Here is a 57,671-nt window from a genome sequence, read left to right as displayed (position 1 = left end):
TGGCCCGCCTCGGCGTCCAGCGCTCCAGCCCGTACAACCCGGTGCTGGAACCCCTGCTGCGTACCGTCCGGAGCAACGACTCCAAGATCGAGACCTCCACGCTGCGCCAGATCGAGCGCGCCTACCAGGTCGCGGAGCGCTGGCACCGGGGCCAGAAGCGCAAGAGCGGCGACCCCTACATCACCCACCCGCTCGCCGTGACCACGATCCTCGCCGAGCTGGGTATGGATCCGGCCACCCTGATGGCCGGGCTGCTGCACGACACCGTCGAGGACACCGAGTACGGCCTGGACACCCTGCGCCGCGACTTCGGCGACCAGGTCGCCCTGCTGGTCGACGGCGTCACCAAGCTGGACAAGGTCAAGTTCGGCGAGGCGGCCCAGGCCGAGACCGTGCGCAAGATGGTCGTCGCGATGGCCAAGGACCCGCGCGTCCTCGTCATCAAGCTCGCCGACCGGCTGCACAACATGCGCACCATGCGCTACCTCAAGCGGGAGAAGCAGGAGAAGAAGGCCCGCGAGACGCTGGAGATCTACGCCCCGCTCGCCCACCGCCTGGGCATGAACACCATCAAGTGGGAGCTGGAGGACCTCGCCTTCGCGATCCTCTACCCGAAGATGTACGACGAGATCGTCCGCCTCGTCGCGGAGCGGGCGCCCAAACGCGACGAATACCTCGCCATAGTGACCGACGAGGTGCAGTCCGACCTGCGCGCCGCCCGCATCAAGGCCACCGTCACCGGCCGGCCGAAGCACTACTACAGCGTCTACCAGAAGATGATCGTGCGAGGCCGGGACTTCGCGGAGATCTACGACCTGGTGGGCATCCGCGTCCTCGTCGACACGGTCCGCGACTGCTACGCGGCGCTCGGCACCGTCCACGCGCGGTGGAATCCGGTCCCCGGCCGGTTCAAGGACTACATCGCGATGCCCAAGTTCAACATGTACCAGTCGCTGCACACCACGGTGATCGGCCCCAGCGGCAAGCCCGTCGAGCTGCAGATCCGTACGTTCGACATGCACCGCCGCGCCGAATACGGCATCGCCGCGCACTGGAAGTACAAGCAGGAGGCCGTCGCCGGCGCCTCCAAGGTGCGCACCGACGTCCCCCGGAACACCGGCCGGGGCCAGGACACCGTCAACGACATGGCGTGGCTGCGCCAGCTCCTGGACTGGCAGAAGGAGACCGAGGACCCCAGCGAGTTCCTGGAGTCCCTGCGCTTCGACCTCTCGCGCAACGAGGTCTTCGTCTTCACGCCCAAGGGCGACGTCATAGCGCTCCCGGCAGGGGCGACACCGGTCGACTTCGCGTACGCCGTCCATACGGAGGTGGGCCACCGGACGATAGGGGCACGGGTCAACGGACGGCTCGTACCGCTTGAGTCCACGCTCGACAACGGCGACCTGGTGGAGGTCTTCACCTCCAAGGCGGCCGGTGCGGGCCCCTCGCGCGACTGGCTCGGATTCGTCAAGTCGCCCCGGGCACGCAACAAGATCCGCGCCTGGTTCTCCAAGGAACGCCGTGACGAGGCGATCGAGCAGGGCAAGGACTCCATCGCGCGGGCCATGCGCAAGCAGAACCTGCCGATCCAGCGGATCCTGACCGGCGACTCCCTGGTCACGCTCGCCCACGAGATGCGCTACCCCGACATCTCGTCCCTGTACGCCGCGATCGGTGAGGGACATGTCGCGGCGGCCGGTGTCGTGCAGAAGCTGGTCCAGGCGCTCGGCGGCCAGGACGAGGCCAACGAGGACCTCGCGGAGAGCTCGCCGCCCTCGCACGGCCGCAACAAGCGCCGTGCGAACGCCGACCCGGGCGTCGTCGTCAAGGGCGTCGAGGACGTCTGGGTCAAGCTGGCCCGCTGCTGCACGCCCGTTCCCGGTGACCCGATCATCGGCTTCGTGACCAGGGGCAGCGGAGTCTCCGTCCACCGTGCGGACTGCGTGAACGTCGACTCGCTCTCGCAGGAGCCGGAGCGGATTCTTGAGGTCGAATGGGCGCCCACCCAGTCCTCGGTGTTCCTCGTCGCCATCCAGGTCGAGGCACTGGACCGCTCCAGGCTGCTCTCCGACGTCACCCGGATCCTGTCCGACCAGCACGTCAACATCCTGTCCGCGGCCGTGCAGACCTCCCGCGACAGGGTGGCCACCTCGCGCTTCACCTTCGAGATGGGCGACCCGAAACACCTCGGCCACGTCCTGAAGGCCGTACGCGGCGTCGAGGGCGTCTACGACGTCTACCGGGTGACCTCGGCCCGCCGGCCCTGACCCGGGCCCTCCGGCGGGCCGTGCGGCCCCTCGTACGACATGGAAGGGCCCCTCCGACACCGGCGGAGGGGCCCTTCACACGCGGACGGGCGGACCCGGTCTCAGCCGCCGAACTCCTCAAGGCCCTTCAGGGCCTGGTCCAGGAGCGCCTGCCGGCCCTCCAGCTCGCGGGCGAGCTTGTCCGCGCGGGCGTTGTTGCCCGAGGCGCGCGCCGTGTCGATCTGGGTGCGCAGCTTGTCCACGGCGGACTGGAGCTGCCCGGTCAGACCCGCGGCACGGGCACGTGCCTCCGGGTTCGTCCGGCGCCACTCCGACTCCTCGGCCTCCTGGAGCGCCCGCTCCACCGTGTGCATCCGCGCCTCGATCCTGGGGCGGGCGTCACGCGGCACGTGGCCGATGGCCTCCCAGCGCTCGTTGATGGCCCGGAACGCCGCCCTGGAGGCCTTCAGGTCCTTCACCGGCAGCAGCTTCTCGGCCTCGACCGCGAGCTCCTCCTTGACCTTGAGGTTCTCGCCCTGCTCCGCGTCACGCTCCGCGAACACCTCGCTGCGGGCGGCGAAGAAGACGTCCTGGGCACCGCGGAAACGGTTCCACAGATCGTCCTCGGCCTCGCGCTGGGCGCGGCCCGCGGCCTTCCACTCCGTCATCAGGTCGCGGTAGCGGGCGGCCGTTGTGCCCCAGTCCGAGGAACGGGACAGCGACTCGGCCTCGACGACCAGCTTCTCCTTGGCCTTGCGGGCCTCCTCGCGCTGGGCGTCCAGCGAGGCGAAGTGGGCCTTGCGGCGCTTGGAGAACGCCGAGCGGGCATGGGAGAAGCGGTGCCACAGCTCGTCGTCCGACTTGCGGTCGAGCCTGGGCAGACCCTTCCACGTGTCGACCAGCGCACGGAGCCGCTCGCCCGCGGAGCGCCACTGCTCGCTCTGCGCCAGCTCCTCGGCCTCGACGACCAGCGCCTCCTTGGCGAGCTTCGCCTCGTCGGTCTGCTTCGCCTTCTGGGCCTTGCGCTCCTCCCGCCGCGAGTCGACCGTCGCCACCAGTGCGTCCAGCCGCTTGCGGAGCGCGTCCAGGTCCCCGACGGCGTGATGCTCGTCGACCTGCGCCCGCAGATGCTCGATGGCGGTCGTCGCGTCCTTCGCGGACAGATCGGTGGTCTTCACCCGCCGCTCCAGGAGGCCGATCTCGACCACAATGCCCTCGTACTTGCGCTCGAAGTAGGCCAGGGCCTCCGCCGGAGAACCGGCCTGCCACGATCCGACGACCTGCTCGCCGTCGGCGGTACGCACGTACACGGTGCCTGTCTCATCGACACGGCCCCACGGGTCGCTGCTCACAGCGCCTCCTCCACCTGATGCCCGCGAGAGGGTTCACCCCCCTGGCATCGTCCACAGTTTCCTGGGGCGGGCAGCGCCCGCCCTGCACAACGCCAATCTAGGCGACGGGCCGCCCGGCTGTCCGCACTCCGCGCGGCCGAAATTATCCGGCCCGCGCCCGGTGCCGTCGTGCGGATCATGCCGGGGCCCGCCGTACTCACGCCTTGTCGACGGCCGCCTTCGAGATGTTCACGGCCTTCTTCGGCGCACCGTCACCGGCACCGCCGGTGACCCCCGCCTTGCCGATGGCCTCCACGGCCTTCAGCGAAGCCGCGTCCATCGTGCCGAACGGCGTGTAGGTGGGCGGCAGCTTGGTGTCCTTGTAGACCAGGAAGAACTGGCTGCCACCGGTGTGCGGCTGGCCGGTGTTGGCCATCGCCACCGTGCCCGCCGGGTAGGTCACCGCGCCCTCCTTGCCCGGCTTGCCCAGCGCGGTGAGGTTCTCGTCCGGGATCGTGTAGCCCGGACCGCCGGTGCCGTCGCCCTTGGGGTCACCGCACTGGAGGACGAAAATACCCTGCGTGGTCAGCCGGTGGCACTTGGTGCCGTCGAAGAAGCCCTTGTCCGCCAGCGACTTGAAGGAGTTCGTCGTGTGCGGGGTCTTCGCCGCGTCCATCGTGAACGCGATGTCGCCCTGGCTCGTCTTGAGCGACAGGGTGTACTTCGCCTTCTTGTCGATCTTCATCGCCGGCTCGGGAGCGCTCTTCTCGCTCGCCGAGGGAGAAGCCGAGGGGGACGCCGACGGGCTGGCGCTCGCGGCCGCGTCGGTCTTGTCCTTCTTGCCGTCGTCGCCGGTGGCGAAGTACGTGATGCCGCCTATGACGGCCACCGCGGCCACCGCGGAGGTGATGATGACCGTCAGCCGACGGGTCCGGCGACGGGCCTCCTCCCGGCGCTGCTGCTGCCGCTCGAACTTCTCCCTGGCGAGCTGCCGCCGCCGCTGATCGCTGCTGACCACCGGGTGATCTCCTTGTACGTCGTGTGATCGGGCCTGAGTTGCCCCGTACCGTATATGGGTTAGCTGTGGAATGAGGAGCGCCGGTAGGCTCTGAACTGCTGCGACCGTGCGGCCGCAACCCCTCGTCGGACGACCATTAAGGACGATCGTGCTCATTGCCGGGTTCCCCGCCGGGGCCTGGGGGACCAACTGTTACCTGGTCGCCCCCGCCGCGGGTGAGGAGTGCGTGATCATCGACCCGGGCCACCAGGCCGCCTCCGGGGTCGAGGAAGCACTGCGCAAGCATCGGCTGAAGCCCGTCGCCGTCGTACTCACCCATGGCCACATCGACCACGTCGCCTCGGTCGTCCCGGTGTGCGGCGCCCACGACGTCCCCGCCTGGATCCACCCGGAGGACCGCTACATGATGAGCGACCCGGAGAAGGCCCTCGGCCGCTCCATCGGGATGCCGCTCATGGGCGAGCTGACGGTGGGGGAGCCGGACGACGTCAAGGAGCTGAGCGACGGCGCGCGGCTGACGCTGGCCGGTCTGGAGTTCGGTGTCTCGCATGCGCCCGGCCATACCAAGGGGTCGGTGACGTTCAGGATGCCCGAGGCCGCGGATGTTCCGCAGGTCCTCTTCTCGGGCGACCTGCTCTTCGCCGGCTCCGTCGGACGCACCGACCTGCCCGGCGGCGACCACGCCGAGCTGCTTGAGTCGCTGGCCCGTGTGTGCCTGCCGCTCGACGACTCGACCGTGGTGCTGTCCGGCCACGGCCCCCAGACGACCATCGGCCGCGAGCGCGCCACCAACCCGTATCTGCACGGTATGGACGCGCCCCGACGAGGAATGTGACGAGAGCGAAATCGTGAGCACCTTCAAGGCCCCCAAGGGCACGTACGACCTGACCCCGCCCAGCTCCGCGAAGTACCTCGCCGTGCGCGAGGCGATCTCCGCACCCCTGAAGAACTCCGGCTACGGCTACATCGAGACCCCCGGCTTCGAGGACGTGGCCCTCTTCTCCCGAGGAGTCGGTGAGTCCACCGACATCGTGAGCAAGGAGATGTACACCCTCACCACCAAGGGCGGCTCCCAGCTGGCGCTGCGCCCCGAGGGCACCGCCTCCGTGCTGCGCGCCGCGCTGGAGGCCAACCTCCACAAGCTCGGCAACCTGCCGGTCAAGCTCTGGTACTCCGGCTCCTACTACCGCTACGAGCGCCCGCAGAAGGGCCGTTACCGCCACTTCTCGCAGGTCGGTGCCGAGGCCATCGGCGCGGAGGACCCGGCGCTGGACGCCGAGCTGATCATCCTGGCCGACCAGGCGTACCGCACCCTGGGCCTGCGCGAGTTCCGCATCCTGCTGAACTCGCTGGGCGACAAGGAGTGCCGGCCCGTCTACCGCGACGCGCTCCAGGGCTTCCTGCGCGAGCTCGACCTGGACGACGAGACCCGCCGCCGCATCGAGATCAACCCGCTCCGGGTCCTCGACGACAAGCGCCCCGAGGTCCAGAAGCAGCTGACCGGCGCCCCGGTGCTGCGCGACTACCTCTGCGACGCCTGCAAGGCGTACCACGAGGAGGTCCGCGACCTGCTCAACGAGGCGGGCGTGGTGTACGAGGACGACGAGAAGCTCGTCCGAGGCCTCGACTACTACACCCGCACCACCTTCGAGTTCGTCCACGACGGACTGGGCTCGCAGTCCGCGGTGGGCGGCGGCGGCCGGTACGACGGCCTCTCCGAGATGATCGGCGGACCGGCGCTCCCGTCGGTCGGCTGGGCGCTCGGCGTGGACCGCACGGTGCTCGCCCTGGAGGCGGAGGGCATCGAACTCGAACTGCCCTCGACCACCAGCGTCTTCGCCGTACCGCTCGGCGAGGAGGCCCGGCGCCAGCTGTTCGCCGTCGTGACGCGGCTGCGCCGCGAGGGGGTGGCCGCGGACTTCGCGTTCGGGGGCCGCGGCCTCAAGGGCGCGATGAAGAGCGCCAACCGGTCGGGCGCGCGGTTCACCGTGGTGGCCGGCGAGCGCGATCTGGCCGAGGGCGTCGTGCAGCTCAAGGACATGGAGTCCGGTGAGCAGACGGCCGTTCCGCTGGCCGAGGTGACCGAGGCGATCAAGGCGCGCCTCGGGTAGGACCCGCACGGGTCGCGGGCGGGCGGGGTGTCCCCGTCCGCCCGCGACCGGCGGCATCGCACCCCCGCCCGCAGCGTCAACCCGGCGCGGCGGGATTCACGCTGCCGGGGGGTTCCGGTCCGGCAGAGCCGGTGCCGGTAGGCGGAGGCCGGCAGCCCGGCCGGGCCCAAGAGCGCCTGCCCGCAGTGCCGTCGGCGCCCTCCGTACCCGGAACCGCACGCTGATTCCGCGCGCATCTTTATGTTCATCGAACGGAGGACCGGCGCGGCGGTACGGCACAATGACCGTGCCCAGCAGGCTACTCAGTGACGGAATGGCGATATGACGACTGCAGCGGTTGACCATCCCTCCTCCGACCAGGACGAGGACGGCGGGAAGAGGACCATCGGCGGCAGTCGTGCGTTCGCACTGCTGCTGGTGATCACGGGCGCTGCCGGACTCCTCGCCGCGTGGGTCATCACGCTCGACAAGCTCAAGCTGATGGAGGACCCCAGCTTCGTCCCGGGCTGCAGTCTCAACCCGGTGGTGTCCTGCGGCAACATCATGAAGAGCGAGCAGGCGGCCGCCTTCGGCTTCCCGAACCCGTGGCTCGGGCTCGCCACCTACCCCGTGATCATGGGCATCGGCCTGGCGCTGCTCGCCGGAGCGCGCTTCCGGAGCTGGTACTGGCTGGGGATGAACGCGGGCACCCTGTTCGGCGTCGGCTTCTGCACCTGGCTCCAGTACCAGTCGCTGTACAACATCAACTCCCTGTGCCTGTGGTGCTGCCTGGCCTGGGTCGCCACGATCTTCATGTTCTGCTACGTCACCACGCACAACATCAAGCACCGCATCATTCCGGCGCCCAGCTGGCTGCGGAACGGACTGACCGAGTTCCACTGGGTGCCGCCGGTCCTGTGGGTCGGCATCATCGGCATGCTCATCCTGACCCGCTGGTGGGACTTCTGGACCAGCTGAGCGGCCCGTGCGCCGCGCGGCTCCCCGCCCGTGGCCCGGGGCCCGGCAGGGTTGTCAGTGCGGTGACATAGGGTTCGAAACGTGGAGCCCGACCTCTTTACCGCAGCAGCCGAAGACCGCCAGGAGAAGGACCCGTCCAGCAGCCCCCTCGCTGTCCGGATGCGCCCGCGTACCCTCGACGAGGTCGTCGGCCAGCAGCATCTGCTCAAACCGGGCTCACCGCTGCGCCGTCTCGTCGGAGAAGGCAGCGGGGGACCGGCCGGCCCCTCCTCCGTGATCCTCTGGGGCCCGCCCGGCATCGGCAAGACGACCCTGGCGTACGTGGTCAGCAAGGCCACCAACAAGCGCTTCGTCGAGCTCTCCGCGATCACCGCGGGCGTCAAGGAAGTGCGGGCGGTCATCGAGGGCGCCCGGCGCGCCACCGGCGGCTACGGCAAGGAGACCGTCCTCTTCCTGGACGAGATCCACCGCTTCTCCAAGGCACAGCAGGACTCACTGCTCCCGGCCGTCGAGAACCGCTGGGTGACGCTGATCGCGGCCACCACGGAGAATCCCTACTTCTCGATCATCTCGCCGCTGCTCTCGCGTTCCCTGCTGCTGACCCTGGAATCGCTGACCGACGACGACCTGCGCGGTCTGCTGCACCGCGCCCTGGCCGACGAGCGCGGACTCGGCGGCGCGGTGACGCTGCCCGAGGACGCGGAGGAGCATCTGCTGCGCATCGCGGGCGGTGACGCACGCCGGGCGCTGACGGCGCTGGAGGCGGCGGCCGGTGCGGCGCTGTCCAAGGGGGAGCCGGAGATCACCCTGCTGACCCTGGAGGAGACGGTCGACCGCGCCGCGGTGAAGTACGACCGGGACGGCGACCAGCACTACGACGTGGCGAGCGCCCTGATCAAGTCGATCCGAGGCTCGGACGTCGACGCCGCGCTGCACTATCTGGCCCGGATGATCGAGGCCGGGGAGGACCCCCGGTTCATCGCCCGGCGGCTGATGATCTCGGCCAGCGAGGACATCGGTCTCGCGGATCCCACGGCGCTGCCCACGGCGGTGGCGGCGGCCCAGGCCGTCGCGATGATCGGCTTCCCGGAGGCGGCGCTCACCCTCAGCCACGCCACGATCGCCCTGGCGCTCGCCCCCAAGTCCAACGCGGCGACGCTGGCGATCTCGGCTGCCCAGGACGACGTGCGCAAGGGCCTGGCCGGCCCCGTCCCGGCCCATCTGCGCGACGGCCACTACAAGGGGGCTGCCAAGCTGGGGCACGCACAGGGCTATGTCTATCCGCATGACGTCCCCGGCGGTATCGCCGCCCAGCAGTACGCCCCGGACGCCGTGCGCGACAAGCGTTACTACCGGCCCACCCGGTACGGCGCGGAGGCGCGTTACGCGGACGTGGCGGACCGGGTCCGCGAGCGGCTCGGCCGCACCGACGACGGCGACGCGGGCCCGACCGGGACCTGAGGGCCGCCTCGTAGCCGGGAGCCGGGGCCCTCAGGATGCGGCCGCCTCGAAGAGCGTGTGCATGGCGTGCCGCAGCTCGTTCACATCACGCACCGGCTCGGGGAACTCGAAGCGGGCGTCGAAGCACCTGCCGTCCCGCTCGCACACCCGTACCCGCAGCCCCAGCCGGTCCAGCGCGAGCGGTACGACGGCCGGGGGGTACGCCGAGCGGCCGGGCGTGGCCCGCTCGCCGAGCAGGCCGGACAGTGTGCCCAGCTGTTCGCCGTGCGCCGCGTGCAGATGCTGCAGCAGCTCCGCCTCGTGGATGACGAGCGGGTCGGCGGACGCGTCGCGGAACTCCTCCGGGTCGACGCTCTGCGCACCCCAGAGGTCGTCGACGTACGCCTCGCCCGTCTCCAGCCGCAGGAGCATCCGGCCGGGTCCCGCCAGGCCCGGTACGGTGGTGAGCCAGCCGAAGACCCGGGCCCGGCCGCGGATGCGGTGCGGTACGGAGACCGGGGCGACGTCGGTGATCTCCAGCACTGCCGTCAGCTCGTCGTCCTGGGCGTGCGTCGCGGCCCGTACCGCCGGGGATTCCGCGGGGAATTCGAGGAAGAGATCCCCGTCCGGACCCACGCTGCGGGAGAGCGGCATCAGCTGGTCCGAGCCGGCCGAGTCGAGGCCGGGGATGAGCAGTACCGAAGAGCAGGTACTCTGTACGAGAGTTCGTGTGCGCTCGGCTGCTGACGGCATCCGAGTGTTTTCAAGCCCGCTGGGACGCGGCTGACCACGATCAGATCGGCCTTCCGTCGTAGCAGCACCTTCAGGTGTGCTGCCGCTGTCTGTGCTGTCCGTGACGTGTGTGGTGTTCCCAGGGCGAGACATGCGATCTCCTTGAGTAAGGTGAGCCTAACCTAACCCACAACGGAGGTCTGGAGAACGTGCCTAATCAGTCGCGTCCCAAGGTCAAGAAGAGCCGCGCGCTCGGCATTGCGCTGACGCCGAAGGCCGTCAAGTACTTCGAGGCCCGCCCCTACCCGCCGGGCGAGCACGGCCGCGGCCGCAAGCAGAACTCGGACTACAAGGTCCGTCTGCTGGAGAAGCAGCGTCTGCGCGCCCAGTACGACATCAGCGAGCGCCAGATGGCCCGCGCCTACGACCGCGCCAAGAAGGCCGAAGGCAAGACGGGCGAGGCTCTCGTCGTCGAGCTGGAGCGCCGCCTCGACGCGCTGGTCCTGCGTTCCGGTATCGCCAAGACGATCTACCAGGCGCGCCAGATGGTCGTGCACGGTCACATCGAGGTCGACGGCCAGAAGGTCGACAAGCCGTCCTTCCGTGTCCGTCCCGATAACATCGTGATGGTCCGCGAGCGCAGCCGCGACAAGCACCCCTTCCAGGTTGCCCGCGAGGGTGGTTACGACACCGACGGTGAGACCCCGCGCTACCTGCAGGTGAACCTGAAGGCCCTGGCCTTCCGCCTTGACCGGGACCCGAACCGCAAGGAAATCCCCGTGATCTGCGACGAGCAGCTCGTCGTCGAGTACTACGCCCGCTGATCCAGGCGTAGCCGCTCTTCACCAGCGCTCAGGCCCGCCCCTTCCCGAAGCCGGGGAGGCGGCGGGCTTTCGCGTCTTCCCGGTACCGGGAGGCGGCCCCGGCGCCTCCGCCGCGTCGGTGTCCGCGTCGTTCTGCCGCTCCCCGGGGCGCCCGGCCAGCGCCCTGGCCACCACCGCGTCGGTGCCCAGCCCCGCACCGGCCCGCCGCTGCGAGGCGTACCGCTCCTCGCCCAGCTCCCGGCGGGCCAGCTCCTCGCACCGGACCCTGGGCGCCCCGTAGTGCTCGGAGCCGAACAGCGGCAGCCCCACCGATGGCCAGATCTGTTCGGCGGCCCCCTGCAGCAGCGCCGCCTCGTCCGCGTCGCCCTCGACCACCGTGACCAGTGCCAGCAGTTCCAGCGAGAGCACGGCGCCGAGCAGATCGTGGAAGGCGTGGGTGATGGAAAGGGACTCCCCGAGGAGCTCCCTGGCCCGTGCCGGACGGTCCCGCTCCAGGGCGGCGAAGGCCAGGACGAACAGCGCGTAGCTGAGGGCCCAGCGCTCCCCGTGGTCCTCGCAGATCTCCCGGACCTCCTCGCAGATCGTGACCGCGCGGTCCAGCTCGCCCCGGAACCCGACCGACATCGCGAGTTCGACCTGGGCCATCAGCACATTGCTGTTCAGCTCCCCGAGCTCCCGGTAGCGGCCGAGCGCCTCGTGCAGCAGTTCCTGCGCCCGCGCCGTGTCGTCCGTGACGAGCGCCAGGCAGCCGGTGCGGTGCAGCGCGTACGCGGAGGCCGTGGCGTCACCGGCGAGCTCCGCCTCCTCCCGGCACTCGGTCAGCGCGGAGATCGCTCCCACCGGGTCCCCCTGCAGCACCGCGACATAGCCGAGGACCCACAGCGCCTTCAGCCGGGAGGAGTCGTACGGGCTCTCCTCCTCCAGTACGTGGTCCAGCCAGTGCCGCCCCTCGGAGAGCCGCCCGCAGCCGACCCACAGGAACCAGAGCGTGCCCGCCAGGTACTGGGCGAGATGCGCCTCCTCCGGGCACTCCAGCGAGCACTCCATGGCCCGCCGCAGATTGGGCAGTTCGCTCTCCACCCGGGCCGCCACCTCGCTCTGCCTCGGGCTGAACCAGTCCAGCTCGCACCAGGTCGCCAGCCCCAGGAACCAGTCGCGGTGGCGCCGCCGCAGCCGCTCCGTCTCCCCGGTGGCCGCCAGCCACTCGGCGCCGTACTCGCGCACCGTGTCGAGCATCCGGTAGCGGGTTCCGGCCGGCGAGTCCTCGCGCAGCACGATGGACTGGGCGAGCAGCCCGGAGAGCACGTCGAGCACCGAGTCGGCCGGCAGCTCGGAGCCGCTGCAGATGTACTCCACCGCCTCCAGATCGAACTGCCCGGCGAAGACGGAGAGCCGCGACCACAGCAGCCGCTGTTCCGGGGCACAGAGTTCATGGCTCCAGCCGATGGCCGTACGGAGCGTCTGATGGCGGGCCAGCGCGCTGCGGCTGCCGCCGGTCAGCAGCCGGAAGCGGTCGTCGAGGCGTTCCAGCACCTGCTCGGCCGAGAGCGCCCGCAGCCGCCCGGCCGCCAGCTCCAGCGCGAGCGGAATCCCGTCCAGCCGCCGGCAGAGCTCCTGGACCGCGCCCCGGGTGTCCTCGGTCAGCCGGAACTCCGGCTGCACCGCCCTGGCCCGCTCCGCGAAGAGCCGGAGCGCGTCCGGGTCCGTCATGGTCGCGAGCGGGTAGGTGGCCTCGCCGTCGAGTTCCAGCGGCAGCCGGCCGGCCGCCAGCACCCGGAGTCCGGGGGCCCGGCGCAGCAGGTCCCGTACCAACTCCGCACAGGCGTCCACGAGATGTTCGAATCCGTCGATCACCAACAGGAGCCGGCGCCCGGCGCAGTGTTCCAGCAGCGTGGTGCGCGGCGGCCTGTTGGTGTGGTCGGTCAGGCCCAGCGCGTCCACGAGTGCGTGTTCCAGCAGCTCCGGATCGTGGACGTCGGACAGCTCCAGCAGCCAGACCCCGTCGCAGTACCGTTTCTCCAGGAGGGTCGCGACCCTGTTGACCAGCCGGGACTTGCCGACCCCGCCCACTCCCACGACGGTCACCAGCCGGGACCCCTCCAGGAGTCCGGCGAGCGCGGCCAGCTCGTCGTCACGTCCCACGAACCTGTTCAGTTCCGCCGGGAGATTGCCCGGAAGGCCGTGTGCGGGCCCGCCACGGGCGGTGGGCGGTGTATCCGGACCGTCGGAGGAGGGGAAGGGGCGCTGAGAGCGTCGCATGAAACACGCAGAGTACTGGCCCGAAAGCGCTCCGTACAATCTCGTTGCGGGAACTCCCGCCGTGCCAGGCGGTAATGCGGTACAGGGCGTGAGCCCCGGCGCGATAGGCTCGGAGGCGGTGATCTGCGCTGAACAACGCAGAGACATAACGCAGAGACAGACGACAAGCCAGAGAGAGCGGTGCACTGTGTCCGGTGGTGAGGTGGCCGGGATCCTGGTGGCCGTCTTCTGGGCGATCCTGGTTTCGTTCCTCGCCGTCGTGCTGGTGAGGCTCGCGCAGACGCTCAGGGCGACCACCAGACTCGTGGCGGACGTGACCGAACAGGCCGTCCCGCTGCTCGCCGACGCGTCCGCGACCGTACGTTCCGCGCAGACCCAGCTCGACAAGGTCGACGCGATCGCGACGGACGTCCAGGAGGTCACCTCCAACGCCTCGGCGCTCTCCACCACCGTCGCTTCCACCTTCGGCGGCCCGCTGGTCAAGGTCGCCGCGTTCGGCTACGGGGTCCGGCAGGCCATCGGCCGCAAGACCGCTCCCGAACCGGAAGCGCGTTCCCGGCGATCGGTGATCGTCGGCCGGACCGTGCCGTCCGCGCGTGGCAGGAAGCGCAACGGCAGAAACTCCCGCGGATCGAAGGACTGACGCAGCGATGTTCCGCCGTACGTTCTGGTTCACCGCCGGCGCAGCCGCCGGGGTCTGGGCCACCGCCAAGGTCAACCGCAAGATCAAGCAGCTGACCCCCGAGAGCCTCGCCGCGCAGGCCGCCGACAAGGCGGTCGTGGCCGGTCACCGGCTCAAGGACTTCGCGCTGGATGTCCGCGAGGGCATGGTCAGGCGCGAGGCCGAACTGGGCGAGGCGCTGGGGCTCGAAGCCCCGGTCGACCCGGACCTCCCGGTACAGCCCCACTTCGCCGTCGAGGCGGCGCCACCCGGCAGGCGCGGGGCGCCCGCCCGCAATCGCACGCTTCCCTACAACTCGTACAACCGGAATGAGGACCACTGATGGAGTCGGCTGAAATTCGTCGCCGCTGGCTGAGCTTCTACGAAGAGCGCGGTCACACCGTCGTCCCTTCGGCGTCGCTCATCGCGGACGACCCGACTCTGCTGCTGGTCCCGGCCGGCATGGTGCCCTTCAAGCCGTACTTCCTCGGTGAGGTCAAGCCGCCCGCCCCGCGCGTCACCAGCGTGCAGAAGTGCGTCCGTACGCCGGACATCGAAGAGGTCGGCAAGACCACCCGGCACGGCACCTTCTTCCAGATGTGCGGGAACTTCTCCTTCGGCGACTACTTCAAGGAAGGCGCCATCGAGTACGCCTGGGAGCTGCTCACCAGCTCCGTGGCGGACGGCGGCTTCGGCCTGGAGCCCGAGCGCCTGTGGATCACGGTCTACCTCGACGACGACGAGGCCGAGGCCATCTGGCGCGACAAGATCGGTGTTCCCGCCGAGCGCATCCAGCGTCTGGGCAAGAAGGACAACTTCTGGTCCATGGGCGTCCCCGGCCCCTGCGGTCCCTGTTCCGAGATCAACTACGACCGCGGCCCCGAGTTCGGCGTCGAGGGCGGCCCGGCCGTCAACGACGAGCGGTACGTGGAGATCTGGAACCTGGTCTTCATGCAGTACGAGCGCGGCGCCGGCGACGGCAAGGACGACTTCCCGATCCTCGGGGACCTGCCCTCCAAGAACATCGACACCGGACTCGGCCTCGAACGCCTCGCGATGATCCTGCAGGGCGTGCAGAACATGTACGAGACCGACACCCTGCGCGTCGTCATGGACAAGGCCACCGAGCTGACCGGGGTGCGCTACGGCGCCGCCGAGTCCACGGACGTCTCGCTGCGCGTCGTCGCCGACCACATCCGTACCTCCGTGATGCTCATCGGCGACGGCGTCACCCCCGGCAACGAGGGCCGCGGCTACGTGCTGCGCCGCATCATGCGCCGCGCCATCCGCATGATGCGGCTGATGGGCTCCACCGGCTCCGTCGTCAACGAGCTGGTCGGCGTCGTCATCGAGACGATGGGGCTCCAGTACCCCGAACTGATCACCGACCGCAAGCGCATCGAGACCGTCGCCCTCGCGGAGGAAGCCGCCTTCCTCAAGGCCCTCAAGGGCGGCACGAACATCCTTGAGACGGCCGTCACCGAGACCAAGGCCGCCGGTGGCCGGGTCATCGCTGGCGACAAGGCGTTCCTGCTCCACGACACCTGGGGCTTCCCGATCGACCTCACCCTGGAGATGGCCGCCGAGCAGGGCCTGTCCGTGGACGAGGACGGGTTCCGCCGCCTGATGCAGGAGCAGCGGGACAAGGCCAAGGCCGACGCCCGCGCCAAGAAGACCGGTCACGCCGACCTGTCCGCCTACCGCGAGGTCGCGGACAACTCCGGTGCCACCGAGTTCACCGGCTACACCATGACCGAGGGCGAGTCGACGATCGTCGGCCTCCTCGTCGACGGTGTCCCCTCGCCCGCCGCCCTGGAGGGCGACGAGGTCGAGGTCGTCCTGGACCGCACCCCGTTCTACGCCGAGGGCGGCGGCCAGCTCGCCGACACCGGGCGGATCCGGCTCGACACCGGCGCGGTGATCGAGGTCCGCGACGTCCAGAAGCCGGTTCCCGGCGTACACGTCCACAAGGGCGTCGTCCAGGTTGGTGAGGTCACGGTCGGTGCCGCCGCCCTCGCCTCCATCGACAACACCCGCCGCCGGGCCATCGCCCGCGCCCACAGCGCCACCCACCTCACGCACCAGGCGCTGCGCGACGCGCTGGGCCCGACGGCCGCCCAGGCCGGTTCCGAGAACTCCCCGGGCCGGTTCCGCTTCGACTTCGGCTCGCCCGCCGCCGTACCCGGCACGGTCCTCACCGACGTCGAGCAGAAGATCAACACCGTGCTCGCCCGCGAGCTCGACGTCCAGGCCGAGGTCATGTCCATCGACGAGGCCAAGAAGCAGGGCGCCATCGCGGAGTTCGGTGAGAAGTACGGCGAGCGGGTCCGGGTCGTCACCATCGGGGACTTCTCCAAGGAGCTGTGCGGCGGCACGCACGTCCACAACACCGCCCAGCTCGGTCTGGTGAAGCTGCTCGGGGAGTCGTCCATCGGCTCCGGCGTACGCCGCATCGAGGCCCTCGTCGGCGTCGACGCGTACAACTTCCTCGCCAGGGAGCACACGGTCGTCGCCCAGCTCCAGGAGCTCGTCAAGGGCCGTCCGGAGGAGCTCCCGGAGAAGATCGCCGGGATGCTCGGCAAGCTGAAGGACGCCGAGAAGGAGATCGAGAAGTTCCGCGCGGAGAAGGTGCTCCAGGCCGCCGCCGGACTCGTCGACTCCGCCCAGGACGTCCGGGGCGTCGCCCTGGTCACCGGTCAGGTCCCGGACGGCACCTCGGCCGACGACCTGCGCAAGCTCGTCCTCGACGTGCGCGGGCGCATCCAGGGCGGCCGCCCGGCCGTCGTGGCCCTGTTCACCACGGCCAACGGCCGCCCGCTGACCGTCATCGCCACCAACGAGGCCGCTCGCGAGCGTGGCCTCAAGGCCGGTGACCTGGTCCGCACCGCCGCCAAGACCCTCGGCGGCGGAGGCGGCGGCAAGCCGGACGTCGCCCAGGGCGGCGGTACGAACCCGGACGCCATCGGTGACGCCGTCGCCGCTGTCGAACGCCTCGTCACCGAGACGGCGTGACGCCGGACATGACGCGGATGCGCCGCGGTCGCCGGCTGGCGATCGACGTCGGGGACGCCCGGATCGGGGTCGCCTCGTGCGACCCCGACGGGATCCTCGCCACCCCGGTGGAGACCGTGCCGGGACGCGATGTCCCGGCCGCCCACCGGCGGCTCGGCCAGATCGTCGCGGAGTACGAGCCGATCGAGGTCATCGTCGGCCTGCCCCGCTCCCTCGGTGGGGGAGAGGGGCCGGCCGCGGCAAAGGTCCGCGCCTTCGCGGATGTGTTCGCCCGCGCGGTCGCACCCATTCCGGTGCGATTGCTGGACGAGAGGATGACCACAGTGACGGCGAGTCAGGGCCTGCGCGCATCGGGCGTGAAGTCCAAAAAGGGCCGTTCCGTCATCGACCAGGCTGCCGCTGTGGTGATCCTTCAGAACGCTCTGGAGTCCGAACGGGCTTCGGGCAATCCTCCCGGTGAGGGCGTCGAAGTGGTTGTCTGATCGCGATACGGTAACGTTCCGCGCGATGCGGCGGTGTTCGAACAAACACCGCACAGCAAAGAGACGGAACGTCGTCTCGCGGCTCAAGGGGATCGATGACTGAGTATGGCCGGGGCCCCGGCTCCGAACCGTGGCATCCCGAGGACCCCTTGTACGGGGACCAGGGATGGGGAGGCCAGCAGCCTGCCCACGGCCAGAGCCAGTACGGCGGCCAGCAGCAGCCCTACCCGCAGGACCCGTACGCCGCCCAGCAGCAGCCGCAGGACCCGTACGCGCAGCAGCACCAGCAGCCGCAGGATCCTTACGCGCAGCAGCACCAGCAAGGGCAACAGCAGCAGCAACAGCACGACCCGTACGCCCAGCCGCAGCAGCAGCACGACCCGTACGCGCAGCAGCCGCAACAGCACCCGCAGCAGGATCCGTACGCGCAGCAGCAGTACCAGCAGCAGCCCCAGTACGGCGCCCAGCAGGACCCGTACGCCCAGCAGCCTTCCTATAACGGGGGCTGGGACACCGGTCAGCAGCCGGCCGCGATGCCGTACGAGGGCCAGCCCGCCGCCGGGTACGGCTACGGCGAGACGAACGACTACTACGGCACCCCCGAGGCCTACCCGCCGCCGCAGCCCCCCGGCCGCCGCCAGGCGGTGCCCGAGCAGGTGGCCGAGCCGGCACCCGAACAGACGCCCGCGCAGAACCCCGACTGGGACCCCGAGGTCCAGCCGGAGGAGACCCACCCCTTCTTCACGGGTGTGGACGGCGGCGACGCCAAGGACGACGACTACGACGACGACGATGACTCCCGCGACTCCCGCCGCGGAGGCGGGGACGAGCGCCGGGGCAAGGGCAAGAAGAAGAAGGGCCGCAACGGCTGCGCCTGTCTCGTCATCTCTCTTGTCCTGGTCGGCGGCGTAGGCGGAGTGGGCTACTTCGGCTACTCGTACTACCAGGACAAATTCGGCCCGGCGGAGGACTACGCGGGCACTGGCTCCGGGACCGTCGAGATCGAGATCCCCAAGGGCTCGTACGGGTACGACATCGCCAACATCCTGAAGAAGCAGGGCGTGGTGAAGAGCGTCGACGCCTTCGTCTCGGCGCAGAGCGAGGACCCCAAGGGGAAGTCGATCCAGGCCGGCGTCTATCTGCTGCACGAGAAGATGGCCGCGTCCGAGGCCCTGAAGATGATGCTCGACCCGAAGAGCCAGAACCTGCTGGTGATCCCCGAGGGTTCCCGCAACGCCGCCGTCTACGCGATGATCGACAAGAAGCTGAGCCTCAAGGAGGGCACGACCGAGGGCATCGCCAAGTCCAAGAAGTCCGACCTGGGCCTGCCCGGCTGGGCGAGCAAGAACAAGGACATCAAGGACCCGCTGGAAGGCTTCCTCTACCCGGCCGCGTATCCGGTCACGAAGGAAACCAAGCCGGAGGCGATTCTCGAAAAGATGGTCTCGCGGTCCAACGACGAGTACAAGAAGCTCGATCTCGAAGGAACCGCCAAGAAGTACAAGCTGGACGGCCCGTGGCAGGTACTCACCGTGGCCAGCCTGGTCCAGGCGGAAGGTCTCACGCATGACGACTTCCGCAAGATGGCGGAAGTCGTCTACAACCGACTGAAGCCGGATAACACGGCCACGAACCGGTTGCTCGAATTCGACTCCGCGTTCAATTACCTCAAGAAGCAGAGCAAGATCAAGATTGGGTCGAAGGAGATCCGGACCAACCCGGATCCCTACAACACCTATTACCACGCCGGTCTGCCGCCAGGGCCCATCAGCAACCCCGGGGACGAGGCACTGCGCGCGACGCTGAGTCCGACCGGCGACGGATGGATGTTCTTCATCTCGCTCGACGGCAAGAAGACCCAGTTCACCAAGACGGCCGCAGAGCACGAGAAGCTCAACCAGAAGTTCAAGGAACAGCATGGTCTCGACTGACACGCGGCACCGGGCGGCCGTCCTCGGCTCACCCATCGCACACTCGCTCTCCCCGGTCCTGCACCGGGCCGCGTACGCCGCACTCGGCCTCGACGGCTGGTCCTACGACCGGTACGAGATCGACGAGGCCGCGCTGCCCGGCTTCGTCGAGGGCCTGGACGGAACATGGGCCGGGCTCTCGCTGACCATGCCGCTCAAGCGGGCGGTCATCCCGCTGCTGGACGGGATCAGCGAGACCGCCGCCTCGGTCGAGGCCGTCAACACGGTCGTCCTCACCGAGGACGGCCGGCGTACCGGCGACAACACCGATATCCCCGGCATGATCGCCGCTCTGCGTGAGCGGGGCGTCGAGAAGACGGAGTCCGCGGCCGTCCTCGGAGCCGGAGCCACCGCCTCCTCCGCCCTCGCCGCCCTTTCCGAGATCTGCGCGGGACCGGTCACGGCCTATGTCCGCAGCCGGGAACGCGGTGACGAGATGCGCGGCTGGGGCGAACGGCTCGGCGTCGACGTCCGGATCGCCGACTGGGCGGAGGCCGAGCAGGCGCTGCGCGCCCCGCTGGTCATCGCGACCACCCCCGCCGGGGCGACGGACGCGCTGGCGGGAGCGCTGCCCAAGGCTCCGGGCACGCTCTTCGACGTGCTGTACGAGCCCTGGCCCACCGGACTCGCGGCCGCCTGGGCGGCCCACGACGGCGCAGTCATCGGAGGTCTCGATCTCCTGGTGCACCAGGCGGTCCTCCAGGTCGAGCAGATGACGGGCCGCACGCCCGCGCCGCTGGCCGCCATGAGGCAGGCCGGCGAACAGGCGCTCGCCGCCCGCTGACCGCGTTCCTCGCCGCTCGATCCGTCCGTTGATCCGTCCGTCTGCTGGACCGGCGGCGGGTCGGGTGTCCGGTCCGTGGGAGGATCGGGGGCGGCGGGCCAGGGCCGCGCACCCGGTCGCGCCGTTCGGATTTCAGGCGCGAGCATGAGGAGCACCGTTGAGCAGGTTGCGCTGGCTGACCGCGGGGGAGTCGCACGGCCCCGCACTGGTGGCGACGCTGGAGGGTCTTCCCGCCGGTGTCCCGGTCACCACGGAGATGGTGGCGGACGCGCTCGCCCGGCGACGGCTCGGATACGGCCGCGGCGCCCGGATGAAGTTCGAGCGGGACGAGGTCACCTTCCTGGGCGGGGTCCGGCACGGCCTGACCATGGGCTCGCCGGTCGCCGTGATGGTGGGCAACACCGAGTGGCCCAAGTGGGAGCAGGTCATGTCGGCCGACCCGGTCGACCCCGACGTGCTCGCCGCGCAGGCCCGTAACGCCCCGCTGACCCGCCCCCGGCCCGGCCACGCCGACCTCGCCGGCATGCAGAAGTACGGCTTCGACGAGGCCCGCCCGGTCCTGGAGCGCGCCAGCGCCCGGGAGACCGCGGCGCGCGTCGCCCTCGGAGCGGTCGCCCGGTCATACCTCAAGGAGACGGCCGGCATCGAGATCGTCAGCCATGTCGTCGAGCTGGCCGCCGCCAAGGCGCCCTATGGGGTCTACCCGACACCGGCCGACGTCGAGAAGCTCGACGCCGACCCGGTGCGCTGCCTCGACCAGGACGCGAGCAAGCAGATGGTCGCGGAGATCGACCAGGCCCACAAGGACGGCGACACGCTCGGCGGTGTGGTCGAGGTGCTGGCGTACGGAGTGCCGGTCGGCCTCGGTTCGCACGTGCACTGGGACCGCCGGCTCGACGCCCGCCTCGCCGCCGCGCTCATGGGCATCCAGGCCATCAAGGGTGTCGAGGTCGGGGACGGCTTCGATCTGGCCCGGGTGCCGGGTTCGCAGGCGCACGACGAGATCCTGGTGACGGAGGACGGCATCAAGCGCGCCTCCGGCCGCTCCGGCGGCACCGAGGGCGGTCTCACCACCGGCGAGCTGCTGCGCGTCCGCGCCGCGATGAAGCCCATCGCGACCGTGCCGCGCGCCCTGGCCACCGTCGACGTGGTGACCGGCGAGCCCGCCAAGGCCCACCACCAGCGCTCCGATGTCTGTGCGGTCCCGGCCGCCGGGATCGTCGCGGAGGCGATGGTCGCGCTGGTCCTCGCCGACGCGGTCGCGGAGAAGTTCGGCGGCGACAGCGTCCCCGAGACCCACCGCAACGTGCAGTCGTACCTCGACCACCTGCAGATCCGATGAGCGCCCCGCTGATCGTCCTGGTCGGCCCGATGGGCGTAGGCAAGTCCACCGTCGGCGAGCTGCTCGCCGAACGGCTCGGCACCACCTACCGGGACACCGACGCGGATGTCGTCGCCACGGCCGGGAAGCCGATCGCGGAGATCTTCTACGACGAGGGCGAGGAGCGGTTCCGCGAGCTGGAGCGCCGGGCCGTCCACGACGCGGTCGCGGAGCACACGGGTGTCCTCTCGCTCGGCGGCGGCGCCGTCCTCGACGAGGCGACCCGCGCCCTGCTGGCCGGCCACGCCGTCGTCTACCTCTCGATGGACGTCGACGAAGCGGTCAAGCGGGTCGGGCTGAACACCGCGCGCCCGCTGCTCGCCGTGAATCCGCGCCGGCAGTGGCGCGAGCTCATGGAGGCCCGCCGCCACCTCTACACGGACGTGGCCCGCGCGGTCGTCGCGACCGACGAGCGCACACCGCACGAGGTCGCCCAGGCGGTCCTCGAAGCACTGGAACTGCCGGACGCGCCGTCGTCCGGCCGGGAGAACGCAACGATGACCGAGCAGGGACCCACCCGAATCCAGATCGCCGGCAGCGCGGGCACCGACCCGTACGAGGTGGTGATCGGCCGGCAACTGCTGGGCGAGCTGCCCACGTTCATCGGTGACCGCGTCAAGCGCGTAGCGGTCCTGCACCCCGAGGCGCTCGCGGAAACCGGCGAGGCCGTCCGCCAGGACCTCGCGGACCAGGGCTACGAGGCCATCGCGATCCAGCTGCCGAACGCGGAGGAGGCCAAGACCGTCGAGGTCGCGGCCTACTGCTGGAAGGCGCTCGGCCAGACCGGCTTCACCCGCACCGACGTCATCGTCGGCGTGGGCGGCGGCGCCACCACGGACGTCGCGGGCTTCGTCGCCGCGACCTGGCTGCGCGGAGTGCGCTGGATCGCCGTACCCACCACCGTGCTCGCCATGGTGGACGCGGCCGTCGGCGGCAAGACCGGCATCAACACCGCCGAGGGCAAGAACCTCGTCGGCGCCTTCCACCCGCCCGCCGGAGTGCTCTGCGACCTCGCCGCCCTGGACTCACTGCCGGTCAACGACTACGTGAGCGGCATGGCCGAGATCATCAAGGCCGGCTTCATCGCGGACCCGGCCATCCTCGACCTCGTCGAGGCCGACCCCCAGGGCGCGCGCACACCGGCCGGACCGCACACCTCCGAGCTGATCGAACGCGCCATCCGGGTGAAGGCGGAGGTCGTCTCCAGCGACCTCAAGGAGTCCGGGCTGCGCGAGATCCTCAACTACGGCCACACCCTGGCGCACGCGATCGAGAAGAACGAGCGCTACAAGTGGCGGCACGGCGCGGCCGTCTCGGTCGGCATGGTCTTCGCCGCCGAACTGGGCCGGCTGGCCGGGCGGCTGGACGACGCGACCGCCGACCGGCACCGCGCGGTCCTGGAGTCCGTCGGGCTGCCGCTCACCTACCGCGGCGACCAGTGGCCCAAGCTGCTGGAGAACATGAAGGTCGACAAGAAGTCCCGCGGCGACCTCCTGCGCTTCATCGTCCTGGACGGCCTCGGCAAGCCGACCGTACTGGAGGGCCCCGACCCCGCCGTACTGCTCGCCGCCTACGGGGAGGTGTCGGCGTGACCCGACGGGTCCTCGTCCTCAACGGGCCCAACCTCGGCCGGCTGGGCTCACGCGAGCCCGACGTCTACGGGGCCACCTCGTACGCCGGGCTCGTCGAGGCCTGCCGCACGCTCGGCAAGGAGCTCGGCTTCGACGTCGACGTCCGGGAGACCAACGACGAGGGGGAGCTGATCCGCTGGCTGCACGAGGCCGCGGACGGTTCGATTCCGGTCGTTCTCAACCCGGGCGCCTTCACGCACTATTCGTACGGAATGCGGGACGCGGCCGCCCAGCGCACCGCCCCGCTGATCGAGGTACACATCTCGAACCCGTACGCGCGCGAGGAATTCCGCCACAACTCCGTGGTCGCACCGGTCGCCACCGGGACCGTGGCGGGGTTCGGCATCGGCTCCTACCGGCTCGCGCTGCGGGCCCTCGCCGACGAACTGACGGACTGACGGACCTCGCACCGCACGGCCGGCGTGGCCGACTCGGCCGTCGGGGCACTTCGTACGGTCCCCGGCCGTTCCCTGTGTGGCGGCCGGGGACTGTACGGTTGCCGTTCCACCAGCGCCAGTTGCCTGTACGAGACGGAGTGCCACCGGATGCAGCACGCAGTGGGGGCACCGCTGCCGCCGCCCCACGGACCCGGGACCGGGCCTGTCGGATGGTCGCAGCAGGCCCAGCACCCCGGCCACCCCGGCCCACCGGCCGGGCCGGCGGCCGGTCCCCCCGGCCCGCCCCCGTCGAGCCGCCCCGTCCCCCCGCCGCCGGCCGGCCGCCCCGCCACGCCGCCGCAGGCCCCGCCCGCCCAGCAGACCCAGGGCCAGGCGCAGGGCCAGGGCTGGAGCGGCCCGGCGCCGCACCAGGCGCCGGCGCCGGTCTCCCGGGAGAGCACCGGGCACATCCAGCTGCCGCCCGGCGGGCCCGTACCGCTGCCCGCGCCGCCCGCAGAGCCAGGGACCGGCACCGCGACCCTCGCCGTGCTCCTGATCGGCCCCGCGGGCGCCGGAAAGACCACCGTCGCCAAGCTCTGGGCCAGCCGCCGCCGGGTCCCCACCGCCCACGTCAGCCTCGACGACGTCCGGGAGTGGGTCTGCTCCGGCTTCGCGGACCCGCAGGCGGGGTGGAACGACCAGTCGGAGGCCCAGTACCGGCTGGCGCGCCGCACCTGCGGCTTCGCCGCCCGTAACTTCCTGGCCAACGGCATCTCCTGCATCCTCGACGACGCGGTCTTCCCGGACCGCCCCGTGGTCGGCCTCGGCGGCTGGAAGCGCCACGTGGGCCCCGGGCTGCTGCCCGTCGTCCTGCTGCCGGGCCTGGAGGTCGTCCTGGAGCGCAATGCCGCCCGCAGCGGCAACCGCCGCCTCTCGGACGAGGAGGTCGCCCGCATCCACGGCCGGATGGCCGGCTGGTACGGCTCCGGGCTGCCGATCATCGACAACTCCACGTACGACGTGGAGACCACCGCCCGCGTCCTGGACGACATACTCGCCCGCTCCATAGCCAGCCCCCCGGCCTGGTAGCCGGGCCCGGCCGGTGCGGCGCCCCCCGGTCGGGTGCGCTGACCGCGCGGGCCCGGGGCCGCGCTCGTACGCTCGATGCATGTCAGAGGTGTACGCCGTCCGACGCGGGCTGCTCCGCGACCGGTGCGCCGCCGTCGGATCCGCGGCCGCCCTGGTCTCCCGCCCCGCCAATGTCCGCTATCTGGCAGGGGGAGCGCCGCCGGGCGCCGTGCTGCTGCTCGGCCCCGACGAGGACGTTCTGCTCTGCCCCCGACCGCCGACCGGCGACCCGGCCGACGGACGTACCGACGAACAGCTCCGGGTGGACCTGCTCTCGGTGACCGGCGGCGATCCGGTGGTCGCCGCCGCCGGTCTGGCCACCTCCGCGGGTGCGGAGTCGCTGGCCGTCGAGGAGCACGATCTGACCGTGGCCCGGCACCGGGCCATGGGCGCGGTCGCCCCGAAGCTCCGGCTGGCCGACCTCGGGGTCACCGTCGAGCAGCTGCGCATCGTCAAGGACGAGGAGGAGATCGGCTGCCTGCGGATCGCAGCCGAGATCACCGACCAGGCGCTCGGCGAACTCCTCGAATCGATCCTGGTCGGCCGTACCGAGCGCCACCTCGCGCTGGAACTGGAACGCCGGCTGGTGGACCACGGCGCCGACGGCCCCGCCTTCACCACGTCCGTCGCCACCGGCCCCAACTCCGGCCGGGGCCGTCACCGGCCCTCGGACCGAAGAGTGGAGGAAGGAGATTTCCTCTCGGTCTGCCTCGGTGCGAACTACCGCGGCTACCGGTGCGAGATCGGCCGCACCTTCGTCATCGGCACCGCTCCCGCCGACTGGCAGGTCGAGCTCTACGACCTGGTTTTCGCCGCTCAGAGGGCTGGACGGGAGGCACTTGTGCCCGGCGCGGCCTACCGCGACGTGGACCGTGCGGCCCGCCACCTCCTGGACTCCGCGGGCCATGGTGAGGGCCTTGTGACCCGGACTGGGCACGGGGTCGGGCTCGAAATCGACGAGGACCCGCAACTGGCACCTGCGGCCATGGGTAAACTGGACGCTTGTGTGCCGGTCACCGTCGAACCGGGGGTCCACCTCCCGGGCCGGGGCGGGGTCCGGATCGATGACACGCTCGTCGTGCGCCCCGAGGCGGACGGCGGACCCGAGCTACTCACCATTACGACCAAGGAGCTGCTCGCGCTCTAGCGCGCATCCTCGGTCGTTCCACCAGCTTCAGTCCAGGAGATTCCGCAACCGTGGCTTCCACGAACGACCTCAAGAACGGCCTGGTGCTCAAGCTCGACGGAGGCCAGCTCTGGTCCGTCGTCGAGTTCCAGCACGTCAAGCCCGGCAAGGGCCCCGCCTTCGTGCGCACCAAGCTCAAGAACGTGCTCTCCGGCAAGGTCGTCGACAAGACGTTCAACGCCGGTGTGAAGGTCGAAACGGCCACCATTGACCGGCGCGACATGCAGTTCTCGTACATGGACGGCGAGTACTTCGTCTTCATGGACATGGACACGTACGACCAGCTGATGGTCGACCGCAAGTCCGTCGGCGACGCCGCCAACTTCCTGATCGAGGGCTTCACCGCCTCCGTCGCGCAGCACGAGGGCGAGGTGCTCTACGTCGAGCTGCCGGCCGCCGTCGAGCTCGTCATCCAGCACACGGACCCGGGCGTCCAGGGCGACCGCTCCACCGGCGGCACCAAGCCCGCCACGCTGGAGACCGGTTACGAGATCGGTGTCCCGCTCTTCATCACGACCGGCGAGAAGATCAAGGTCGACACCCGCTCGGGCGATTACCTCGGCCGGGTGAACAGCTAACCGTGGCTGCCCGGAACACGGCCCGCAAGCGCGCCTTCCAGATCCTCTTCGAGGCCGACCAGCGCGGTGAGTCCGTGCAGACGGTCCTCGCGGACTGGGTGCGGCACTCGCGGTCCGACACCCGTCAGCCGCCGGTCACCGAGTACACGATGGAGCTCGTCGAGGGGTACGCGCAGTACGCGGACCGCATCGACGACCTCATCGTCACCTACGCGGTGGACTGGGAGATCGACCGGATGCCGGTCGTCGACCGGAACATCCTGCGGCTCGGTGCGTACGAGCTGATCTGGGTGGACGCGACACCGGACGCGGTGGTGATCGACGAGGCGGTCCAGATCGCCAAGGAGTTCTCCACCGACGACTCCCCGTCCTTCGTGAACGGCCTGCTGGCCCGCTTCAAGGACCTCAAGCCGAACCTCCGCCGGGAGCAGTAGCCACCGGCGCCGTTCAGTCGACGAAGGGCCCGCGGTCAGCAGACCGCGGGCCCTTCGTCGTGACCGCCGCCCGTCCGCGGGGGCGGACGGCCGGGAAAACAGCAACGCCGGACCGGCGGGGCGCCCGGGAAAGGGCCCCGCCGGTCCGGCGGTACGTTTCTGCTGGGGGGGCTCAGCCCTCGTCGTGGGCGACGGCGCGGCGCGCGTCCGCGTCCAGCACACCCCAGCTGATCAGCTGTTCCGTGAGCACGGAGGGGGACTGGTCGTAGATCACGGCGAGCGTGCGCAGGTCGTCCTGGCGGATCGAGAGCACCTTGCCGTTGTAGTCACCGCGCTGGCTCTGGATCGTTGCCGCGTAGCGCTGCAACGGTCCGGCCTTCTCCGGCGGGACGTGGGCGAGGCGCTCCAGGTCCAGGACGAGCTTCGGCGGCGGCTCGGCGGCGCCACCGGGCGTCGTACCGGGCAGGAGCTCCTGCACGGGGACACCGTAGAAGTCGGCCAGCTCGGCGAGGCGCTGCACGGTCACGGCACGGTCACCGCGCTCGTACGACCCCACGACGACGGCCTTCCAGCGGCCCTGGGACTTCTCCTCGACGCCATGGAGGGAGAGGCCCTGCTGGGTGCGGATGGCACGGAGCTTGGCCCCGAGCTGCTTTGCGTATTCGCTGGACATAAGGCTCCCGGGACGCTGGAACATTTCGCGGCTCCGCCGCGTGGCTGGTAACTCACTGTGAGGTTACGCAGCGTTACTTGGGTGCGTCAAGCTGAAAGGTTCGGGCCGGTACCTCCCGGGGGTGCGTCGAGGGCCCTGCACAAGCCCTGGTAACGTGGATGACGCAATTTCGACGTCCTTTAAGATCCGTCCGGTGAGGCGGAGAAGGAGGTCCGTTTCTTATGGACGCACAGCACGACGCCACCGGCAATGCGGCACGCCCCGTTCTTGAGGCTCCCGACATCGCCCGAGTACTGACCCGTATCGCCCACGAGATCGTCGAACGCGCCAAGGGCGCCGACGACGTGGTGCTCCTCGGCATTCCGACCCGGGGCGTCTACCTCGCCCGCCGGCTCGCCGACAAGCTCGAAGAGATCACCGGCCGGAAGATGCCGGTCGGCTCCCTCGACATCACCATGTACCGCGACGACCTGCGGATGCACCCGGCACGGGCCCTGGCCCGCACCGAGATCCCCGGCGAGGGCATCGAGGGCCGCCTGGTCGTCCTCGTCGACGACGTCCTCTTCTCCGGCCGTACGATCCGCGCCGCGCTCGACGCGCTCGGCGACATCGGCCGCCCCCGCGCGGTGCAGCTCGCGGTCCTCGTCGACCGCGGACACCGCGAACTCCCGATCCGCGCCGACTACGTCGGCAAGAACCTCCCCACGTCGCTGCGGGAGACGGTCAAGGTCCAGCTCGACGAGGAGGACGGCCGCGACGCCGTCCTGCTCGGTGCCGGGCGGACCGCCCCGTCGGGCGAGCAGTAACCGCACCTCGCGTACGGCCCACCCGCCGTACGGCGGCTTCCGCACGCCCGCACGCCTGAACCCTCCAGCCACCCGGAGAACACCCAGATGAAGCGTCACCTCATCTCGGCCGCCGACCTCACCCGCGACGACGCCGTCCTGATCCTCGACACCGCAGAGGAAATGGCCAGGGTCGCGGACCGGCCGATCAAGAAGCTCCCCACCCTGCGCGGCCGTACCGTCGTCAACCTCTTCTTCGAGGACTCGACGCGCACCCGCATCTCGTTCGAGGCGGCCGCCAAGCGGCTGTCCGCCGACGTCATCAACTTCTCAGCCAAGGGCTCGTCCGTCTCCAAGGGCGAGTCGCTCAAGGACACCGCCCTGACCCTGGAGGCGATGGGCGCCGACGCCGTCGTCATCCGGCACGGCGCCTCCGGCGCCCCCTACCGGCTGGCCACCTCCGGCTGGATCGACGGCGCGGTCGTCAACGCGGGTGACGGCACCCACGAGCACCCCACCCAGGCCCTGCTGGACGCCTTCACGATGCGCCGCAGGCTGGTCGGGGCGGACGCCGGACTCGGCGAGGACCTCTCCGGACGCCGGATCACGATCGTCGGCGACATCCTGCACAGCCGGGTCGCCCGCTCCAACGTCCACCTGCTGACCACCCTCGGCGCGCACGTCACACTGGTGGCCCCGCCGACCCTGGTCCCGGTCGGCGTCGAGCAGTGGCCCTGCGACGTCAGCTACAGCCTCGACAAGGTGCTGCCGGAGTCGGACGCGGTGATGATGCTGCGTGTGCAGCGTGAGCGGATGAACGCCGCGTACTTCCCGACCGAGCGGGAGTACTCCCGCCGCTACGGCCTGGACGGCGAGCGGATGGCGAAGATGCCGGGGGACGCCATCGTCATGCACCCCGGCCCGATGGTCCGCGGCATGGAGATCACCGCCGAGGTCGCCGACTCCGACCGCTGCACGGTCGTCGAGCAGGTCGCCAACGGGGTCTCCATCCGGATGGCCGTGCTCTACCTGCTGCTGGGCGGCTCCGGACCCGCCGCCCCGTCCCACCCGTCGCCCGCCGCCCGTACCGAGGAGAACAAGTAACCATGAGCAAGATCCTTATTCGTGGCGCGAAGGTCCTCGGCGGCGAGCCGCAGGACGTCCTGATCGACGGCGAGACCGTCGCGGCGGTCGGCACCGGCCTCGACGCCACCGGCGCCACCGTCGTCGAGGCGGCGGGCCAGGTCCTGCTGCCCGGCCTGGTCGACCTCCACACCCACCTGCGCGAGCCCGGCCGCGAGGACTCCGAGACCGTCCTGACCGGCACCAGGGCCGCGGCCGTCGGCGGTTTCACCGCCGTGCACGCCATGGCCAACACCTTCCCGGTCGCGGACACCGCCGGCGTCGTCGAGCAGGTCTGGCGGCTCGGCAAGGAGTCCGGCTACTGCGACGTGCAGCCCATCGGCGCCGTCACCGTCGGCCTGGAGGGCAAGCAGCTCGCGGAACTCGGCGCCATGCACGATTCGGCCGCCGGGGTGAAGGTCTTCTCCGACGACGGCAAGTGCGTCGACGACGCGGTGATCATGCGCCGCGCCCTGGAGTACGTGAAGGCGTTCGACGGGGTCGTCGCCCAGCACGCCCAGGAGCCCCGCCTCACCGAGGGCGCCCAGATGAACGAGGGCGTCGTCTCCGCCGAGCTCGGCCTCGGCGGCTGGCCCGCCGTCGCCGAGGAGTCGATCATCGCCCGCGATGTGCTGCTCGCCGCCCACGTGGACTCCCGGGTGCACATCTGCCACCTCTCGACCGCCGGATCCGTCGAGATCGTCCGCTGGGCCAAGTCCAAGGGCTGGAACGTCACCGCCGAGGTCACCCCGCACCACCTCCTCCTCACCGACGAGCTCGTGCGGTCCTACAACCCCGTCTACAAGGTGAACCCGCCGCTGCGCACCGAGGCCGACGTCATGGCCCTGCGCGAGGCCCTCGCCGACGGCACCATCGACTGCGTCGCCACCGACCACGCCCCGCACCCGCACGAGGACAAGGACTGCGAGTGGGCCGCGGCCGCCATGGGCATGGTGGGCCTGGAGACCGCGCTCTCCGTCGTCCAGCAGACGATGGTCGATACCGGACTCCTGGACTGGGCGGGCGTCGCGGACCGGATGTCGCTGCGCCCGGCCGCCATCGGCCGCCTCGAAGGACACGGCCGCCCCGTCGCCGCCGGCGAACCCGCCAACCTCACCCTGGTCGATCCGGCATACCGTGGAGCGGTGGACCCCGCGGGCTTCGCCTCCCGCAGCCGCAACACTCCGTACGAGGGGCGCGAGCTGCCGGGCCGAGTGACCCACACATTCCTGCGGGGCCGTGCCACGGTCGTCGACGGGAAGCTCGCGTGACAACACTCAGCCCCAATTTCCAGCTCTACCAACTGGCCGCCGAGCGGAAGTCGGCGGAGGTGACCGACTGGTCCGCCCGGATCAGCTGGGTGATCGGACTGGCCGTCCTCGTCGCCTTCGTCTACTGGCTGATGCGTCAGGGATGGAAGTGGCGCGGCAGCCTCCAGTCCGGACTCTCGGACCTCGCGACCCGCCCGGACGGCTTCGCGGACGGCGAGCAGCTGCTCACCCTGACCGGGCGCTACCACGCCTCGACGACGGCCGGGCAGTGGCTCGACCGGATCGTCGCCCACGGCCTCGGCACCCGCAGCCGCGTCGAGCTCACCCTCACCGAGCAGGGCCTCGACGTCGTACGGCCCGGCGCGGCGGACTTCTTCGTCCCCGCCTCAGACCTGCGCGAGGCCCGCATCGACAAGGCGCTCGCCGGCAAGGTCCTCCCGGAGGGCGGCCTGCTGATCATCACCTGGGCGCTCGGCGACCAGCTGATCGACTCCGGATTCCGCTCCGACCACTCGGCCGAACACCCAGCCTGGGTCGAAGCCGTCAACCACCTCACCAGCTCTACGGAAGGCACCGCACGATGACGATCTCCACCCGGGGAGCCGGCAAAGCTCCCGCCGTACTCGTCCTGGAGGACGGCCGCGCCTTCCGCGGCCGCGCCTACGGGGCTGTGGGGGAGACCTTCGGCGAGGCGGTGTTCTCCACCGGCATGACCGGCTACCAGGAGACGCTGACCGACCCCTCGTACCACCGCCAGGTCGTCGTGATGACCGCCCCGCACGTCGGGAACACCGGTGTGAACGACGAGGACCCCGAGTCGAAGCGCATCTGGGTCTCCGGCTACGTCGTGCGCGACCCCGCCCGCAAGCCCTCCAACTGGCGCTCGCAGCGCTCGCTCGACGAGGAGCTCGCGGCCCAGGGCGTCGTCGGCATCAGCGGCATCGACACCCGCGCCCTCACCCGCCACCTGCGCGAGCGCGGCGCGATGCGCGTCGGAATCTTCTCCGGCAACGCGCTCGCCGACGAGGGCGCCCTCCTCGCCAAGGTGCGCCAGGCCCCAGAGATGAGCGGCGCCGACCTCTCCGCGGAGGTCGCCACCAAGGAGACGTACGTCGTCCCCGCGATCGGCACCAAGAAGTTCACCGTCGCCGCGATCGACCTCGGCATCAAGGGCATGACCCCGCACCGGATGGCCGAACGCGGCATCGAGGTGCACGTCCTGCCCGCCACCGCCACCCTGGAGGAGGTGTACGCGGTCAACCCCGACGGCGTCTTCTTCTCCAACGGCCCCGGCGACCCGTCCACCGCGGACCACCCGGTCTCCGTCATGCGGGGCGTCCTGGAGCGCGAGACCCCGCTCTTCGGCATCTGCTTCGGCAACCAGATCCTGGGCCGCGCGCTCGGCTTCGGCACCTACAAGCTGAAGTACGGCCACCGGGGCATCAACCAGCCCGTGCAGGACCGCTCGACCGGCAAGGTCGAGGTCACCGCGCACAACCACGGATTCGCCGTCGACGCCCCGCTCGACAAGGTCTCCGACACCGCCTACGGGCGGGCCGAGGTCTCCCACGTCTGCCTGAACGACCAGGTCGTCGAGGGACTCCAGCTCCTCGACCGGCCCGCCTTCAGCGTCCAGTACCACCCCGAGGCGGCCGCCGGCCCGCACGACGCCGCGTACCTCTTCGACCGCTTCGTATCCCTGATGGAGGGCCAGCGTGCCTAAGCGCTCCGATATCCAGTCCGTCCTGGTCATCGGCTCCGGTCCGATCGTCATCGGCCAGGCCGCCGAGTTCGACTACTCCGGCACCCAGGCCTGCCGCGTCCTCAAGGCCGAGGGCCTGCGCGTCATCCTGGTGAACTCCAACCCGGCGACGATCATGACCGATCCGGAGATCGCCGACGCCACCTACGTCGAGCCGATCACCCCCGAGTTCGTCGAGAAGATCATCGCCAAGGAGCGCCCCGACGCGCTGCTCCCCACCCTGGGCGGCCAGACCGCGCTGAACACCGCGATCTCCATGCACGAGAACGGTGTCCTGGAGAAGTACGGCGTCGAGCTCATCGGCGCCAACGTCGAGGCCATCAACAAGGGCGAGGACCGCGAGCTCTTCAAGGGCGTCGTGGAGGCCGTCAAGGCGAAGATCGGCTACGGCGAGTCCGCCCGCTCGGTCATCTGCCACTCCATGGACGACATCCTCAAGGGCGTCGACACGCTCGGCGGCTACCCCGTCGTCGTCCGCCCCTCCTTCACCATGGGCGGCGCCGGCTCCGGCTTCGCCCACGACGAGGAGGAGCTGCGCCGCATCGCCGGACAGGGCCTCACGCTCTCCCCGACCACCGAGGTGCTCCTGGAGGAGTCCATCCTCGGCTGGAAGGAGTACGAGCTGGAGCTGATGCGCGACCGGAACGACAACGTCGTGGTCGTCTGCTCCATCGAGAACTTCGACCCGATGGGCGTCCACACCGGTGACTCGATCACCGTCGCCCCGTCGATGACCCTCACCGACCGCGAGTACCAGCGGCTGCGCGACATCGGCATCGCGATCATCCGCGAGGTCGGCGTCGACACCGGCGGCTGCAACATCCAGTTCGCCATCGACCCGGTCGACGGCCGCGTCATCGTGATCGAGATGAACCCGCGCGTCTCCCGCTCCTCGGCGCTCGCGTCGAAGGCCACCGGCTTCCCGATCGCCAAGATCGCCGCCAAGCTGGCCGTCGGCTACACGCTCGACGAGATCCCCAACGACATCACCGAGAAGACCCCGGCCTCCTTCGAGCCGACCCTCGACTACGTCGTCGTCAAGGCCCCGCGCTTCGCCTTCGAGAAGTTCCCCTCCGCCGACTCCACGCTCACCACCACCATGAAGTCGGTGGGCGAGGCCATGGCGATCGGCCGGAACTTCACCGAGGCGCTGCAGAAGGCGCTGCGCTCCCTGGAGAAGAAGGGCTCGCAGTTCACCTTCACCGGCGACCCCGGCGACAAGGCCGAGCTGCTGGCCGAGGCGGTCCGCCCGACCGACGGCCGCATCAACACCGTCATGCAGGCGATCCGGGCAGGCGCCACCCAGGAGGAGGTCTTCGACTCGACGAGGATCGACCCCTGGTTCGTCGACCAGCTCTTCCTCATCAAGGAGATCGCCGACGAGCTGGCCGCCGCCGACAAGCTGCTGCCCGACCTGCTTGCCGACGCCAAGCGGCACGGCTTCTCCGACGCCCAGATCGCCGGGATCCGGGGTCTGCGCGAGGACGTCGTCCGCGAGGTCCGGCACGCGCTCGGCATCCGCCCGGTCTACAAGACGGTCGACACCTGCGCCGCCGAGTTCGCCGCGAAGACGCCGTACTTCTACTCCTCCTACGACGAGGAGAGCGAGGTCGCGCCCCGCACCAAGCCCGCGGTGATCATCCTCGGCTCCGGCCCCAACCGCATCGGCCAGGGCATCGAGTTCGACTACTCCTGCGTCCACGCCTCCTTCGCCCTGAGCGACGCCGGCTACGAGACCGTCATGGTCAACTGCAACCCCGAGACGGTCTCCACGGACTACGACACCTCCGACCGCCTGTACTTCGAGCCGCTGACGCTTGAGGACGTGCTGGAGATCGTGCACGCGGAGTCCCTCGCGGGCCCGATCGCGGGTGTCATCGTCCAGCTCGGCGGCCAGACCCCGCTGGGCCTGGCCCAGGCGCTCAAGGACAACGGCGTGCCGGTCGTCGGCACCCCGCCGGAGGCCATCCACGCCGCCGAGGACCGCGGCGCCTTCGGCCAGGTCCTGGCCGAGGCCGGACTGCCCGCCCCCAAGCACGGCACCGCCACCACCTTCGCCGGCGCCAAGGCCATCGCCGACGAGATCGGCTACCCCGTCCTCGTACGCCCCTCGTACGTGCTCGGCGGCCGGGGCATGGAGATCGTGTACGACGAGACCCGCCTCGCCTCGTACATCTCCGAGTCCACCGAGATCAGCCCCACCCGGCCGGTCCTGGTCGACCGCTTCCTCGACGACGCCATCGAGATCGACGTGGACGCGCTCTACGACGGCACCGAGCTCTACCTCGGCGGCGTCATGGAGCACATCGAGGAGGCCGGTATCCACTCCGGCGACTCCGCCTGCGCACTGCCCCCGATCACCCTCGGCGGCTACGACATCAAGCGGCTGCGCGCCTCCACGGAGGGCATCGCCAAGGGCGTCGGCGTACGCGGGCTGATCAACATCCAGTTCGCGCTCTCCGGAGACATCCTCTACGTCCTGGAGGCCAACCCGCGCGCCTCCCGGACCGTCCCGTTCACCTCCAAGGCCACCGCGGTGCCGCTCGCCAAGGCAGCCGCCCGCATCTCGCTGGGCGCGACCGTGGCGGAGCTGCGCGCGGAGGGCCTGCTGCCGAGGCACGGCGACGGCGGCACCCTGCCGCTGGACGCGCCGATCTCCGTCAAGGAGGCCGTCATGCCGTGGTCGCGCTTCCGCGACATCCACGGCCGGGGCGTCGACACGGTCCTCGGTCCGGAGATGCGCTCCACCGGCGAGGTCATGGGCATCGACTCGGTCTTCGGCACGGCGTACGCCAAGTCGCAGGCCGGCGCGTACGGCCCGCTGCCCACCTCGGGCCGCGCGTTCATCTCCGTCGCCAACCGCGACAAGCGCTCGATGATCTTCCCGGCCCGCGAGCTGGTCGCCCACGGCTTCGAGCTGATGGCCACCTCCGGCACCGCGGAGGTGCTCAAGCGCAACGGCATCAACGCCACAGTGGTGCGCAAGCAGTCCGAGGGCGAGGGCCCGAACGGCGAGAAGACCATCGTCCAGCTGATCCACGACGGCGAGGTCGACCTCATCGTCAACACGCCGTACGGAACCGGCGGCCGGCTCGACGGCTACGAGATCCGCACCGCGGCCGTGGCCCGGTCCGTACCGTGCCTCACCACGGTCCAGGCGCTCGCCGCGGCGGTCCAGGGCATCGACGCACTCAACCACGGCGACGTGGGCGTCCGATCGCTCCAGGAACACGCGGAACATCTGATCGCGGCCCGCGACTAGCCCGCTCCCAGGGGGACACCGGAAACGGTGTCCCCCTCTTCGTGAGAACACCGAGGACACCCCCGATGTACAAACTCTTCTTCCAGCTGGTCTTCAAGCGGATGGACCCGGAGCGGGCCCACTACGCCGCCTTCCGGTGGATCCGCCTCGCCGCCCGTATCCCCGTCCTGCGCACCTTCGTCGCCGCCGCGCTCGCACCCCGCTACCGGGAGCTGCGCACCGAGGCACTCGGCCTGCGGATGCACGGCCCCTTCGGTCTCGCCGCCGGCTTCGACAAGAACGCCGTCGCGATCGACGGCATGTCGATGCTCGGCTTCGACCACATCGAGATCGGCACGGTCACCGGCGAACCGCAGCCCGGCAACCCGAAGAAGCGGCTGTTCCGCCTCGTCGCGGACCGCGCGCTGATCAACCGCATGGGCTTCAACAACGAGGGCTCCGCCGCCGTGGCCGAGCGCCTGGCCGCCCGCAACCCGGTCTTCCGGACCACGGTCGGCGTCAACATCGGCAAGACCAAGGTGGTCCCGGAGGCCGAGGCCGCCGCCGACTACGTGAAGTCCACCGAGCGCCTCGCCGCCCACGCCGACTACCTCGTCGTCAACGTCTCCTCGCCCAACACGCCCGGACTGCGCAACCTCCAGGCCACCGAGTCGCTGCGCCCGCTGCTGTCCGCCGTGCGCGAGGCCGCCGACCGGACCGTCACGGGCCGCCGGGTCCCGCTCCTCGTCAAGATCGCCCCCGACCTCGCGGACGAGGACATCGACGCGGTCGCGGACCTCGCGGTCGAACTGGGCCTGGACGGCATCATCGCCACCAACACCACCATCGCCCGCGACACCCTGGGCCTGAAGTCCTCGCCGTCCCTGACCGGGGAGACCGGCGGGCTGTCCGGCGCACCCCTCAAGGAGCGCTCCCTGGCGGTCGTGAGCCGCCTCTACGCGCGCGTGGGGGACCGGATCACCCTGGTGGGCGTCGGAGGCATCGAGAACGCGGAGGACGCCTGGCAGCGCATCCTGGCCGGCGCCACGCTCGTACAGGGCTACAGCGCCTTCATCTACGAGGGCCCGTTCTACGCCCGCTCGATCCACAAGGGCCTGGCCGCGCGCCTGGCCGCCTCCCCGTACGCCACCCTCGCCGACGCGGTCGGCGCGGAAACCCGGAAGGCCGTGAAATGACCCCGGAACCCTTCGGCGCACGACTGCGCCGCGCCATGGACACCCGCGGGCCGCTCTGCGTCGGCATCGACCCGCACGCCTCCCTGCTCACCTCCTGGGGGCTGAACGACGACGTCGCGGGCCTGGAGCGGTTCAGCCGTACGGTCGTCGAGGCGCTGGCGGACCGGGTCGCCGTCCTCAAGCCGCAGTCGGCGTTCTTCGAGCGCTTCGGCTCGCGCGGCATCGCCGTCCTGGAGAAGAGCGTCGAGGAGGCACGGGCGGCGGGCGCGCTGGTCCTGATGGACGCCAAGCGCGGCGACATCGGCTCCACCATGGGCGCCTATGCCGCCACCTACCTGGACAAGGACTCGCCGCTGTTCTCCGACGCGGTCACCGTCTCGCCGTACCTCGGCTTCGGCTCGCTGCGGCCGGCGCTGGACGCGGCGGCGATCTCCGGCTCCGGGGTCTTCGTGCTCGCCCTCACCTCCAACCCGGAGGGCGCCGAGGTGCAGCGCGCCACCGCGGCCGACGGCCGCTCGCTGGCCCAGCTGATGCTCGACCACATGGCCGCGGAGAACGCGGGCGCCACCCCGCTCGGCTCGGTCGGCGCGGTCGTCGGCGCCACCCTCGGGGACGCGGGCGTGAACCTCGCGGTCAACGGCCCGCTGCTCGCGCCCGGCATCGGCGCGCAGGGGGCGACCCCCGCGGATCTGCCGGGGGTCTTCGGGGACGCGGTACGCAATGTGCTGCCCAGCGTGAGCCGGGGCGTGCTGCGCCAGGGTCCGGACGCGGCAGGGCTGCGCGAAGCCGCCGAGCGGTTCGCGGACGAGGTCCGCGAGGCCGTCCCGGAAGGCTGACCATCCCACGTAACAGCGTGTTGACGTAATCCTGACCAAAAATCTCGGTTGTTATGCCAGGAATGTCCTGGTCGGCAAAGGCTGACCAGGACTTTTCGTCTGTTCTCGCTGACTCCGGCGGCCCTGGCCGCTAGTCTCCGTCGAGAGCCAACGCACACAGGTTGTTCGTTGCTCACCAGGTGAGGGGCGATCCCGCTGCCTCACCGGTCCGTATCCGACAGATCGACATCCGAGGTGACGTAGGCGTGGCTCTTCCGCCCCTTACCCCTGAACAGCGCGCAGCCGCGCTCGAAAAGGCCGCCGCGGCTCGCCGGGAGCGGGCCGAGGTCAAGAATCGACTCAAGCACTCCGGCGCCTCCCTCCACGAGGTCATCAAGTCGGGCCAGGAGAACGACGTCATCGGCAAGATGAAGGTCTCCGCCCTGCTGGAGTCCCTGCCCGGCGTGGGCAAGGTCCGCGCCAAGCAGATCATGGAACGGCTCGGCATCTCCGAGAGCCGCCGGGTGCGGGGTCTCGGCTCCAACCAGATCGCATCCCTGGAGCGTGAGTTCGGCGGCAGCCCCGCCTGACGTTCTCAGGCACTCCTGGGAACCTGGATAATCGCTCCATGGCTGCAACATCCCGGGGGACGTCCCCCGTACCCCCGGACGCACGTCCGCGGCTGACCGTGCTCTCCGGCCCCTCGGGGGTCGGCAAGAGCACGGTCGTCGCGCATATGCGCAAGGTCCACCCCGAGGTCTGGCTCTCCGTGTCGGCGACGACCCGCAAGCCCCGCCCCGGCGAACGCAACGGCGTCCACTACTTCTTCGTGGACAACGAGGAGTTCGACAAGCTGATCGCCAACGGCGAGCTGCTGGAGTGGGCCGAGTTCGCCGGCAACCGCTACGGCACGCCGCGCCGCGCCGTGCAGGAGCGTCTGGAGGCGGGCGAGCCGGTGCTGCTGGAGATCGACCTCCAGGGCGCCCGGCTGGTCAGGCAGTCGATGGCCGATGCCCAGCTGGTCTTCCTGGCGCCGCCGAGCTGGGACGAACTGGTGCGCCGGCTCACCGGCCGGGGCACCGAGGCACCCGCCGTGATCGACCGACGGCTCGCCGCGGCCAGGATCGAACTGGCCGCCGAATCCGAGTTCGATACGACGCTTGTCAATACCTCCGTCGAGGATGTGGCACGCGAGCTGCTAGCCTTGATGCTGGAGGCTTCCGGCCACCGTGCCGCCGGCGACTGAACGAACGGGTCGCGCAGGTACGGGACCGCACCACACAGCCCCTGACTGTCAAAGATTTCTTTGATCTTCACCCCCTTCGGAAGGCAGAGAGTGTCCTCTTCCATCACCACGCCCGAGGGCATCATCAACCCGCCGATTGATGAGCTCCTCGAAGCAACCGACTCGAAGTACAGCCTCGTGATCTACGCCGCCAAGCGCGCGCGCCAGATCAACGCGTACTACTCGCAGCTCGGTGAGGGACTCCTTGAGTACGTCGGTCCGCTCGTCGACACCCACGTGCACGAGAAGCCGCTCTCGATCGCGCTCCGCGAGATCAACGCGGGCCTGCTGACCTCAGAGGCCATCGAGGGCCCCGCGCAGTAGCAGGAAGAACGCACCTTCACCACGGGCCCGGCGGCCACCACCGCCGGGCCCGCGGTGTGTCCGGGGCGGCGGACCGGCATCCGCGACGGTGAGGCAGCATGGGGGCGTACGTATCCGAGTACGTACCCGAGTGCGGGGAGACGCAGTGGAGAAGCCGAAGGTCGTTCTGGGCGTCAGCGGCGGCATCGCCGCGTACAAGGCGTGCGAGCTGCTGCGGCGGCTCACCGAGTCCGGCCACGACGTACGGGTCGTGCCGACCGAGGCGTCGCTCCACTTCGTCGGCGCGGCCACCTGGTCGGCGCTCTCCGGCCACCCGGTGTCGACCGAGGTCTGGAACGACGTCCACGAGGTCCCGCACGTACGGATCGGGCAGCACGCCGACCTCGTCGTCGTCGCCCCCGCCACCGCCGACATGCTGGCCAAGGCCGCCCACGGGCTCGCCGACGACCTGCTCACCAACACACTGCTCACCGCACGCTGTCCGGTCGTCTTCGCGCCCGCCATGCACACCGAAATGTGGGAGCACCCGGCCACCCGGGAGAACGTCGCCACGCTGCGCCGCCGGGGCGCCGTCGTCATCGAGCCCGCCGTGGGCCGGCTCACCGGCGTCGACACCGGCAAGGGCAGGCTGCCGGATCCGGCCGAGATCTTCGAGGTCTGCCGCCGCGTCCTGGCCCGCGGGCCCGTCGCCCCCGACCTGGCGGGCCGCCACGTGGTGATCAGCGCGGGCGGCACCCGCGAACCGCTCGACCCGGTCCGCTACCTCGGCAACCGCTCCTCCGGGAAGCAGGGGTACGCGCTCGCCCGCACCGCCGTCGCCCGCGGCGCGCGGGTCACGCTCATCGAGGCCAACACCGGGCTGCCCGACCCGTCCGGGGCCGACATCGTCCGGGTCGGCACCGCCACACAGCTGCGCGAGGCCGTGCTGAAGGCGGCGGCGGACGCGGACGTCGTGGTGATGGCGGCAGCGGTGGCCGACTTCCGCCCGGCCGAGTACGCCACCGGGAAGATCAAGAAGAAGGACGGCCAGGAGCCCGCGCCGATCGCACTCGTCCGCAACCCGGACATCCTCGCGGAGGTCGCCGGGCGGCGCGCCCGGCCGGAACAGATCGTCGTCGGATTCGCCGCCGAGACCGACGACGTCCTGGCCAACGGGCGGGAGAAGCTCCGCCGCAAGGGCTGCGACCTGCTGGTGGTCAACGAGGTGGGGGAGCGCAGGACCTTCGGTGCGGAGGAGAACGAAGCGGTGGTGCTGGCGGCCGACGGCGGCGAGACCCCGGTGCCGTTCGGCCCCAAGGAGGCACTCGCCGACACGGTCTGGGACCTCGTGTCGCCACGATTTGCGTGAATTTCTCGTGTCGTGGCCCCGGCGGCCCGGTCCCCAGTGAACACGGCGCCGGACGGCTTCCGCGGAGGCCGCCGAGAGGCCTTCGGACGGCCGTGCCGCATGTCACAGAACTCCCAAAGGGCGAGACACGTTGTCCAGGGGCCGAAGCCGACCGATAAACTGGTCCAGGACCGTACCGGGCGCAGCTCCCGGGCCCGTCCGCCAATGATCAGCCAGCAGCCGCTGCAACCCCAGGGAGCGATGTGTCCCGCCGTCTCTTCACCTCGGAGTCCGTTACCGAGGGTCACCCCGACAAGATCGCTGACCAGATCAGCGACACCATTCTCGATGCACTCCTCCGAGAGGACCCGACGTCGCGTGTCGCCGTCGAGACCTTGATCACCACAGGTCAGGTGCATGTTGCGGGTGAGGTCACGACCAAGGCCTACGCCCCGATCGCCCAGCTGGTGCGCGACAAGATCCTGGAGATCGGCTACGACTCCTCCAAGAAGGGCTTCGACGGCGCCTCCTGCGGCGTCTCGGTGTCCATCGGCGCACAGTCGCCCGACATCGCGCAGGGCGTCGACACCGCCTACGAGAAGCGGGTCGAGGGCGACGAGGACGAACTCGACAAGCAGGGCGCCGGCGACCAGGGCCTGATGTTCGGGTACGCCTGCGACGAGACGCCCGAGCTGATGCCGCTGCCGATCCACCTCGCGCACCGGCTGTCGCGCCGGCTCTCGGAGGTCCGCAAGAACGGGACCATCCCGTACCTGCGCCCCGACGGCAAGACCCAGGTCACCATCGAGTACGACGGCGACAAGGCCGTCCGGCTCGACACGGTCGTCGTCTCCTCGCAGCACGCCAGCGACATCGACCTCGACTCGCTGCTCGCGCCCGACATCCGCGAGTTCGTGGTCGAGCACGTGCTGAACCAGCTCATCGAGGACGGCATCAAGCTCGACACCGAGGGCTACCGGCTCCTGGTCAACCCGACCGGGCGCTTCGAGATCGGCGGCCCGATGGGCGACGCCGGTCTGACCGGCCGCAAGATCATCATCGACACCTACGGGGGCATGGCCCGCCACGGCGGCGGCGCCTTCTCCGGCAAGGACCCGTCGAAGGTGGACCGCTCGGCCGCCTACGCCATGCGCTGGGTCGCCAAGAACGTCGTCGCGGCGGGCCTCGCCGCCCGCTGCGAGGTCCAGGTCGCGTACGCGATCGGCAAGGCCGAGCCGGTGGGCCTCTTCGTGGAGACCTTCGGCACCGCCGCGATCGAGACCGAGAAGATCGAGCACGCCATCGGCGAGGTCTTCGACCTCCGCCCGGCCGCGATCATCCGCGACCTCGACCTGCTGCGCCCGATCTACGCCCAGACCGCCGCGTACGGCCACTTCGGCCGCGAGCTCCCCGACTTCACCTGGGAGCGCACGGACCGGGTGGCCGCACTGCGCGCGGCCGCGGGCCTGTAGGTCCCGGCCGGTCCCGCCCCGGCGGGCACGCCTTCCCTGAGCCCGGACGCCTCATCGGTGTCCGGGCTCAGGCGTTGCCTCGGTGTCCGGCGCCGGCCGGAATGTCAGTGGCGTCTGGTAGGAATTTGGCTGTGAGCAGCGACAACGAGCGGTCCGACGAGCCCGGCACCGGGGCTCCGGAGCAGCTTGCGCTGATCCGGGAGACGGTGCGGCAGGCCAAGGTGCCCCGCGCCAAACCGAAGACCTGGCGCGGGGCCGCCCTCGCCCGTGAGCTGCCCGTCGCCCGCGTCCTGGTGAACAAGGGCGCGCTCCACCTCGATCAGTACTTCGACTACGCCGTCCCCGAGGAGCTCGACGCCGTCGCGCGGCCCGGGGTGCGGGTGCGGGTGCGCTTCGGCGCGGGCGGCCGCAACGTCCGGGGCGGGCGGCGCGAGGGCGGCGGCCTGATCGACGGATTCCTGGTCGAGCGGCTCGCCGAATCCGACTACAGCGGGGCGCTGGCCGCCCTCGCCTCCGTCGTGTCACCCGAACCGGTCCTCGGCCCCGAGCTGCTCGGCCTCGCCCGAGCCGTGGCCGACCGGTACGCGGGCAGCCTCGCGGACGTCCTCCAGCTCGCCGTGCCGCCGAGGAACGCCCGCGCCGAGGCCAAGCCCTCTCCCGAGCCCCTGCCGCCGCCCCCGGTGCCCGCTCCCGGGAGCTGGGCGCGCTACGGGCAGGGCGCGGCGTTCCTGGACGCGCTGGCCTCCGGGGGCGCGCCCAGGGCCGTGTGGACCGCCCTGCCGGGACCGCACTGGCCCGAGGAGATCGCCAGGGCCGTCGCCGCGACCCTCGCCTCCGGACGCGGCGCGCTGGTCGTGGTCCCCGACGGACGGACCGCGGCGCGGGTCGACGCCGCGCTCACCGGGATCCTCGGTGCGGGCCGCCACGCCCTGCTGACCGCCGGCTCGGGGCCCGAGAAGCGGTACCGGGAGTGGCTCGCCGTGCGGCGTGGCTCCGTCCGGGCGGTCGTCGGGACGCGGGCCGCGATGTTCGCCCCGGTCGCCGACCTCGGCCTGGTCGCCGTCTGGGACGACGGGGACTCCAGCCACAGCGATGACAACGCCCCCTTCCCGCACGTCCGCGAGGTCCTCGAACTGCGGGCCGCGCACAGCGGGTGCGGCTTCCTGCTCGGCGGCACGAACTGCACCGTGGAAGCCGCCCAGCTGGTCGAGAGCGGCTGGGCGCTGCCGCTGCGCGCCGACCGGGAGCAGACCAGGATCGCGGCGCCCCTGGTGCGTACCGTCGGGGACGGCGAGCTCGCGCGGGACGGCGCCGCACGGGCCGCGAGGCTGCCGAGCCTCGCCTGGCAGACCGTCCGGGACGGACTGCGCAGCGGCCCGGTGCTCGTGCAGGTGCCGCGTCGCGGGTACGCCCCACGGCTGGCCTGCGAGCGCTGCCGGGAGCCCGCGCGCTGTCGGCACTGCGCCGGGCCCCTGGAGGCGCCCGACCAGCGGGACCTGAACTGCGCCTGGTGCGGCAGGGCCGAGACGTCCTGGCACTGCGTGGCCTGCGGTGGGCGCCGGCTGCGCGCGCAGATCGTCGGTGCCCGCCGCACAGCGGAGGAGCTCGGCCGGGCGTTTCCCGCCGTGCCGGTACGGACCTCGGGACGTGACCACGTGCTGGACTCGGTGCCGGATCAGCCCGCGCTCGTGGTCAGCACCCCGGGCGCCGAACCCGTCGCGGAGGGCGGGTACGCGGCCGCGCTGCTGCTGGACGGCTGGGCGATGGTCGGCCGCCCCGACCTGCGGGCCGGGGAGGAGGCGCTGCGCCGCTGGACGGCGGCCGCCGCGCTGGTACGGGGGCAGCCGGAGGGCGGCACGGTGGTGATCGTCGCGGAGCCGACGCTGCGTCCCGTGCAGGCCCTGGTGCGCTGGGACCCGGTCGGCCACGCCCGCCGCGAGCTGGCGGAACGGGCCGAGCTGGGCTTTCCGCCGGTGTCCCGGATGGCTTCGGTGACGGGGGAGCCGCAGACGCTCGCCGCGTTCCTGGCCGCCGCGGAGCTGCCGCCGGACGCGGAGGTGCTCGGCCCGGTGCCGGTCCCCTCAGCCGGACCCGGCCGGCCCCGCAGGCCGTTCGACGCGCCGCCGGGGGAGACCTGGGAGCGGGCCCTGGTCCGGGTCCGTCCGGGCAGCGGGGCGGCGCTGGCGGCCGCGCTGAAGACCACGCAGGCGGCGCGGATGTCCCGTGGCGGTGGTGGCGGCGGGCCGGTACGGATCAGGGTGGACCCGCCGGACATCGGGTGACGGGGCGCGGGGTTCCGTCCTCAATCGCCGGACGGGCTTGTTTGTGCGGGTGCTCCGCGTTGTGCGGGTGCGCCTGCCCGGTGGGTGGGGGTTCGGGGGCCCTCCGGGGAGACTCCTCGGACGACGAACGTGCGGCGGGTCCGCGATGGGCACCCGGGTCTGTGTTCGTCGTCCTGCGGGGACTCCCCTGCACGCCCCCGAACCCGGCCGCCGTGCGTCGGACGCGAGTGATGCCGGGGTGGGGACGTGCAGGGGAGTCCCCGCAGGGAATGGCGTACGACCCGGGTCCTTCTCGGTCCCGGGTGAACACGCCATTTCCGAGGAGTCTCCCCGGAGGGGCACCGCCCCCCACCCACCAGGGGCAGGCGCACCCCCCGGCCCGGGAGGGTCAGCCGTTGCGCGGTCCCGGGAAGGCGCCAGGGCGCAGGTCCTCGCGTGAGGGCGGACGCTCCGCAGAGGGCTGCGGCGGCATCGACCGCGCGGCCGGAACGGCGGGCAGCGCGGGGGCGGCGGGGGATCCGGGCACGGACGGCACCGGGCGCTGCGCCACGGGCTCCGCGGCCTCGGCCGCGAGCGGCTGGGGGGTGGCGCGCCGGGTGCCGTAGCGGCGGTGGACCGCCTGCTTGGTGACTCCGAGCGCGGAGCCCACCGCGTCCCAGGAGAAGCCCAGGGAACGGTCGAAGTCCACCGCCGCCGTCACCAGGGTCTCGACACTGTCCCGCAGTTCCTGCGCCAGCCTGACGGTGGGGGCCGGGGCCCTGCCGTAGACGACGAAGCCGGCGGACGGGCCGGAGCGGCGCGGACGGTAGACGTTGCCCAGTTGGGCGGTGAGTGTGCGCAGCGCGTCCACCTGCCGCCGGACCCGCTCGATGTCCCGCACCAGAAGATGCAGGCTGGCCCGCGCTTGGGCGTCGTGGGTTGCGTGGTCGGCCATGAAGAAGCCTCTCGAACCGGCGTTGAAAGGGATCGGGCCGCACCGTGGCGGCTCGCTTCGGTCAATCTCACTTGACCAACGCCTCAGCCGGGGATCTGGTCACGCTACGGGGGCGTACACGGACCCGCGAGGGGCGCGCAACCGTGCGTACGCCCCCTGGGAGGGCACCGGCCGCCGGGCCCATAGACTTGTGCGTTGCTCGTCACCGTAACGTTTCGGCCTGAGAGGCAGTCAGCCACCCATGAAGCTCGTCTTCGCAGGCACCCCCGAGGTAGCCGTACCCGCACTGGACGCACTGATCGCCTCCGGCCGCCACGAGGTCGCCGCCGTCGTCACCCGGCCCGACGCGCCCGCCGGACGCGGCCGCAGGCTGGTGGCCAGTCCCGTCGCGGAGCGGGCGGAGGAGGCCGGGATCGAGGTGCTCAAGCCGGCCCGACCGCGCGACGAGGACTTCCTGGCACGGCTGCGGGAGATCGCGCCGGACTGCTGCCCGGTCGTCGCCTACGGGGCGCTGCTGCCCAGGGTCGCGCTGGACGTGCCCGCCCGGGGCTGGGTCAATCTGCACTTCTCGCTGCTGCCGGCCTGGCGCGGCGCCGCACCCGTGCAGCATTCCGTCATGGCGGGCGACGAGGTGACGGGCGCCTCCACCTTCCTGATCGAGGAGGGGCTCGACTCCGGGCCCGTCTACGGCGTACTCACCGAGGAGGTCCGGCCCACCGACACCAGCGGTGACCTGCTGACCCGGCTGGCCTTCGCCGGGGCCGGGCTGCTCGCCGCGACCATGGACGGCATCGAGGACGGCACCCTGCACGCCGTGCCGCAGCCCGCGGACGGGGTCACCCTCGCGCCGAAGATCGGCGTCGAGGACGCCCGGATCGAGTGGTCGGCGCCCGCCCTGCGGGTCGACCGGGTGGTCCGGGGCTGCACCCCCGCCCCCGGCGCCTGGACGCTCTTCCGCGGCGAGCGGCTCAAGCTGATCCAGGCCGTGCCCGTCGTGGACCGGGCCGATCTGGCGCCCGGCGAGCTGTCGGCGGCCAAGAACAACGTGTACGTGGGCACCGGATCGCACGCGGTCGAGCTGCTCTGGGTCCAGCCGCAGGGCAAGAAGCCGATGCGCGCCGCGGACTGGGCGCGCGGTGTCCGGATCGTCCCCGGCGAGCTCGTCGGCAGCTGACGGACCGGCGGGCCGGGGCGGGGACGTAGGCTGGGACGGTTCGCCCTCTCACCATCAGCGGAGCACCTTTCACGTGAACGACCAGCCGCGTCGCCGTCCTGCCACACCCCACCGCCGACCGAAGAAGGACCCGGTCCGGTTCCTCGCCTTCGAGGCCCTGAGGGCCGTCGACGAACGCGACGCGTACGCCAACCTCGTCCTTCCCCCGCTGCTGAAGAAGGCCCGCGCGGCGGGCGACTTCGACAGCAGGGACGCGGCACTGGCGACCGAGCTGGTCTACGGGACGCTGCGCCGCCAGGGCACCTACGACGCGATCGTCGCCGCCTGCATCGACCGGCCGCTGCGCGAGGTCGACCCGCCGGTCCTGGACGTGCTCAACATGGGCGTGCACCAGCTGCTCGGCACCCGTATCCCGACCCACGCCGCCGTCTCCGCCAGCGTGGAGCTGGCCCGGGTGGTGCTCGGTGAGGGGCGGGCCAAATTCGTCAACGCCGTCCTGCGCAAGGTGACCGCCGACGACTTCGACGGCTGGGTGGCGCGGGTCGCTCCCTCGTACGAGGACGACGCGGAGGACCACCTCGCCCTCGTGCACTCGCACCCGCGCTGGATCGTCTCCGCGCTGTGGGACGCCCTCGGCGGCGGCCGGGCCGGCATCGAGGACCTGCTGGAGGCCGACAACGAACGGCCGGAGGTCACGCTCGTCGCCCGCCCCGGCCGCTCCACCACCGAGGAACTGCTGGACGCGCTCGGTGAGGACAACGGGCTGCCGGGCCGCTGGTCCCCTTACGCCGTACGGATGGCCGAGGGCGGCGAGCCCGGCGCCCTGACCGCCGTGCGGGAGAGCCGGGCCGGTGTCCAGGACGAGGGCAGCCAGCTTGTCGCCGCGGCCCTCGCCAACGCTCCGCTGGAGGGCAGCGACACCCGCTGGCTCGACGGCTGCGCCGGACCCGGCGGGAAGGCCGCCCTGCTGGCCGCCCTCGCCGCCGGCCGGGGCGCCGCCCTGCTGGCGGCAGAGAAGCAGCCGCACCGGGCCCGCCTCGTCGAGCGCTCCCTGGCCGGCAACCCCGGCCCGTACCAGGTGATCACGGCGGACGGCACCCGCCCGCCGTGGCGGCCCGGCACCTTCGACCGGATCCTGATGGACGTCCCGTGCTCGGGCCTCGGCGCGCTGCGCCGCCGCCCTGAGTCCCGCTGGCGGCGCCGCAAGGAGGACCTGGAGAGCTTCGCGCCGCTCCAGCGCGGTCTGCTGCGCGAGGCGCTGAAGGCCGTACGGGTCGGCGGCGTCGTCGGGTACGCGACCTGCTCCCCGCACCTGGCGGAGACCCGGGTGGTCGTCGAGGACGTGCTCAAGGGCCGCGGCGGTGCGCCGGTCGAGGCCGAGTGGGTCGACGCCCGTCCGCTGATGCCCGGGGTGCCCGCCCTCGGGGACGGGCCGGACGTCCAGCTGTGGCCGCATCTGCACGGCACGGACGCGATGTACCTCGCCGTGCTGCGGCGTACCGGCTGATCGGCCCCGACCGGGGTGCGGCGGCCTCGTACCGGGGTGAAAAGCACGGGAATGCGCGAACCGTAATGATCCCGTGAGGCTTTGGAGCGCACCGAAGCGGGGAAGTGCCGCAGAACATGGCAGGCTTGGCCCATGGCCCAGATCAACCCCAGCATTCTCTCCGCCGACTTCGCACGCCTCGCCGAGGAGGCACAGGCCGTCGAAGGCGCCGACTGGCTCCATGTCGACGTCATGGACAACCACTTCGTGCCCAATCTGACCCTCGGTGTGCCGATCGTGGAATCGCTCAGCAGGGCCACGGACACCCCGCTGGACTGCCATCTGATGATCGAGGACGCGGACCGCTGGGCTCCGCAGTACGTCGAGGCGGGCGCGGGTTCCGTCACCTTCCACGTGGAGGCGGCGGCCGCCCCCGTACGGCTGGCACGGGAGATCCGGGCCAAGGGCGCCCGCGCCTCCATGGCGCTCAAGCCGGCGACGCCCATCGAGCCGTACGAGGACCTGCTCCCCGAGCTGGACATGCTGCTGATCATGACGGTGGAGCCGGGCTTCGGGGGGCAGTCCTTCCTGGACATCATGCTGCCGAAGATCCGCCGCACCCGTGAGCTGATCTCCCGGCACGGCCTCGAACTGTGGCTCCAGGTCGACGGCGGGGTCTCCGAGTCCACCATCGAGCGGTGCGCCGACGCCGGGGCCGACGTCTTCGTCGCGGGCTCCGCCGTGTACGGCGCCAAGGACCCCGCCGAGGCGGTGCGGGCGCTGCGCGCCAAGGCCGACGGGGCGACCGCCTCCGCGCAGTGGGCGTGCGGCCACTGACGGGGGCGACGGAGCAGGCAGCCGCTCCGGCCCCCGATTGCCGGTCGGTCCGGCCAAGGGCAGATGAACGCGGTCCGACGGGACCGATCAAGGATCGCCGTATCTGACAGGATGAACGGCGTATCGAGAGCGTGAACAGCAGTGAGGAGAACGCGGTGTCTGCAATGTCGGCGGGCCGGTCCGCCCTGCGGATGGGGCCCGCGGAGCTGGTGCAGGCGGCGGCCATGGCCCGCCGCTTCTACCTTGAGGGCAAATCCAAGATCCAGATCGCGGAGGAGTTCGGCGTCAGCCGCTTCAAGGTCGCCAGGGTCCTGGAGACGGCGCTGGAGCGTGACCTCGTTCGGATCGAGATCCGGGTCCCCGCGGAGCTGGACGCCGAGCGCTCCGACGCGCTCCGCGCGCGCTACGGACTGCGCCACGCGGTCGTGGTCGAGTCCCCCGCGGAGGAGCAGGACGATGCCGCCGATCCGGAGAACCTGGGCGAGGTCGCGGCCGATCTGCTCGGCGAACTGGTGAACGAGGGCGATGTCCTCGGGCTGGCCTGGGGCCGGTCCACCATCCACATGGCCGCCGCCCTGGACCGGCTCCCGCCCTGCACGGTCGTGCAGCTCACCGGGGTGTACGACGCCGGCACCGCGGAGCGCGGCTCGGTCGAGGCGGTCCGGCGGGCCGCGCAGGTATCCGGCGGCGAGGCCCACCCGATCTACGCGCCGATGCTGCTGCCGGACCCGGCCACGGCCGCCGCGCTGCGCCACCAGACGGGGATCGCCCGCGCCTTCGAGTACTTCGACAAGGTGACGGTCGCGGCGGTGTCCATCGGTTCCTGGGAGCCCGGCATCTCCACGGTCCACGACATGCTGTCCGACGAGGAGCGCGAGCACTACGCCTCGCTCGGCGTCGCCGCCGAGATGTCGGCGCACCTCTTCGACTCGGAGGGCCGGCGGGTCGGCCGGGATCTCGGCGAGCGCTGCATCACGGTCGAGGCGGACCGGCTGCGCCGGATCCCCGAGGTGGTGGCGATCGCGGGCGGCCAGCGCAAGGCCGCGGCGATCGGCGCGGTGCTGCGGTCCGGGCTGGTCACCAGTCTGGTGACGGACACCGCGGCGGCCGACTACCTGCTGACCGACTCGGCCGCGCCGCGCCGGCCCGCGCTGGAGCGGCGCGACCCGGACGGGGAGTGAGCGAAGGACGTGGGGGTGGGGGGGGGGGGCCCCCCCCCCCCCCCCCCCCCGGGGGGGCCCCCCCCCCCCCCCCGGGGGGGGGGGCGGGGCCCCCGGCCCGCCCCCCCCCGGCGGCGCGCCCCCCGGGCCGGGGCGGGCCGGCCGGCCCCGGGGGGGGGGGGGGGCGGGGGGGGGGGGGGGGCGCGGCCCCCCCCCCCCCCCACCCCCACGTCCTTGACGCCCTCGGCCCCCGTCAGTCCCCGTCAGTCCTGCGGGACGCCCAGGACCGTCGCCTCCAGATACTGCTCCGGCTCCTTGTACTGGCTGACGTCGGCCGGGTTGTAGCGCGGTGTCTGCCGGGACCAGTCGAGGTTGCCGCGCATCCAGCTCCGCATGCCGTCCAGATACGGCTCCAGCATCCAGTCGAGCTGCGGATACGCGGCGAGCAGCTCGGCCTCCGCCGTGAGGAAGCGCTCGGTCTCGGTGGCGATCTCCGCGCAGACGTGGTCGAGCGACTCCTGCTTGCCGTACCCGCGGTGGTGCCGGACCAGGTGGACGAGATTGTGGATCTCGCCCAGCACCTGCTCCTTCTCGTACGAGTACACGTCATTGGCCCAGCACACGACGTTGCACGAGGCCTCCAGCGCGGTGATGAACCGGGGATCGTTGTGGATCGACTCGGGCGCCTCGATCCCGGCCACGATCTCTATCAGGTCCATGCAGACATGTATCGCCCCGGTGTGCCGACGCTTCTCGATGTACGTCGCCTCTGCCGGGACCACGCCGTCCGCCCGGTTCCCGGCCTCCCAGGTGGTGGCGGTCGTGAGGTACGTCATCAGGTGGTACGTGAACCGGCGCCGCCACTGGGGCGCGGCGGCCGGAACCGTACGTTCCCACAGGTCGACGAGAGCGACGACGGCGGCCGGCAGCCCCTCGGCCACGGGCCTGGCACCGCCCTCCACCACGGAACGCATCACCTCCACCACGCTGCGCACCCGGTCCGGGCTGCGGCCGAGGTGTCCGTCGTCCAGCTGGTCGTCGACGAGGAACAGCCAGACGAACCAGTCGGCGACGAGATCCAGATTCTCACTGTCGGCGGTCGGGTACACCATGCCGACGAAGGCCCCGAAGTCGGCCTGCTCGAAGCGGTCCCTGGCTGAATCCCGGTGCACCAGGCCGGTGTTGCGGGTCCAGCTGTCGAGGTGCTCCCGTACGTGCCCGACGTGCGGGTTCGTGCGCTGGGGGAACGGGCAGTAGATGTCCGGCAGTTCGCTCTCCACGGGCGGGTCGTGATCCTCTCCGGTCGTGTCTGCGAAGGAAGTTGTGGGCATTCCGCATATGCCTCCGGGGTGTCTGGCTGACCCGCCGGACCTGCGGGTTTGAAGCTACCTGACCCCTTGTCACCAGGTCCAGGGATGATGATCCCCAATGATCCGGAGGCGGTGGGGGTAGGGTCTGTGGGTAAGGCAGGTTCCACTTGCCCGGGACTCCCGGTCCTGTTCCTCGGAGGAACATACGAAGGCGGGAGTCGTTTGTTGTGTCTTCGTGGAAACGACCTGCGCCATTTCGTATGAAAAAATGAGTGTTATGCGTTTTCTTGAGCCCGGCACCGGTCGATACACAGAGTCCCCCTCGGTCCCGTACGACCTCACGTACGACGATGTCTTCATGGTCCCGGGCAGGTCGGCGGTCGGATCCCGCCAGGGCGTGGACCTGTCCTCGCCCGACGGCACCGGCACCACCATCCCGCTCGTCGTCGCGAACATGACGGCCATCGCCGGCCGCCGGATGGCCGAGACGATCGCCCGTCGCGGTGGTCTCGTCGTCATTCCGCAGGACATCCCGATCGAGGTCGTCACCGAGGTCATCAGCTGGGTCAAGACGCGCCACCTCGTGCTCGACACCCCCATCGAGCTGGCCCCCGGGCAGACCGTCGCCGACGCCCTGTCCCTGCTGCCCAAGCGCGCCCACGGCGCCGGTGTCGTCGTCGACAGCGACCGGCGGCCCGTCGGCGTGGTCACCGACCACGACCTGACCGGCGTCGACCGCTTCACCCAGCTCTCCGAGGTCATGTCCAGGGACCTGGTGCTGCTCGACGCGGACATCGACCCGCGCGACGCGTTCAACAAGCTCGACGGCGCCAACCGCAAGCTCGCCCCCGCGGTCGACGCCGAGGGCCGTCTCGTCGGCATACTCACCCGGAAGGCCGCACTGCGCGCCACTCTCTACACCCCCGCCACCGACGCGAACGGCAGGCTGCGGATCGCCGCCGCCGTCGGGATCAACGGTGACGTGGCGGGCAAGGCCAAGCAGCTGCTCGACGCAGGTGCCGACACCCTGGTCGTCGACACCGCGCACGGCCACCAGGAGTCCATGATCAACGCGGTCCGCGCGGTGCGGGCGCTGGACCCGCAGGTGCCGATCGTCGCGGGCAACATCGTCGCCGCCGAGGGCGTGCGCGACCTCATCGAGGCCGGCGCCGACGTCATCAAGGTCGGTGTCGGCCCCGGCGCCATGTGCACCACCCGGATGATGACCGGGGTGGGCCGGCCGCAGTTCTCCGCCGTTCTGGAGTGCGCCGCCGAGGCGAAGAAGTACGGCAAGCACGTCTGGGCGGACGGCGGCGTCCGCCACCCGCGCGATGTCGCCATGGCGCTCGCCGCGGGCGCGTCCAACGTGATGATCGGTTCCTGGTTCGCCGGGACGTACGAGTCGCCCGGCGACCTCCAGCAGTCCGCCGACGGCCGCTTCTACAAGGAGTCCTTCGGCATGGCGTCCGCGCGCGCCGTGAAGAACCGGACCTCCGACGAGTCGGCGTACGACCGGGCCCGCAAGGCGCTCTTCGAGGAGGGCATCTCCACCTCGCGGATGTTCCTGGACCCGACCCGTCCCGGCGTCGAGGACCTGGTCGACTCGATCATCGCGGGCGTCCGCTCCTCCTGCACCTATGCCGGTGCCGGCTCCCTCGCGGAGTTCGCGGAGAAGGCCGTCGTCGGAGTGCAGAGCGCCTCCGGATACGCGGAGGGCAAGCCGCTGCACTCCAGCTGGAGCTGACCCCGGGCCATCGCACCACCCGTGCCCCTTCCGGCCGTTCGCGCCGGAGGGGGCACCGGCGTGTCCGGGGAGCTCACGGGCGTGCGAAGGGGGCTCGCGGGGGTCGCCGCGGTGTCCGGATCACGGTGCCCCGGAGGGCCTTCACGCTTTTCAACTCAGTTGAAAATTAAGTAACATGAACCCCAATCAGCTACCCGCCTCTCTGCGGTAAGGGATCTCATGTCCTTCTTCACTGACCTGGCCCATCAGTACATCGACGGTGAGTGGAGGCCGGGCAAGGGCTCGTGGGACATTATCGACTTCAACCCCTTCGACGGTGAGAAGCTCGCCTCGATCACGGTCGCCACGGCCGACGAGGTGGACCAGGCCTACCGGGCGGCGGAGACGGCTCAGCAGGCGTGGGCCGACACCAACGCCTACGCCCGGCGGGCCGTACTGGAGAAGGCGCTGCGGATCGTCGAGGACCGCGAGGCCGAGATCGGTGACGCGATCGTCGCGGAGCTGGGCGGCACCCGCCTCAAGGCCGCCTTCGAACTGCACCTGGCCAAGGAGTTCCTGCGCGAGTCGATCCAGCTCGCGCTGCGGTCCACCGGGCAGATACTGCCCTCGCCGACCGAGGGCAAGGAGAACCGGGTCTACCGTGTGCCCGCCGGTGTCATCGGTGTCATCAGCCCGTTCAACTTCCCCTTCCTGCTGTCGCTGAAGTCGGTCGCCCCCGCCCTCGCGCTCGGCAACGCCGTGGTCCTCAAGCCGCACCAGAACACGCCGATCTGCGGCGGCACCCTGGTGGCCAAGGTGTTCGAGGACGCCGGGCTGCCCGCCGGACTCCTCAACGTGGTGGTCACCGACATCGCGGAGATCGGTGACGCGCTGCTGGAGCACCCCGTCCCGCAGGTCATCTCCTTCACCGGCTCCGACAAGGTCGGGCGGCACGTCGCGACCGTGTGCGCCGCCAACCTCAAGCGTTCCGTGCTCGAACTCGGCGGCAACAGCGCGCTCATCGTCCTCGACGACGCCGATGTGGACTACGCGGTCGACGCGGCGGTCTTCAGCCGCTACGTGCACCAGGGCCAGGTCTGCATGGCCGCCAACCGGATTCTCGTCGACCGCTCGGTGGAGCGGGAGTTCACCGAGAAGTTCGTGGCCAAGGTCGCCTCGCTGCGCGTCGGCGACCCGGCCGACCCGGCGACCCAGATCGGCCCGCTGATCAACTCCACCCAGGCCGAGGCGATCACCGCCCTGGTCGACCAGACCGTGGCGGCCGGTGCGACCGCACTGCTGCACGGGCAGGCCGTCGGCAACCTCGTCAGCCCCTCCGTACTGACCGGCCTGGCCGCCGACTCCCCGGTGCTCTCGCAGGAGATCTTCGGCCCGGTCGCGCTCCTGGTGCCGTTCGACGGTGAGGACGAGGCCGTCCGGATCGCCAACGACACCCCGTACGGACTGAGCGGCGCGGTGCACACCGGCAACATCGAGCGGGGCGTCCGGATCGGGCAGCGGATCCGCACCGGCATGATCCACATCAACGACGGCACCGTCCACGACGAGCCGATCGTCCCCTTCGGCGGTGAGAAGAACTCCGGACTCGGACGGCTGAACGGCGACTCGATGCTCGACGCCTTCACCACCCTGAAGTGGATCTCCGTGCAGCACGGGCGCTCCCGGTTCCCGTTCTGACCCCGCCCCACCTGCGGTGAGCGCGCCCCGCGGGGCGGGCCCGTGGTCTACTTCGGAGGGCGGCACCGCCGCCCTCCGAACGGCCCCGCCCGCCTCCGCCGGGGCCCCTCGCCACCGCAGAGAAGTGACCCGTACGACGTGCGACTGAACGACCTCGACGAACGCATCGTCCACGCGCTGGCTGAAGACGCCCGCCGCTCCTACGCCGACATCGGCTCCATCATCGGCCTGTCCGCGCCCGCCGTGAAGCGCCGGGTGGACCGGCTCCGCGCCGAGGGCGCGATCACCGGGTTCACCGTACGGGTGGACCCGGCGGCGCTCGGCTGGGAGACCGAGGGGTTCATCGAGATCTACTGCAGCCGCAACACCTCCCCGGAGTCGATCAAGCGGGGGCTCGCCCGCTATCCCGAGGTCGCCTCCGCGTCCACGGTCACCGGTGACGCGGACGCCCTCGTCCAGGTCTTCGCGGCGGACATGCGGCATTTCGAGCAGGTGCTTGAGCGGATCGCGGGCGAGCCGTACGTGGAACGGACGAAGTCCGTGCTCGTGCTCTCACCCCTGCTGCGGCGGTATTCGTCGGGGTCGCCGGGGTAGCGGGACGGGCTGGAGACGGCTGCACGGGCCGGGTTCGCGCAATGAATCTTCGTGTCCCGGGTGATCCGCGCAACGGATCGGTCGTCGGTGCGCAACAGTCGCCGCTTGTTCGGGGTGTCGGGCGGAACGTACCGTTTCTACGTCCCCGCCCCGCCCGCACCGTCCGAGGTCAGCCATGCCGCCGTTGCGCACCGCCCTGCTCCAGAGCTCCGGAACTCCCGGCTCGGTGGCCCGGAACACCGAGGTGCTCGACGACGCCGCCCGGCGCGCCGCGGCCGACGGGGCCCGGCTGCTGGTCTGCCCCGAGATGTTCCTGACCGGGTACGCGATCGGGGACGACGTGCCCCGGCTGGCGGAGGCCGCCGATGGGCCCGCCGCGCGGGCCGTCGCCGAGATCGCCGCACGGCACCGGATCGCCGTCCACTACGGCTACCCGGAGCGGGACGGCGACACCCTGTACAACGCCGCCCAGCTCATCGGCCCGGACGGCACCCCGCTCGCGAACTACCGCAAGACCCATCTCTTCGGCGGCTTCGAGCGGCACTGGTTCACCCCAGGTGAGCAGCCGGTCGTCCAGGCCGAGCTGGACGGGGTCCGTATCGGCCTGCTGACCTGCTACGACGTCGAGTTCCCGGAGAACGTCCGGGCGCACGCGCTGGCCGGCACCGACCTCCTGCTGGTCCCGACCGCGCTGATGCACCCCTTCCAGTTCGCCGCCGAATCCCTCGTCCCGGTCCGCGCCTTCGAGAGCCAGCTGTACATCGCCTACGTCAACCGGACCGGCCCGGAAGGCGAGTTCGAGTTCATCGGGCTGAGCTGCCTGGCAGGACCCGACGGCACGGTCCGCACCCGCGCCGGACGCGGCGAGGAGCTCGTCCTCGGGGACGTCGACCCGGACCTGCTGGCTGCCTCCCGCGCCGGCAACCCGTATCTGCTCGACCGGCGCCCCGGCCTGTACGGCTCCCTCGTCTGAGCCCGTCCTCTCACGTCTTCGCTTTTCCCCGCAAGGAGTCCGTACCTCATGACCGCCGTGCCCCCCGCCGTCCAGCACACCGAGGAAGCTGCCCCGCCGATCACCATGTTCGGGCCGGACTTCCCGTACGCGTACGACGACTTCCTCGCGCACCCCGCCGGGCTCGGCCAGATACCGGCGACCGAGCACGGCGCGGAGGTGGCCGTCATCGGCGGCGGGCTCTCCGGGATCATCACCGCCTACGAGCTGATGAAGATGGGGCTGCGGCCCGTCCTGTACGAGGCCGACCGGATCGGCGGACGGCTGCGTACCGTCGAGTTCGACGGCTGCACGGTGGACGGCGAGCCGCTCACCGCCGAGATGGGCGCCATGCGCTTCCCGCCGTCCTCGACCGCGCTCCAGCACTACATCGACCTGGTCGGGCTGGAGACCAAGCCGTTCCCCAACCCGCTCTCCCCGGTCACGCCCTCGACCGTCGTCGACCTGAAGGGCGAATCGCACTACGCCCGCACGATCGACGACCTCCCGCAGATCTACCGGGACGTGATGGACGCCTGGAACAGCTGCCTGGAGGAGGGCGCCGACTTCTCCGACATGAACCGGGCGATGCGCGAGCGCGACGTGCCGAGGATCCGGGAGATCTGGGCCCGGCTCGTCGAGAAGCTCGACAACCAGACCTTCTACGGCTTCCTCTGCGACTCCGAGGCCTTCAAGTCCTTCCGGCACCGCGAGATCTTCGGCCAGGTCGGCTTCGGCACCGGCGGCTGGGACACCGACTTCCCCAACTCCATCCTGGAGATCCTGCGCGTCGTCTACACCGAGGCGGACGACCACCACCGCTCCATCGTGGGCGGCAGCCAGCAGCTTCCGCTGCGCCTGTGGGAACGCGAACCGCAGAAGATCATCCACTGGCCGCTCGGCACCTCGCTGGCCTCGCTGCACGACGGCGAACCGCGCCCCGCGGTGACCCGGCTGAACCGCACCGCGGGCAACCGGATCACCGTCACCGACGCCTCCGGCGACATCCGCACCTTCCGGGCGGCCGTCTTCACCGGGCAGTCCTGGCTGCTGCTCTCCAAGATCGCCTGCGACGACGCGCTCTTCCCGATCGACCACTGGACGGCGATGGAGCGCACCCACTACATGGAGTCGTCCAAGCTGTTCGTCCCCGTCGACCGGCCGTTCTGGCTCGACAAGGACGAGGTGACCGGCCGCGACGCCATGTCGATGACGTTGACCGACCGGATGACGCGCGGCACGTACCTGCTCGACGACGGCCCGGACAAGCCCGCCAGCATCTGTCTCTCGTACACCTGGTGCGACGACAGCCTGAAGTGGCTGCCGCTCTCCGCGACCGAGCGCATGGACGTCATGCTGAAGTCGCTCGGCGAGATCTATCCGGGCGTCGACATCAGGAAGCACATCACCGGAAACCCGGTGACGGTGTCCTGGGAGAACGAGCCCTACTTCATGGGCGCGTTCAAGGCCAACCTGCCCGGCCACTACCGCTACCAGCGCCGGCTGTTCACCCACTTCATGCAGGACCGGCTGCCCGCCGACAAGCGGGGCCTGTTCCTGGCGGGCGACGACATCTCCTGGACGGCCGGCTGGGCCGAGGGGGCCGTCCAGACCGCGCTGAACGCCGTCTGGGGCGTGATGACCCAGTTCGGCGGCGCGACCGACGC

49 protein-coding genes (2 of these 49 cut by a window edge) are annotated in these 57,671 nt (G+C 71.0%); 42 read left to right on the top strand and 7 right to left on the bottom strand.

The window, feature by feature from the left end; translation table 11 throughout:
- A protein-coding gene (locus ACFVQ0_RS25320; RefSeq protein WP_390091503.1) for a RelA/SpoT family protein crosses the window boundary here: on the top strand, positions 1 to 2,267 show its 3' portion. Its footprint begins 295 nt before the window's first position; the window shows 2,267 of its 2,562 coding nt (coding positions 296–2,562); its start codon lies off the left edge, out of view; it ends in the stop codon at positions 2,265 to 2,267.
- A gap of 101 nt (positions 2,268 to 2,368) precedes the next feature.
- On the opposite strand, the gene ACFVQ0_RS25315 is transcribed toward ACFVQ0_RS25320, so the two are convergent.
- Positions 2,369 to 3,598 (bottom strand): DUF349 domain-containing protein, encoded by a 1,230-nt coding sequence (locus ACFVQ0_RS25315; RefSeq protein WP_390091502.1) that lies wholly within the window; start codon positions 3,596 to 3,598, stop codon positions 2,369 to 2,371.
- Between the two features lie 196 nt (positions 3,599 to 3,794).
- Positions 3,795 to 4,595 carry a peptidylprolyl isomerase gene (locus ACFVQ0_RS25310; protein WP_390091501.1) on the bottom strand — a complete coding sequence of 267 codons (801 nt, stop codon included), beginning with the start codon at positions 4,593 to 4,595 and terminating at the stop codon, positions 3,795 to 3,797.
- A gap of 148 nt (positions 4,596 to 4,743) precedes the next feature.
- On the opposite strand from ACFVQ0_RS25310, the gene ACFVQ0_RS25305 reads away from it, so the two are divergent.
- The 4 genes from ACFVQ0_RS25305 (at position 4,744) to ACFVQ0_RS25290 (ending at position 9,124) form a co-directional block, all read left to right on the top strand.
- Positions 4,744 to 5,430 (top strand): MBL fold metallo-hydrolase, encoded by a 687-nt coding sequence (locus tag ACFVQ0_RS25305; protein WP_389213642.1) that lies wholly within the window; start codon positions 4,744 to 4,746, stop codon positions 5,428 to 5,430.
- Between the two features lie 13 nt (positions 5,431 to 5,443).
- On the top strand, positions 5,444 to 6,706 hold the full coding sequence (gene hisS / locus ACFVQ0_RS25300) for a histidine--tRNA ligase (RefSeq protein WP_390091500.1): 1,263 nt from the start codon (positions 5,444 to 5,446) through the stop codon (positions 6,704 to 6,706).
- A 321-nt stretch (positions 6,707 to 7,027) separates the two neighbouring features.
- Complete coding sequence (locus ACFVQ0_RS25295; RefSeq protein ID WP_390091499.1) at positions 7,028 to 7,663, top strand: vitamin K epoxide reductase family protein; 636 nt, start codon at positions 7,028 to 7,030, stop codon at positions 7,661 to 7,663.
- Positions 7,664 to 7,744: 81 nt separating this feature from the next.
- Entirely contained in the window at positions 7,745 to 9,124 is a 1,380-nt protein-coding gene (locus ACFVQ0_RS25290; protein WP_390091498.1) for a replication-associated recombination protein A, read from the top strand.
- Positions 9,125 to 9,154: 30 nt separating this feature from the next.
- Here ACFVQ0_RS25290 and ACFVQ0_RS25285 read toward each other — a convergent pair whose 3' ends face one another.
- Positions 9,155 to 9,856, bottom strand: coding sequence for a DUF2470 domain-containing protein (locus ACFVQ0_RS25285; RefSeq protein ID WP_390091497.1), 702 nt, complete (start codon positions 9,854 to 9,856; stop codon positions 9,155 to 9,157).
- Positions 9,857 to 10,044: 188 nt separating this feature from the next.
- Here ACFVQ0_RS25285 and rpsD point away from each other — a divergent pair, with 188 nt between their 5' ends.
- Positions 10,045 to 10,659: a 30S ribosomal protein S4 gene (gene rpsD, locus ACFVQ0_RS25280; RefSeq protein ID WP_311306772.1), complete on the top strand. Its 615-nt coding sequence runs from the start codon at positions 10,045 to 10,047 to the stop codon at positions 10,657 to 10,659.
- A gap of 18 nt (positions 10,660 to 10,677) precedes the next feature.
- Here rpsD and ACFVQ0_RS25275 read toward each other — a convergent pair whose 3' ends face one another.
- Positions 10,678 to 12,918: an ATP-binding protein gene (locus ACFVQ0_RS25275; protein WP_390091496.1), complete on the bottom strand. Its 2,241-nt coding sequence runs from the start codon at positions 12,916 to 12,918 to the stop codon at positions 10,678 to 10,680.
- A gap of 202 nt (positions 12,919 to 13,120) precedes the next feature.
- Here ACFVQ0_RS25275 and ACFVQ0_RS25270 point away from each other — a divergent pair, with 202 nt between their 5' ends.
- The 13 genes from ACFVQ0_RS25270 (at position 13,121) to nusB (ending at position 26,542) form a co-directional block, all read left to right on the top strand.
- Positions 13,121 to 13,561, top strand: coding sequence for a DUF948 domain-containing protein (locus ACFVQ0_RS25270; RefSeq protein WP_073737538.1), 441 nt, complete (start codon positions 13,121 to 13,123; stop codon positions 13,559 to 13,561).
- Positions 13,562 to 13,568: 7 nt separating this feature from the next.
- Positions 13,569 to 13,922, top strand: a complete 354-nt coding sequence (locus tag ACFVQ0_RS25265) for a DUF6167 family protein (RefSeq protein WP_390091495.1) — start codon at positions 13,569 to 13,571, stop codon at positions 13,920 to 13,922.
- Positions 13,922 to 16,591 (top strand): alanine--tRNA ligase, encoded by a 2,670-nt coding sequence (gene alaS, locus ACFVQ0_RS25260; protein ID WP_390091494.1) that lies wholly within the window; start codon positions 13,922 to 13,924, stop codon positions 16,589 to 16,591. Before ACFVQ0_RS25265 ends, alaS begins: the two co-directional genes overlap by 1 nt.
- Before the next feature lie 8 nt (positions 16,592 to 16,599).
- Positions 16,600 to 17,073, top strand: a complete 474-nt coding sequence (gene ruvX / locus ACFVQ0_RS25255) for a Holliday junction resolvase RuvX (RefSeq protein ID WP_390091641.1) — start codon at positions 16,600 to 16,602, stop codon at positions 17,071 to 17,073.
- Between the two features lie 95 nt (positions 17,074 to 17,168).
- On the top strand, positions 17,169 to 19,004 hold the full coding sequence (gene mltG, locus ACFVQ0_RS25250) for an endolytic transglycosylase MltG (protein WP_390091493.1): 1,836 nt from the start codon (positions 17,169 to 17,171) through the stop codon (positions 19,002 to 19,004).
- Positions 18,991 to 19,827 (top strand): shikimate dehydrogenase, encoded by an 837-nt coding sequence (locus tag ACFVQ0_RS25245; RefSeq protein WP_390091492.1) that lies wholly within the window; start codon positions 18,991 to 18,993, stop codon positions 19,825 to 19,827. The genes mltG and ACFVQ0_RS25245 overlap by 14 nt, the downstream gene beginning before the upstream one ends.
- A 157-nt stretch (positions 19,828 to 19,984) precedes the next feature.
- Positions 19,985 to 21,169, top strand: coding sequence for a chorismate synthase (gene aroC, locus ACFVQ0_RS25240; RefSeq protein ID WP_390091491.1), 1,185 nt, complete (start codon positions 19,985 to 19,987; stop codon positions 21,167 to 21,169).
- Entirely contained in the window at positions 21,166 to 22,800 is a 1,635-nt protein-coding gene (aroB, locus tag ACFVQ0_RS25235; RefSeq protein WP_390091490.1) for a 3-dehydroquinate synthase, read from the top strand. The genes aroC and aroB overlap by 4 nt, the downstream gene beginning before the upstream one ends.
- On the top strand, positions 22,797 to 23,237 hold the full coding sequence (gene aroQ, locus ACFVQ0_RS25230) for a type II 3-dehydroquinate dehydratase (protein ID WP_024491791.1): 441 nt from the start codon (positions 22,797 to 22,799) through the stop codon (positions 23,235 to 23,237). Before aroB ends, aroQ begins: the two co-directional genes overlap by 4 nt.
- 147 nt (positions 23,238 to 23,384) lie before the next feature.
- Entirely contained in the window at positions 23,385 to 24,305 is a 921-nt protein-coding gene (locus ACFVQ0_RS25225) for a Pro-rich N-terminal domain-containing protein (RefSeq protein ID WP_390091489.1), read from the top strand.
- A 79-nt stretch (positions 24,306 to 24,384) separates the two neighbouring features.
- The gene (locus tag ACFVQ0_RS25220; RefSeq protein WP_390091488.1) at positions 24,385 to 25,491 is read left to right on the top strand and encodes an aminopeptidase P family protein; all 1,107 of its coding nucleotides are present in this window, start codon (positions 24,385 to 24,387) and stop codon (positions 25,489 to 25,491) included.
- 50 nt (positions 25,492 to 25,541) lie between these two features.
- Positions 25,542 to 26,108, top strand: coding sequence for an elongation factor P (efp, locus tag ACFVQ0_RS25215; protein ID WP_024490947.1), 567 nt, complete (start codon positions 25,542 to 25,544; stop codon positions 26,106 to 26,108).
- A 2-nt stretch (positions 26,109 to 26,110) separates the two neighbouring features.
- The gene (nusB, locus tag ACFVQ0_RS25210; RefSeq protein ID WP_024490948.1) at positions 26,111 to 26,542 is read left to right on the top strand and encodes a transcription antitermination factor NusB; all 432 of its coding nucleotides are present in this window, start codon (positions 26,111 to 26,113) and stop codon (positions 26,540 to 26,542) included.
- 172 nt (positions 26,543 to 26,714) lie between these two features.
- Here nusB and bldD read toward each other — a convergent pair whose 3' ends face one another.
- Positions 26,715 to 27,215, bottom strand: coding sequence for a transcriptional regulator BldD (gene bldD, locus ACFVQ0_RS25205; RefSeq protein WP_014157378.1), 501 nt, complete (start codon positions 27,213 to 27,215; stop codon positions 26,715 to 26,717).
- A 221-nt stretch (positions 27,216 to 27,436) separates the two neighbouring features.
- On the opposite strand from bldD, the gene pyrR reads away from it, so the two are divergent.
- The 14 genes from pyrR to ACFVQ0_RS25135 all read left to right on the top strand — a co-directional run bounded on the left by pyrR (position 27,437) and on the right by ACFVQ0_RS25135 (position 44,097).
- Positions 27,437 to 28,021 (top strand): bifunctional pyr operon transcriptional regulator/uracil phosphoribosyltransferase PyrR, encoded by a 585-nt coding sequence (gene pyrR, locus ACFVQ0_RS25200; RefSeq protein ID WP_390091487.1) that lies wholly within the window; start codon positions 27,437 to 27,439, stop codon positions 28,019 to 28,021.
- Positions 28,022 to 28,108: 87 nt separating this feature from the next.
- Positions 28,109 to 29,104, top strand: a complete 996-nt coding sequence (locus tag ACFVQ0_RS25195) for an aspartate carbamoyltransferase catalytic subunit (protein WP_390091486.1) — start codon at positions 28,109 to 28,111, stop codon at positions 29,102 to 29,104.
- 2 nt (positions 29,105 to 29,106) lie between these two features.
- The gene (locus tag ACFVQ0_RS25190) at positions 29,107 to 30,393 is read left to right on the top strand and encodes a dihydroorotase (protein WP_390091485.1); all 1,287 of its coding nucleotides are present in this window, start codon (positions 29,107 to 29,109) and stop codon (positions 30,391 to 30,393) included.
- Positions 30,390 to 30,977, top strand: coding sequence for a hypothetical protein (locus ACFVQ0_RS25185; RefSeq protein WP_390091484.1), 588 nt, complete (start codon positions 30,390 to 30,392; stop codon positions 30,975 to 30,977). Before ACFVQ0_RS25190 ends, ACFVQ0_RS25185 begins: the two co-directional genes overlap by 4 nt.
- On the top strand, positions 30,974 to 32,116 hold the full coding sequence (carA, locus tag ACFVQ0_RS25180) for a glutamine-hydrolyzing carbamoyl-phosphate synthase small subunit (protein ID WP_390091483.1): 1,143 nt from the start codon (positions 30,974 to 30,976) through the stop codon (positions 32,114 to 32,116). The genes ACFVQ0_RS25185 and carA overlap by 4 nt, the downstream gene beginning before the upstream one ends.
- Positions 32,109 to 35,417 carry a carbamoyl-phosphate synthase large subunit gene (carB, locus tag ACFVQ0_RS25175; RefSeq protein ID WP_390091482.1) on the top strand — a complete coding sequence of 1,103 codons (3,309 nt, stop codon included), beginning with the start codon at positions 32,109 to 32,111 and terminating at the stop codon, positions 35,415 to 35,417. The genes carA and carB overlap by 8 nt, the downstream gene beginning before the upstream one ends.
- 65 nt (positions 35,418 to 35,482) lie before the next feature.
- A complete protein-coding gene (locus ACFVQ0_RS25170) occupies positions 35,483 to 36,592 on the top strand; it encodes a quinone-dependent dihydroorotate dehydrogenase (protein WP_390091481.1) in 1,110 nt (369 codons plus the stop codon).
- Complete coding sequence (gene pyrF / locus ACFVQ0_RS25165) at positions 36,589 to 37,428, top strand: orotidine-5'-phosphate decarboxylase (protein WP_390091480.1); 840 nt, start codon at positions 36,589 to 36,591, stop codon at positions 37,426 to 37,428. Before ACFVQ0_RS25170 ends, pyrF begins: the two co-directional genes overlap by 4 nt.
- A 245-nt stretch (positions 37,429 to 37,673) precedes the next feature.
- Positions 37,674 to 37,997 (top strand): integration host factor, encoded by a 324-nt coding sequence (locus ACFVQ0_RS25160; RefSeq protein ID WP_024490957.1) that lies wholly within the window; start codon positions 37,674 to 37,676, stop codon positions 37,995 to 37,997.
- A 38-nt stretch (positions 37,998 to 38,035) separates the two neighbouring features.
- Positions 38,036 to 38,653 carry a guanylate kinase gene (gmk, locus tag ACFVQ0_RS25155; RefSeq protein WP_073737558.1) on the top strand — a complete coding sequence of 206 codons (618 nt, stop codon included), beginning with the start codon at positions 38,036 to 38,038 and terminating at the stop codon, positions 38,651 to 38,653.
- Positions 38,654 to 38,743: 90 nt separating this feature from the next.
- Entirely contained in the window at positions 38,744 to 39,016 is a 273-nt protein-coding gene (gene rpoZ / locus ACFVQ0_RS25150; RefSeq protein WP_003970369.1) for a DNA-directed RNA polymerase subunit omega, read from the top strand.
- Positions 39,017 to 39,161: 145 nt separating this feature from the next.
- Positions 39,162 to 40,364, top strand: a complete 1,203-nt coding sequence (gene coaBC / locus ACFVQ0_RS25145; protein ID WP_390091479.1) for a bifunctional phosphopantothenoylcysteine decarboxylase/phosphopantothenate--cysteine ligase CoaBC — start codon at positions 39,162 to 39,164, stop codon at positions 40,362 to 40,364.
- A gap of 242 nt (positions 40,365 to 40,606) precedes the next feature.
- Positions 40,607 to 41,815: a methionine adenosyltransferase gene (gene metK / locus ACFVQ0_RS25140; RefSeq protein WP_390091478.1), complete on the top strand. Its 1,209-nt coding sequence runs from the start codon at positions 40,607 to 40,609 to the stop codon at positions 41,813 to 41,815.
- Positions 41,816 to 41,946: 131 nt separating this feature from the next.
- On the top strand, positions 41,947 to 44,097 hold the full coding sequence (locus tag ACFVQ0_RS25135) for a primosomal protein N' (protein WP_390091477.1): 2,151 nt from the start codon (positions 41,947 to 41,949) through the stop codon (positions 44,095 to 44,097).
- Between the two features lie 388 nt (positions 44,098 to 44,485).
- Here the strand turns inward: ACFVQ0_RS25135 and ACFVQ0_RS25130 are convergent, their stop codons facing one another.
- Entirely contained in the window at positions 44,486 to 45,031 is a 546-nt protein-coding gene (locus ACFVQ0_RS25130; protein ID WP_390091476.1) for a hypothetical protein, read from the bottom strand.
- Positions 45,032 to 45,272: 241 nt separating this feature from the next.
- Here ACFVQ0_RS25130 and fmt point away from each other — a divergent pair, with 241 nt between their 5' ends.
- The 4 genes from fmt (at position 45,273) to ACFVQ0_RS25110 (ending at position 49,709) form a co-directional block, all read left to right on the top strand.
- Positions 45,273 to 46,205: a methionyl-tRNA formyltransferase gene (gene fmt / locus ACFVQ0_RS25125; RefSeq protein ID WP_390091475.1), complete on the top strand. Its 933-nt coding sequence runs from the start codon at positions 45,273 to 45,275 to the stop codon at positions 46,203 to 46,205.
- A gap of 73 nt (positions 46,206 to 46,278) precedes the next feature.
- Positions 46,279 to 47,712, top strand: a complete 1,434-nt coding sequence (locus tag ACFVQ0_RS25120) for an RsmB/NOP family class I SAM-dependent RNA methyltransferase (RefSeq protein ID WP_390091474.1) — start codon at positions 46,279 to 46,281, stop codon at positions 47,710 to 47,712.
- A gap of 132 nt (positions 47,713 to 47,844) precedes the next feature.
- Positions 47,845 to 48,528: a ribulose-phosphate 3-epimerase gene (gene rpe, locus ACFVQ0_RS25115; protein WP_390091473.1), complete on the top strand. Its 684-nt coding sequence runs from the start codon at positions 47,845 to 47,847 to the stop codon at positions 48,526 to 48,528.
- 164 nt (positions 48,529 to 48,692) lie between these two features.
- On the top strand, positions 48,693 to 49,709 hold the full coding sequence (locus ACFVQ0_RS25110) for a sugar-binding transcriptional regulator (protein WP_024488660.1): 1,017 nt from the start codon (positions 48,693 to 48,695) through the stop codon (positions 49,707 to 49,709).
- 242 nt (positions 49,710 to 49,951) lie between these two features.
- On the opposite strand, the gene ACFVQ0_RS25105 is transcribed toward ACFVQ0_RS25110, so the two are convergent.
- Positions 49,952 to 50,968 (bottom strand): terpene cyclase, encoded by a 1,017-nt coding sequence (locus ACFVQ0_RS25105; RefSeq protein ID WP_390091640.1) that lies wholly within the window; start codon positions 50,966 to 50,968, stop codon positions 49,952 to 49,954.
- A 307-nt stretch (positions 50,969 to 51,275) separates the two neighbouring features.
- On the opposite strand from ACFVQ0_RS25105, the gene ACFVQ0_RS25100 reads away from it, so the two are divergent.
- The 5 genes from ACFVQ0_RS25100 to ACFVQ0_RS25080 form a co-directional block, all read left to right on the top strand.
- The gene (locus tag ACFVQ0_RS25100) at positions 51,276 to 52,742 is read left to right on the top strand and encodes a GuaB1 family IMP dehydrogenase-related protein (RefSeq protein WP_389213561.1); all 1,467 of its coding nucleotides are present in this window, start codon (positions 51,276 to 51,278) and stop codon (positions 52,740 to 52,742) included.
- Between the two features lie 219 nt (positions 52,743 to 52,961).
- Positions 52,962 to 54,419, top strand: a complete 1,458-nt coding sequence (locus tag ACFVQ0_RS25095; protein WP_390091471.1) for an aldehyde dehydrogenase family protein — start codon at positions 52,962 to 52,964, stop codon at positions 54,417 to 54,419.
- Between the two features lie 138 nt (positions 54,420 to 54,557).
- The gene (locus ACFVQ0_RS25090; protein ID WP_390091470.1) at positions 54,558 to 55,013 is read left to right on the top strand and encodes an Lrp/AsnC family transcriptional regulator; all 456 of its coding nucleotides are present in this window, start codon (positions 54,558 to 54,560) and stop codon (positions 55,011 to 55,013) included.
- 175 nt (positions 55,014 to 55,188) lie between these two features.
- Positions 55,189 to 55,986, top strand: a complete 798-nt coding sequence (locus ACFVQ0_RS25085) for a carbon-nitrogen hydrolase family protein (protein ID WP_390091469.1) — start codon at positions 55,189 to 55,191, stop codon at positions 55,984 to 55,986.
- A 48-nt stretch (positions 55,987 to 56,034) separates the two neighbouring features.
- Positions 56,035 to 57,671, top strand: partial view of a flavin monoamine oxidase family protein gene (locus ACFVQ0_RS25080; protein WP_390091468.1) — the 5' portion only. It continues 64 nt past the right edge of the window; 1,637 of the gene's 1,701 nt are visible here — the first part of the coding sequence; it begins with the start codon at positions 56,035 to 56,037; its stop codon lies beyond the right edge, outside the window.

It is taken from the genome of Streptomyces sp. NPDC057900, assembly GCF_042887885.1.
In the GTDB taxonomy this organism is placed as follows: Bacteria; Actinomycetota; Actinomycetes; order Streptomycetales; family Streptomycetaceae; genus Streptomyces.
The sequence above is the reverse complement of the archived record's forward strand: the minus strand, read 5'-3'. Positions and strand labels throughout refer to the sequence as shown.

Bases quoted from the DNA above. Each gene is read 5' to 3' on its own strand.
- ACFVQ0_RS25225 (WP_390091489.1), top strand. From the start codon at position 23,385: ATGCAGCACGCAGTGGGGGCACCGCTGCCGCCGCCCCACGGACCCGGG.
- pyrR (WP_390091487.1), top strand. From the start codon at position 27,437: ATGGACGCACAGCACGACGCCACCGGCAATGCGGCACGCCCCGTTCTT.
- ACFVQ0_RS25295 (WP_390091499.1), top strand. From the start codon at position 7,028: ATGACGACTGCAGCGGTTGACCATCCCTCCTCCGACCAGGACGAGGAC.
- ACFVQ0_RS25220 (WP_390091488.1), top strand. From the start codon at position 24,385: ATGTCAGAGGTGTACGCCGTCCGACGCGGGCTGCTCCGCGACCGGTGC.
- mltG (WP_390091493.1), top strand. From the start codon at position 17,169: ATGACTGAGTATGGCCGGGGCCCCGGCTCCGAACCGTGGCATCCCGAG.
- ACFVQ0_RS25130 (WP_390091476.1), bottom strand. From the start codon at position 45,031: ATGGCCGACCACGCAACCCACGACGCCCAAGCGCGGGCCAGCCTGCAT.
- alaS (WP_390091494.1), top strand. From the start codon at position 13,922: ATGGAGTCGGCTGAAATTCGTCGCCGCTGGCTGAGCTTCTACGAAGAG.
- ACFVQ0_RS25245 (WP_390091492.1), top strand. From the start codon at position 18,991: ATGGTCTCGACTGACACGCGGCACCGGGCGGCCGTCCTCGGCTCACCC.
- ACFVQ0_RS25285 (WP_390091497.1), bottom strand. From the start codon at position 9,856: ATGCCGTCAGCAGCCGAGCGCACACGAACTCTCGTACAGAGTACCTGC.
- carA (WP_390091483.1), top strand. From the start codon at position 30,974: ATGACGATCTCCACCCGGGGAGCCGGCAAAGCTCCCGCCGTACTCGTC.
- ACFVQ0_RS25110 (WP_024488660.1), top strand. From the start codon at position 48,693: ATGTCGGCGGGCCGGTCCGCCCTGCGGATGGGGCCCGCGGAGCTGGTG.
- ACFVQ0_RS25195 (WP_390091486.1), top strand. From the start codon at position 28,109: ATGAAGCGTCACCTCATCTCGGCCGCCGACCTCACCCGCGACGACGCC.
- ACFVQ0_RS25085 (WP_390091469.1), top strand. From the start codon at position 55,189: ATGCCGCCGTTGCGCACCGCCCTGCTCCAGAGCTCCGGAACTCCCGGC.
- fmt (WP_390091475.1), top strand. From the start codon at position 45,273: ATGAAGCTCGTCTTCGCAGGCACCCCCGAGGTAGCCGTACCCGCACTG.
- pyrF (WP_390091480.1), top strand. From the start codon at position 36,589: ATGACCCCGGAACCCTTCGGCGCACGACTGCGCCGCGCCATGGACACC.
- gmk (WP_073737558.1), top strand. From the start codon at position 38,036: ATGGCTGCAACATCCCGGGGGACGTCCCCCGTACCCCCGGACGCACGT.
- ACFVQ0_RS25275 (WP_390091496.1), bottom strand. From the start codon at position 12,918: ATGCGACGCTCTCAGCGCCCCTTCCCCTCCTCCGACGGTCCGGATACA.
- rpe (WP_390091473.1), top strand. From the start codon at position 47,845: ATGGCCCAGATCAACCCCAGCATTCTCTCCGCCGACTTCGCACGCCTC.
- aroB (WP_390091490.1), top strand. From the start codon at position 21,166: ATGAGCGCCCCGCTGATCGTCCTGGTCGGCCCGATGGGCGTAGGCAAG.
- ACFVQ0_RS25265 (WP_390091495.1), top strand. From the start codon at position 13,569: ATGTTCCGCCGTACGTTCTGGTTCACCGCCGGCGCAGCCGCCGGGGTC.
- ACFVQ0_RS25190 (WP_390091485.1), top strand. From the start codon at position 29,107: ATGAGCAAGATCCTTATTCGTGGCGCGAAGGTCCTCGGCGGCGAGCCG.
- ACFVQ0_RS25095 (WP_390091471.1), top strand. From the start codon at position 52,962: ATGTCCTTCTTCACTGACCTGGCCCATCAGTACATCGACGGTGAGTGG.
- ACFVQ0_RS25100 (WP_389213561.1), top strand. From the start codon at position 51,276: ATGCGTTTTCTTGAGCCCGGCACCGGTCGATACACAGAGTCCCCCTCG.
- ACFVQ0_RS25170 (WP_390091481.1), top strand. From the start codon at position 35,483: ATGTACAAACTCTTCTTCCAGCTGGTCTTCAAGCGGATGGACCCGGAG.
- bldD (WP_014157378.1), bottom strand. From the start codon at position 27,215: ATGTCCAGCGAATACGCAAAGCAGCTCGGGGCCAAGCTCCGTGCCATC.
- ruvX (WP_390091641.1), top strand. From the start codon at position 16,600: ATGACGCGGATGCGCCGCGGTCGCCGGCTGGCGATCGACGTCGGGGAC.